This window comes from Nocardioides aestuarii (assembly GCF_039527245.1).
GTDB lineage: Bacteria > Actinomycetota > Actinomycetes > Propionibacteriales > Nocardioidaceae > Nocardioides > Nocardioides aestuarii.
In genome coordinates this window covers 2,492,839-2,548,274 of the sequence record NZ_BAAAJT010000002.1, presented here as the reverse complement: position 1 = coordinate 2,548,274, position 55,436 = coordinate 2,492,839, and the positions used below count along the sequence as shown (strand labels likewise).

Genomic DNA, 55,436 nt, shown 5'->3' with positions numbered 1-55,436 from the left:
GGAAGAGCAGCGCGCACCGCGGGTTGGCGGCGAGCTCCTCGCCCTTGCGGGACCGGCGGTTGGTGTAGAAGACGAAGCCGGCGGCGTCGTGGCCCTTGAGCAGCACCATCCGCGACGACGGCCGCCCGTCGGCGGAGGCGGTGGCGAGCACCATGGCGTTGGGCTCGTGGATGCCGCCCTCCCGCGCCTCGTCGTACCACCGCCGGAACATCGCGACGGGGTCCTGGTCGAGGTCGTCCTCGGTGAGGCCGCGGTCGGCGTACTCACGCCGCAGGCCGGCGAACGGGTCGTCACCACTCATGGCGCCGAGCCTAGACGGGGTGCAGAATGCCCCTCGGCCTGATCATCCGGGCCGCCGACGAAGGGGTCACATGAGCGAGCCACAGGTCCACCACGGTCTCGAGGGCGTCGTCGCCTTCGCCTCCGAGATCGCCGAGCCGGACAAGGAGGGGTCGGCGCTGCGCTACCGCGGCGTCGACATCGAGGACCTGGTCGGCCGGGTGCCGTTCGAGAACGTCTGGGGGCTGCTGGTCGACGGCACCTACTCCCCCGGACTGCCGCCGGCCGAGCCCTACAACATCGCGATCCACACCGGCGACGTCCGCGCCGACGTCCAGGCCAGCGTCGCGATGCTGGCGCCGATGCTCGGCATGGGCCAGACCTACGACATCTCCGACGAGGCCGCCCGCGAGGACCTCTCGCGGGTCGCGGTGATGGTGCTGTCCTACGCCGCCCAGGCGGCCCGCGGCATCGGCAAGCCGGTCGTGCCGCAGCGCGAGGTCGACCAGGGTGCCTCGCTCGCCGAGCGGTTCCTGATCCGCTGGCGCGGCGAGGCCGATCCCCGGCACGTCAGGGCGATCGACGCCTACTGGAGCTCGGCAGCCGAGCACGGCATGAACGCCTCGACGTTCACCGCCCGCGTCATCACCTCGACCGGTGCCGACGTCGCCGCCGCCTTCTCCGGTGCGATCGGCGCGATGAGCGGCCCGCTCCACGGCGGGGCACCCTCCCGCGTGCTCGGCATGATCGAGCAGGTCGAGCGCTCCGGCGACGCACGCGGCTACGTCAAGCAGCTGCTCGACGACGGGGAGCGGCTGATGGGCTTCGGCCACCGCGTCTACCGGGCCGAGGACCCGCGCGCCCGCGTGCTCCGGCGTACGGCGCGCGAGCTCGACGCGCCCCGCTACGCGGTCGCCGAGGAGCTCGAGCAGGCGGCGCTCGCCGAGCTGCGCGAGCGCCGACCCGACCGGGTGCTCGAGACCAACGTCGAGTTCTGGGCCGCGATCGTGCTCGACTTCGCCGAGGTCCCGGCGCCGATGTTCACCTCGATGTTCACCTGTGCGCGCACCGGCGGCTGGTCGGCCCACATCCTCGAGCAGAAGCGCACCGGGCGGCTGATCCGGCCCTCCGCCGTCTACACGGGACCGGACACCCGCCCCGCCGACAGCGTGGAGGGCTGGAACGAGGAGTGGGCGGGCTGACCGACCGGCGTCCCACCTTCACGACGGAGCGGCTGCGGCTCGCGCCGTTGACGGAGGATCACCTCGACCACCTCGTCGAGCTCGACTCCGACCCGGAGGTGCTGCGGTTCATCTGGGGGCGAGCACTGACCCGTGAGGAGTCGCTCCGGCACGGGTCGAAGCGGATCGACCTCGTTGGCGAGGCACGCGGCATCGGCGCCTGGGCGGGCTACGAGGACGGCACCTTCGTCGGGTGGTGGACCCTCCAGCGCGACCCCGACGACGACAGCACGGCCGAGCTCGGCTACCGGCTGCGCCGCGAGGCCTGGGGCCGCGGCCTGGCGACCGAGGGTTCGCGTGCGCTGCTCGACCACGCCTTCACGACGCTCGGGCTCCCGCGCGTCTGGGCCGGGACCATGGCCGTGAACGCGGGCTCGCGTGGGGTGATGGAGAAGCTCGGCCTCCGCCTCGAGCGCACCGTCGTCGAGGACTGGGACGAGCCGCTCCCGGGCGCCGAGCTGGGCGAGGTCTACTACGCCATCACCCGCGAGGCCTGGCTCCGGAGGACCTGACCGCTCAGGCGGGCCGCAGCATGGCGGGGTGGAGCAGCCGGGCTGTGCCGGCGCGGTAGAGCTGGGCGGGCCGTCCCGGCTCGCGCGCCGTCATCTGGCCGGTCGGCTCGAGGAAGCCCTCGGTGCCGGTGACCTTGCGGTGGAAGTTGCGCGGGTCGAGCGGCTGGCCCCACACGGACTCGTAGACCCGGCGCAGCTCGGCCACGGTGAACTCCGGCTCGCAGAACGCCGTGGCCAGGGGCGAGTACTCCAGCTTCGCCCGCGCCCGCTCGAGGCCCAGCGCCAGGATCTCGTCGTGGTCGAAGGCCAAGGTCTCTGCCCCCAACGGCGCGCCGGCCGGGCTGACCGGCAGCCAGGTCGCCTCGGCGGCGTCGCTCCCGGCGACCGCGTCGGGCAGTCGCGGCAGCAGTGCGAGGTAGGCCGTGCTGACCACCCGGCCGCGCGGGTCGCGGTCGGGCCGACCGAAGGTGGCGAGCTGCTCGAGGTGCCCCCCGACCTCGCTCACGCCGGTCTCCTCGGCGAGCTCGCGCAGCGCCGCCTCGGGCAGGTCCTCCCCCTCGGTGACGAAGCCGCCGGGCAGGGCGAGCTCACCGGCGTAGGGCGCCACGCCCCGGCGTACGACGAGCACGCAGAGAGAGCCATCGCGCACCGTGAGGACGACGAGGTCGACGGTGACGGCAGCGGTGAGGCGGAGGCGGGACACGCGGCCATCTAATCATCAACTTGACGAAAAGTCCTCCTCGCCTTATCGTCGTTATGACGATAAGGAGCACGCCATGGCTGAGATCACCCGCCTTCCCCTCACCCGCCACCTGCGGAGCAGCGCCACCACCCATGTCCGGCACGTACGCCGCGGCCGGGTCGTCCACGACGGGCCCGGACTGTCCTTCTGGTACTCGCCCCTGACCGCCGCACTGAGCGAGGTCCCGGTCGACGACCGCGAGCAGCCGGTCTTCTTCCACGCCCGCACCGCCGACTTCCAGGACGTCGCGATCCAGGCGACGGTCACGTTCCGGTTCACCGACCCCTCGCGCGCCGCGAGCCGACTCGACTTCGAGATCGGGAGCAACGACGGGCGGTGGCGCAGCAGCCCGCTGGAGCAGGTCGGCGGCCTGCTCTCCCAGCTTGCCCAGCAGCACGCGGTCGCGCTGGTCGCGGGGCTCGACCTGCCGACCGCCCTGACCGACGGCGTCACCGTCGTCCGGGACGGCGTCACCGCCGGACTCTCGGGCGACCCTCGACTCGAGGCCGTCGGCCTCGAGGTGGCAGACGTCCGCGTCGTCGGCATCACCGCCGAGCCGGAGCTCGAGCGGGCCCTGCAGACCCCGGTCCGCGAGCTCGTCCAGCAGGAGGCCGACAAAGCGACCTTCGACCGCCGCGCAACCGCGGTCGAGCACGAGCGGGCCATCGCCGAGAACGAGCTCCAGAACCAGATCGAGCTGGCCCGTCGCGAGGAGCAGCTCGTGGCCCAGCGCGGCCAGAACGAGCGCAGCCGGGCGACCGAGAAGGCCGCTGCCGACCGGATCGAGAGCCAGTCGGCGGCCGAGAACGAGGAGGTCCGGGCGCGCGCCCGTGCCGAGGCGACCCGGCTCGCCGGCGCCGCCGAGGGCGAGGCCGAGACGGCGCGCATGGCGGCCTACGAGGACGTCGACCAGGCCACGCTGGTCGCGCTCGCGATGCGGGAGCTGGCCGGGCACCTGCCCGAGATCGGGACGCTGCACCTCGCGCCCGACACCTTGGCGGTGCTGCTCGACCGGCTCACGGCCACCGGGGACCGGGAGTCGTCATGACCCTGCAGCCGCGAGCCGTGGTCGTCCACCGCACGTCCGAGCTCGACGCCCTCGTCGCCCGTCACGGCACCACGGGCCAGGCCGCCTTCTTCCTCGAGTCCCGCGGTCGCGACCTTGCCGGGGTCGCAGCCTCTCACGCGGCGCTGGAGCGGGCGCTGGCCTCGGTCGCGGCTGACATCCCTGCGGAGTGGCGCCGAGTGCGCGTCGAGCGTGAGGACCTGCCGCGCTTCGCCTTCGAGCCCGGCGACGTCGTCGTCGCCGTCGGGCAGGACGGGCTGGTGGCCAACGTCGCGAAGTACCTGTCCGGGCAGCCGGTGATCGGGGTGGACCCGGCGCCCGGCGAGCACCCCGGCGTCCTCGTCCGTCACCGGGCCGAGGCGGTCGGCGCGCTGCTCTCGCGACACCCCGGCCTGCCCACGGACTCCCTCGCCATGGTCACCGCCTGGTCCGACGACGGCCAGCGGCTCACCGGCCTCAACGAGGTCTTCGTCGGCCATGCGAGCCACCAGTCCGCCCGCTACACCCTGGCCGGCGGCGACGGGTGGCGGGAGCGTCAGTCGTCGTCGGGGCTGCTGGTGGGGACCGGCACCGGGGCGACAGGGTGGTGCCTCTCGGTCGCCCGGGAGCGCCGTGCCCCCGCCCGCCTGCCCGAGCGCAGCAGCAGAGACCTCGCCTGGTTCGTGCGCGAGGCCTGGCGCTCGCCCTCGACCGGCGCCGACCACACCGGAGGGGAGCTTGCACCCGGCGACCTGTTGGGGGTGCGGGCAGAGTCCGACCTCGTCGTCTTCGCCGACGGGATGGAGGGCGACGCCCTCCACCTGACCTGGGGCCAGGAGCTCACGGTCGGCGTCGCGGACGGCGCCCTCCACCTGGTCACGTGAACGTCAGCGCCCCGTGGTTGGCTGACCCGGTGAGCGACATCTCGGACACCAGGGACCTGTGGGACCGCGAGGCCCAGACCTTCGACGAGGCGGCCGACCACGGCCTGGCCGACCCGGACTGTCGCGAGGCATGGCGGGCACTGCTCCTCGAGCACCTGCCTCCCGCCCCGGCGCGCGTCGCCGACCTCGGCTGCGGCACCGGCACCCTATCCCTCCTGCTCTCCGGCGAGGGCTACGCCGTCGACGGGCTGGACCTCTCCCCGGAGATGGTCCGGCGTGCCCAGGACAAGGCCGGGCACGTCGCCACCTTCGTCGAGGGCGACGCCTCCCGGCCGCCGCTCGAGGCGGGTGCCTACGACGTGGTGCTGAGCCGCCACGTGCTGTGGGCGATGCCGTCGCCGGCCGAGGCGCTGGGCCGATGGATCGACCTGCTCCGCCCCGGCGGCCGGCTGCTCCTCGTCGAGGGGAACTGGGTGACCGGTGCCGGCCTCTCCGCCGAGCAGACGGTGGGGATGGTCGAGGCAACGGGCCGCCCGGCGACGCTCCGGCGGATGCCGGAGCCGGTCTTCTGGGGCCGCGAGATCACCGACGACCGCTACCTGGTGGTCTCGACCGCCCCTTGATAGGTGACCATTTAGTCACATAAAGTGTCGGCATGGACCCGCAGGACGCCGTCTTCCGCGCGCTGGCCGACCCGACGCGCCGGGAGGTGCTCGACCTGCTCTTCGAGCAGGACGGGCGCACGGTCGGCGAGGTCTGCGAGGGCTTCGCCGACCGGATGAGCCGGTTCGGTGTCATGAAGCACCTCGCGGTGCTGGAGGAGGCCGACCTCGTCGTCGCGGTCCGCGACGGACGCAGCAAGCGGCTCCACCTCAACCCGGTGCCGATCGAGCAGGTCGCCAACCGCTGGATCAGCAAGTACGCCGCCCGCTTCACGTCCGCGCTGGAGGCACTGCGGCAGCACGTCGAGGACGCCCCCGGGGAAGGGACCGCCTGATGGCCATCACCACGCACGTCTACCAGATCCACATCGCTGCCGACGTCGACACCGTCTGGGCGGCGATCACGCAGTCGGAGTGGACCCGTGACTACTTCCACGGCACGCACTACGCCGAGGGCCCCGCGCCGGGAGCCCGGTTCCGCACGGTCACGGCCGACGGCGGCGACGCCATCGACGGCGTCGTCGAGGAGATGACCCCGCCCGCCGACGGCCGGCCCGGCCGCTTCGTCCAGACCTGGCACGTCCTCTACGACGCGGCGATGGCCGCGGAGCCGCCGGGGCGCGTGGAGTGGACGGTCGAACGGGCGGGTGAGGGCCTGACCCGCGTGCGACTCGTCCACGGCGACCTGGCGAGCAGCCCGCTCACGTGGGCGAACGTCAAGGACGGCTGGGTGTGGGTGCTCGACGCGCTGAAGAGCGTCATCGAGACCGGGCGCTCCCTGCCGCGCGCCGACGTCGAGCCCGAGGACGAGGAGCCGGCCGAGGGCGACTGGCACCGCCGCCAGGGCGTCGGGGCGAACAACGCCGCGTTCGAGCTCCTCGAGGCCGACCGCGGGCCGGTCGAGGACGAGGAGCTGCTGCGCCTGGCCTACACGGCGGCCTACCACTGGCAACGGGCGCGCGGCCGGGCGCCGGAGAACGACGTGCGCGCCGACTACCTCGTCTCACGCGCGCTGGTGGCGACCGGTCAGGCCGACCGCGGCCTGCTGGTGGCCGACCGGGCGCTCGCCCGCTGCGAGGCCGAGGGCATCACCGACTTCGACCTCGCCTACGTGCTGGAGGCCAGGAGCCGCGCGCTGCACGCGCTCGGCCGTCCTGACGACGCCGCGGCCGACTGGGACCGCGCCCGGGCCGTCGACGTCGCCGATCCCGAGGACCGGGAGATCCTGGCGGCCGACCTCAGTCGAGCCGACCCTCGTACCAGCTCGTGAGGCCCTTGCCGCCGCGACGGCTCAGCGAGATGTGCATGTGGTCGCGGTGGCGAAGCGTCTTGCTGCACTTCTTCTTGGTCTTGCAGGAGGACGAGAGGTAGGGCTCGGCGGCGAACTCGTCCCAGGCGGAGTACATGTGGTCGTTCCAGATGATGTACATGACGCCCATCCGGCGGGCCTTCGCATCCGCGTTGCCGGCCTTGTCGGTCGCCCGCACGGCCCGGAGGAGACCGGCCGCCCGCTGCCGGTCCTTCTTCCTCGTCGCGTCGAGGGTCCAGTCGAAGGCCCGGCCCTCCTTGTGCTCGGAGGTGCCTCCGCTCCTGCACGGGCGGGAGATGCCACCGAAGGCGCCGCCCTCGTGGTCGACGATCCAGCGGCCGAGCACCTTCGTCCCGGGCTTGGCCTTCGGGGCGCAGCGGGTCTGGGGCTGGTAGGGCGCATAGTCCTCGATGCCGGCGGTGTCGCCCGCGTGCGCGGGCAGCGCGAGGGCGGCCAGCGTGGCGAGGGCAGCGAGGAACGACAGGAGCAGGCGTGGCACGGGGATGCCTCCGAGAGATGGGGGGTGGTCCTGGGGGGGCGCCCAGCATCCCCCGGATCGGGCATCCTGTCAGCAGTTCAAGCGAGGCGTTTGCCGAAGCAGCGGCTCGAGGGCGACCACGCGTAGTGGCCGAAGTCGGCGATCCGCGTGTAGCCCGCCGACTCGTAGAGCGCGATCGCCTCCGGCTGGGCGGTGCCGGTCTCGAGCACCATCGCGTGTGCACCACCCGCGGCGGCGGTCGCCTCGAGGTGGGCCAGGACCGCGCGCGCCAGACCGCGGCCGCGTGCGGTCGGCGAGACGTACATCCGCTTCACCTCGGCGGTGACCGTCACCCCGAAGGCCTCGACGTCGCCGCGTCGCCGCCACGCCCCGGACGCGACCGGGACGTCGTCGAGGTAGCCGACGAAGAAGCTGCCCGAGGGTGGCTCGAACATCAGCGGGTCGAGCGGGGTGTCGTCGCGGCCGCCGTAGCGCACGACGTACTCCTGCTGGACCTCCTCGACGAGGAGCAGCGCATCGGGGTGGCCGAAGCCGACCCGTTCGAGGCGCCAGCCGCCACCGCCGGTCTCAGGCGAGCGACTGACCACAGCCGTCACAGTAGCGGGCGTCGCCGTCGTTGCGGACGCCGCACGGGCGGCAGAACGGTCCGCCCGCCACGCGGGGACCGTCGTCGACCGTCCTGCCGACGCCCAGCAGACCCTCGCCGTCGGTGAGGTAGGCCGCCGAGTCCTTGACGACCGGCGACAGCTCGCCCGAGGTGTAGCGGGCGGCCGCACCGGCATAGCCGGCCTGGCACAACCAGGCGCCCACGGCGAGCAGCGGGATGCCGACGAAGAACATCCAGAACTTCGTGGGCTCCTCGAAGCCCTCGAGCGTGAAGAAGTCGACCAGGGCCGTGGCCATGAACCCGACGGCGACCACCAGCACGAGCGGGCCTGCCACCCGGAAGAACGTGCGGAGCCCGGCCTGGTGGCGCAGGCCCGGGTTCGGGACGGTGTTCATGGTTCCCCCTCGCGTCGTGGTCGTCACAGACCGGGTGTCACAATAGGCACGGCTGACAGCGTCGTCAGGCAGACCACCCGACTCCGACGGAAGGTTGCCTCCTCGTGACCGACGCCCTGACCATCCCCGCCGACCTGCTCCCCGCCGACGGCCGTTTCGGCGCAGGCCCCAGCAAGATCCAGACCAGTCACCTCGACGCGCTCGCCGCGACCGGCAGCAGCCTGATGGGCACCTCCCACCGGCAGGCGCCGGTGAAGAACACCGTGGGCCGCGTCATCGAGGGCCTCGCTGCGCTCTTCGACCTGCCCGAGGGCCACCAGGTGGTGCTCGGCAACGGCGGGGCGACGGCGTTCTGGGACGCGGCGTGCTTCGGGCTGATCCGGGAGAAGAGCCAGCACCTGTCCTTCGGCGAGTTCTCCTCGAAGTTCGCGACGTCGGCGAAGAAGGCGCCGTGGCTGGCCGACCCGTCGGTGGTCACCAGCGAGCCGGGTTCGCGTCCCGACGCGGTCGCCGAGGAGGGCGTCGACGCCTACGCGTGGGCCCACAACGAGACCTCCACCGCGGTCATGGCCCCCGTCCTCCGTCCCGCGGGCCTGGCCGAGGGCGACCTGGTGCTCGTCGACGCCACCTCCGGGGCCGGCGGGCTGCCGGTCGACCTGCGCGAGGTCGACGCCTACTACTTCGCGCCCCAGAAGTGCTTCGCCTCCGACGGCGGCCTCTGGATCGCGATCCTGTCGCCCCGTGCGCTCGCCCGGGTCGACGAGATCGCCGCGACCGGCCGCTACGTGCCGCCCTTCCTCGACCTGCCCACGGCGATCGACAACTCGGGGAAGAACCAGACCTACAACACGCCCTCGGTCGCGACGCTCTTCCTCATGGCCGAGCAGCTCGACTGGATGAACGCGAACGGCGGGCTCACCGGCATGGTCGAGCGGACCACCGCCTCCTCCGACGCGCTCTACGGCTGGGCCGAGAAGACCGCCTTCACCACGCCGTACGTCGCCGACCCGGCCCACCGCTCGCTCGTGATCGGCACCATCGACTTCGACGACGCGATCGACGCCGCCGCCGTCGCGAAGGTGCTGCGCGCCAACGGGGTCGTCGACACCGAGCCCTACCGCAAGCTGGGCCGCAACCAGCTCCGGATCGCGATGTATCCCGCGATCGACCCCGCCGACGTCGAGGCGCTGACCCGCAGCATCGACTACGTCGTCGACAACCTCTGAGCGATCAACGTGTGGGTCGCCCCGTCGAAGGCGACCAACCGGGCCTCCTCGACCTCGGTCGGGGAGGCCCGCAGCGTCTCCACGGCCGCGTCGACCGCGTCCTGCCTCGGCCAGCCGTAGATCCCGGCGCTGACCAGCGGGAAGGCCACCGAGCGAGCCCCCAGCTCGTCGGCGACCTCGAGCGCCCGCCGGTAGCAGGAGGTCAGCAGGCCCCGGTCGGTCTGGCCGGCGGCGTGGTTCGGCCCGACGACGTGGATCACCCAGCTCGCCGGCAGCTCCCCCGCCGTGGTCCAGCCGGCGTCGCCGGTGGCGAGGCCGTCCGGGAACCGCCTCACGCAGTCCTCGAGGACCGCGGGACCGCCCGCACAGTGGATGGCGCCGTCGACACCCCCACCCCCACGCATCCGGGTGTTGGCGGCGTTGACCACCGCGTCGACCTCCTGCTCGGTGATGTCGCCCTGCACGACGGTGATCCGCATGCGACGAGCATGACCTCACAGGGCCATTGCCGCACCCCTCGGGGTGGAGGATGCTTGCCGGACGTGAGCAGCACTGACGTCGACCCGGAGTGGTCGGACCGCGCGGAGCGCGCGGAGGCGGCGGCATTCCGTCGCATGATCGAGGACCTTCCGGGCGAGGCCCGGGAGCTGGTCGGCGCGTCCGTCGCCCAGGTCGCCGACGGGGTCCACACCCGGGTCGCGCACGACCCCATGGGGGGCTACTGGAACAAGGCGCTGGGTTTCTGCGAGCCGGTGACGGAGGAGACGGTCGCCGAGGTGGTGAGCGGCAACCGCGAGTGCGGGGTGTCCGCCCTGGCCTTCGCCCTCCAGCCCCGGGTCGTGCCGGGCGACTGGTCGGCGATCGGCGAACGGCACGGGCTCACCCGGGGCGCCGTGATGGTCAAGTTCCTGGGTCCGGCCGAGCCACCCGCCGACGCGACCACCGACCTGAGGGTGGAGCGCGTCGGGGTGGCGCACGCGAGGACCTTCGCGGAGGTCATGGCCGACGGGTTCGGCGTGGGCTGGTCCGCCGAGACGGAGGCGATGTTCGCCATGACGGCCGGCTTCGACGGTGACTGGGCGACCTACGCCGCCTTCGACGACGACCGGGTCGTGGGCGTCGCCCGGATGCTGGTGCTCCCGGACCTCGACACGGTGGCGCTGTTCGGGGCGGCGACCCTGGCCGAGGCCCGGGGCCGGGGCGCGCAGACCGCCCTGATGGCCGCCCGGCTCGCGGAGGCGCGGGACCGTGGGATCACGTGGGCGGCCGCGGACACCTGGGCCGAGCAGCTGCCCGACCACCCCAATCCCTCCCAGCACAACATGGTCCGGATCGGCCTGACCGAGGTCCACCGCCGGCCCCACTGGGTGTGGCGCGGCTGAGGGTCACTCCTTCAGCAGCCGCAGCACCGCACGCTCGAGGGCGGCCTGCCGCTGGTCGACGGTGTCGTACTGCTTGCGGGCGGCGGTCGCGATGGTCACGCCCTCCTCGTAGAGGTCGACCACGCGCGGGTCGACGTAGGACGTGCGGGCCAGCGTCGGGGTGTTGCCGAGGAACTCCGACACCTCCCTCATCGCCGCCGACACCGCCCGCTTGCGGGAGGCCTTCGTCCTCCCCGGCTCGTCGGACTGGGCGAGGGCGGCCGCGGCGAGCACGGTCGCGTGCCAGGTCCGGAAGTCCTTGGCCGAGTAGTCCTCCCCCGTCGTGCGCCGGAGGTAGTCGTTGACGTGCGTGGAGTGGAGGTCCTTCCACGAGCCGCCGTCCTTGAAGGCCAGCAGCTGCTCGCCGCCGCGCCGTCGCCGCATGACGTCGAGCGCCTCGATCGCTGCCGGGTCGTCGATGGTGATGCAGTGCTCCACCCCCGACTTCCCCTCGAAGCAGAACTCGAGCTTCCCCCCCTTCTTGCTGACGTGGTGGCGCTGCAGCGTCGTGAGCCCGAAGGACCCGTTGGTGTCGGCGTAGACGTCGTTGCCGATCCGGAAGTAGCCGAGGTCGAGCAGCCGGGCCGCGGTCGCGCACGCCCGGTCGAGGAGCATGCCGCTGGTGCCGAGGTCGACGAGGATCTGCTCCCGCGCGCGCGACAGCGCCTTCCCGAAGCCGAGCACGCGCGCGTGCTTGAGGCTGTCGCGCTGCTCACGCCACGCCGGGTGGTAGAGGTACTGGCGACGACCGGCGTCGTCGGTGCCGACCGCCTGCAGGTGGCCGTTCGGGTGCTCGCAGATCCACACGTCCTGCCAGGCCGGCGGGATCACGAGCGCCTTGCAGCGCGCGACCTCCTCGGGACCGAGCCGGGCTCCGTCAGCGTCGAGGTAGGTGAACCCGGAACCGGCCCGGCGTCGGGTCCAGCCCCTGTCGTCGGGGGACGTACGACGCAACCGCGGCATGTCCCGGATCGTAAGGGGCTCCCGGTCACCGCGGCCTCACCTCAACGTGGGTGGTCGCGTTGTCCTCGCGGTGGCCGCAGGGAGAGCACCAGCACCACCAGGGCGACGACCGCCACCGCCGGACCCACGAGCCACGGCCACGGGTCGCGCGGCCGGTCGGGATCCTCGGGGATCTCGCGGCCCTCCCGCGAGTAGGTGCCGGGAGAGGACGAGGGAGACGGGGAGGGGGACGGCGACGGCGAGGAGCTCACGGGGCCCGCGGGGAGGTCCGGCAGCGCGACCTCGTAGACCGGTGACCGCAGCCCCTCCGACCCGACGAGCACTGCTCCCTCACCCGTCACGGCCAGCGACTCCCCCTGCCGCTGCTCGGGCAGGTCGAGCTCCGCGACCGGCTCCAGCGCCGGCCAGCTGTAGACGACGGCGCGCGTGTAGTCGCGGAGGACCAGGTGGTCGCCGTCGGGGAGGAAAGCTCCGTCGGTGACGACCGACATCACCGGCCCCCGGGGACGCAGCGTGCCCACCCCGGTGGTGGAGAGGTCCTCCGGCGCGACGTAGACCTGACCGCCGAGCACCTTCTTGGTCACGACGACCAGCCGGCCCGTGCGCGGGTGGACCAGCAGGGCCTCGGCGTCGGCCGGGCCGTCGGCGTAGCGCAGGGCGAACCGCTCACCCGCCACGTCCTGGTCGCGCGCGGCCACCGGCACGCGGACGACGCTGATGGTGTCGCGCACGGCGCCGTTGTCACCGATGTCGCCGACGTAGACGGTGTCGCCGCTCGCGGGCGCGACGGCCTCGACGTCCTCGGCGCCGCCCTCCCAGCGGGTGGTGCCGACGGTGCGGCCGGTGGCGGGGTCGACCACGAACGCGCGCGCCGCGTCGCCGGAGTCGTTGACGGTGACGACCAACCCGCCGTCGGTCAGCGCGAGCCCGCTGGACTCGACGATCTCGGGGTCCTGGAAGCGGAACAACGGCGCCGGCCGCTCGCCGGACGCCCCCGTGGCGACGCCGACCCCGAAGGGCAGGGCGACCAGCAGCGCGAGGAGCGCCTCACGCACGCGGCCGCTCCAGCAGCTCGGCGAGCCGCGGCGTGACCGACCACGTGGCGACCAGGTCGTCGTACTCCTTCCGGACGCTGCCGCCCGTCACGGGGCTGCCGGCGCGAGTGGCGCGGAGCAGCGTGTTGCGGGGGGTGTGCTGGCTCTCGACGAACTGCACGACCTCGACCCGGTAGCCCTGCAGCCGCATCAGCTGCGCACGCAGGGCGTCGGTCAGCGTGTCGGCGAACCGTTCGCGGAGGATGCCGTGGCGCGTGAGCATCTGGTAGGGCTCCGGCGTCGGGGCCCTGCGCAGCTGGGCGGCCACGTCGTGGTGGCAGCAGGGGGCCGCCAGGACCAGCGGGGAGCCCCACGCCACGGCACGGGCGAGCGCCTCGTCGGTGGCGGTGTCGCAGGCGTGGAGGGCCAGCACGACCTCCGGCGGGCGGTCGAGCTCGACGTCGTCGATGCCGCCCACGACGAAGTCGGCCGCGATCCCGAGCCCCTCGGCCACCTCGCCGTTGTGGTCGCGCGACTGCTGCTTCACGTCGACGCCCGTCATGGCGACCGGCAGGCCGCGGACGTGGGTGAGGTAGCGGTGGGCGGCGAACGTCAGGTAGGCGTTGCCGCACCCGAGGTCGACGACCCGCAGCGGGTCGCCCTCGGTGGGTCGACGGAGGCGGCCCTTGCCGACCGCCTCCCGGATCGCCAGGTCGAGGATCCTCAGGAACTCCTCGACCTGGCGGTACTTCGCCTGACGGCTCGGCTTGACCCGGCCCTGCTGGTCGGAGATCCCGAGCGCGACCAGCACCGGGTCGTCCTCGGGGAGCAGCCGCTGCTTGTCGCGGTCGTGGCCACGCTCCGCCTCGACCTCCGTGGGCCGCGGCTTGCTGTGGAGCATCGCCTCGCCCTTCTTTGTGACCCGGACCTGGTGGAGCTCGGTCGTGGTGTCGACGTGCCAGTTGCCGAAGGGCTGCTCGAGCAGGTCGGCGACGGCGTCGCGGGCCGCGTCGCCGACGAGGTGGTTGCTGGTGTGGGCCTGGGTCTCGTCGTAGGCCGTGACCTGGAGGTGGCGGCCGGCCTTGAGGTCGACGTAGCGCAGCTCCACGCGCCGCCACGGCGGCTGCTGGCCCTTGCGGCGGCCCGACGCCACGGCCCGGACCAACGCGTCCGGGTCGAGCAGGTGGGTGCGCATCCGGTCGAGCACCGTGAGCAGCGGCTCGCTCATCCCGGCCACACCGCGGCGAGGACGACGATCAGGAGCAGGAGCCCCAGCGCCACCGGGATGACGAGTCGGCGGTGGCGGGGATTCACCCCGCGATCCTACCGAGGCTCACCAGTTCTCCAGCGACCCCCGGAAGATCCCTGCGAGGTCGTCGGCGGTGGCGGCGCGCGGGGCGATCGCGTGGAGCCGCTGCTGCTTGAGCGACCCCTCGACGAGGCCGTCGACGTCGGCGGCGCCGTAGCCGAGCTCGGCGAGTCCGCTGGGCAGGCCGATGTCGCGCATCAGCGCGGTCAGGACGCCGGGGAGCACCTCCGGGCCGGACCCGGTGACGTCGGGGTCGAGCAGCCGGGCCGCCGCCAGGTGCCGCTCGGGCGAGGCCTCGAAGGTGAACCGGAAGGCCGCCGGTGCCGTCATCGACACCGCCATCCCGTGGGGCACGATCGGCTGGTCGTCGGGGTAGCCCGGCGGCCGGTAGTCACGCACCCGGCCCGCGATCGGGTAGGCGTTGGCGTGAGGGACGTGGACCCCGGCGTTGCCGAAGCCGAGGCCGGCGAAGGTCGCCGCCATCACCATCTGCTCGCGGGCGACCCGGTCGCCACCGTCGCGGACGGCGGTGCGGAACGAGGTCGCCAGCAGCGACATCGCCTTCTCCGCCCACACGTCGGAGATCGGGTTCGCGCCGCAGTAGGGCACCCGCTCCCCCGGCTGCTTGGCGTCGAAGTCGGCGAACCACCGCGCGGTCCAGCTCTCGAGCGCGTGGCTGAGGATGTCCATGCCGGAGGACGCGGTGACCATCGCCGGTTGGCTGAAGGTGAGCTCCGGGTCGACCACGGCCCACGTCGGGCGCAGCCGTGGGTGGCTGATGCCCGACTTCACGTGCTGCTCGAGCACGTCGAGGACGCAGACCGTCGTCGACTCGCTGCCGGTGCCGGTCGTGGTCGGCACCGCGACCAGCGGCAGCAGCGGCTCCGTCGGGGCACGGCCGCCCCCGACGGGCGCGTTCACGTAGTCGAGCACCTCGCCGGGGTTGGTCAGCAGCAGCGCGACCGCCTTCGCGGTGTCGATCGCCGATCCCCCGCCGACGCCCACCACCGCGTCGAAGGGACCGGCCTGCCGGGCGAAGGTCACCGCGTCGGCGAGCGAGGCGTCGGTCGGCTCGACCCGTGCGGCGTCGTAGGTCGTGACCGTGAGACCGGCCGCCGCCATCTGGTCGGCGATGCGCCCCGGGTGGCCCGACGCCGCGACGCCCGGGTCGGTGACGAGCAGGGCGCGGCGGGCACCGGTGGCCGCGAGGTCGGGCCCGATCTCGGCCGAGGCGCCCGCCCCGAGCTTGAGACCCGGAGCGCCGTAGGTGAAGACGGTCTCGCTCATGCGGGCGACCCTAGCCCGCGAGCTGCACCGACAGGACCGGCGCGAGCGGCCGCTCGGCGAGCAGCTGTGCCTGGTAGGCGTGGTAGACGTCCGGCTTCCCGTCCCAGGTCGTCGTGGCCGGGCGGTTGTGCTCGTCGAGCTCGTGGTGCCAGCTGCCGTGCACGGGGTCGACCAGGTGGCGCCGGCAGAAGGTGTCGAACCGCTCCCGCCACCCGTCGTACGCCGCCTCGCCGGTGCGCCGCTGGAGGGCGGCGGCCGCGGCGAGGGCCTCGGCGTGGACCCAGTGCATGCGGCTGCGGACGACCGGGCGCCGTTCCCAGTCGACGGTGTAGACGAAGCCGTCGGCGCCGTCGACGGCCCAGGCGACCGAGACCGCCCGGTCGAAGAGCGCGCGGGCGTCGGCGAGCAGCCACGGCGGCGGATCGGCCAGTGAGGCGTCGAGGTGGAGCAGCAGCCGGGACCACTCCAGCAGGTGGCCCGGCGTGACCCCATAGGGACGGAAGGGATCGGCGGGGTCGTCGACGTTGTAGTCGGGCAGCGGGGTCCAGTCGGCGTCGAAGTGCTCGGGCATCAGGTGGTCGCGCGGGGCGGCGACCTCATGGACGAGGTGGTGGGCGATGGCGAGCGCCCGGTCGTGCCAGACGGGGTCGCCCAGGACGTCGCCGGTCGCCAGGAACGCCTCGACCAGGTGCATCGCGGCGTTCGCGCCGCGGTAGGCCTCCGCCGTCGTGAAGGAACGGTCCCAGGCGTCGACCGCCCGCCCACCGGCGTCGAGGAAGCGCTCCTCGACCACGTCGGCCGCCTCCGCCAGCAGCGCGTCGGCCTCGCGTGCGCCGGCCATCCGGGCGCTCCCGCCGGCCAGCAGCACGAAGGCGTGCGCGTAGGCCTCCTTGGGGCCCGGCACCGGCTCCCCCGCGGCCGTCACCGCCGAGTACCAGCCGCCGTGCCGGTCGTCGTGGAGCGCACCGAGGAGCGCGTCGACGCCGTGGTCGACCAGCGGCAGCGCGTCCGGCTCCCCCCGGAGGTGGGCCAGCGCGAACACGTGGGTCATCCGGGGGGTGATCCAGGTGTGCACCCCGTGGGCGGGGTCCGGACGGCCCCTCGTGTCGAGCCACGCGAAGCCGTGGGGCGTCGCGGCCGACGCCCGCGCGAAGTCGACGAGGCTCACGCGCCGGCCCGGATCGCGGCGTGCACCACGTCGAGCACCGGCACCGCCCCGGACTCGATGTCGAGCAGCGCGTGGAACGCGACGTCGTCGGTGGTGCCGTCGACCTCGACCGCCCTCGGCTCGTCACCCGCGGCCAGCGTGCAGGCGTAGACGAGGTGGATGCCGTGGAAGTCCTCCAGCCGACCGGTCGGCGCCGTCCCGGTGAAGTGGGTGTCGTGGACGGTCAGGAGCCGGTCGACGCTCACCGCGACCCCGCACTCCTCCTCCACCTCGCGCGCCAGGGCGGTCTCGGGATGCTCACCGTGGTCGACACCGCCCCCGGGGAGGGTCCAGGAGCCGGCGTGGTGGCCCAGGCGCGAGATCCGGGCCAGCAGGACGTCGTCGTCGCGGCGGACGAGCGCATAGGCCGCGAGCCGCTGGCGGCGTACGGTCACGTGGTCGGCGAGCGCCTCGGTGACGAGCGGGGTCACGGGAACGGTGCCGTCGCGCACGTCGGAGAGCGGCAGCCACGCGGCTGCCATCGTCGACCCGTCGACCTCGACCACCCGCGGCTCGGGCGAACCGGGCGGCACCCAGCCCTCGTAGACGATCCGCACCGCGTGGGCGTCGACCCGGCGGCCGCTGCGCCAGGCCTGCGGCATGTGGGCGGAGTAGACGCGCGCGGTGTCGCTCACCTCCGCGTCGAGGCCGGTCTCCTCGTGGACCTCGCGGACGACGGCGTGGCGCGGGTCCTCGCCGTGGTCGAGCCCGCCCCCGGGCAGCGTCCAGAGCTCCTCCGAGGTCACGACCGGCGAGAGCCGGCTGAGGAGGATCTGGTCGTCGCGGACGATGACGGCATAGGCCGCCACCCGCTGTCGCTTGGGTGTGGTGGGCATCGGCCCCAACCTAGACGCCCGGGCCCCACGTCGGGGTCACCGCCGACCGCGGCACCACGTCCTTCGGCGCCGACGCCACCCGGTCCGGGGCCGCGCCGCCGAGGTGCGCGGGATACCACCAGGCGTCGCTCCCGCGCGCGGGGACGTGGTGCTGCCGGCGCTGGAGGTCCTCCAGGTCACGCGTCAGCGCGTGGCCGAGCGTGTCGGTCACGGCCCGCAGGTCCGCCCCGGCGGGGACGTCGACGGGCGGCGAGAACCGCAGGTCGACCGGACGGCCCCGGTGGGCCGACGGCCGCCGGCCGGGGCTCGCCACGAGCTGGGTCCCCCACTGGACGGCGGGCACCAGCGGCGCGCCGGTCTCGCGGGCGAGGGCGGCGGCGCCGACCATCAGCGACCGGATCGTGAAGGAGTGGCTGATGCCCGCCTCGGGGAAGACGGCGACGACCTCGCCCTCACGGAGCAGCCGCCGCGCCGCCAGGTAGGCCGCCGCGGGGGCCGCCCGGTCGACCGGGACGTGCCGCATGCCGGTCATGGCCCGGCGCGCCACCCGCGAGGTCCACACGTCGTGGCGGCAGAGGAAGCGGACGTTGCGACCGCGCTCGCGCCCGGCGGCCGCGATCGTCATGAAGTCGAGGAAGCCGACGTGGTTGGCAGCGATCACGGCCGGACCGGCGGTCGGCACGTGCTCGACGCCCTCGACGTCCAGCCGTAGGTCGATCGCCCGGAAGAGGGCCGACCCGAGCAGCACCGTGAGGTCGTACCAGGGCTCCCGGCTCACGAGAAGGGCGGCCGGGCGTCGCGGGCGATCGAGCGTCGACCCGCCCAGCGCCAGACCCGGGCCGCCCGGTCGCGGTCGTCGTCGGTGACCAGGTTGCCCATCCAGCGCAGCGCGAGCGTCATCAGCCAGTCCGAGCGCATGCCGGCGGGCCCGAGGGCCTTGAGGACCCCGGGGACCGTGACGATGCCCGCGAGCCGGCGGGCGATCGAGAACGCCTCGCCGTAGTGGTCGTGGAGCAGCGCGGGCCAGACCGTGGCGAGGTCGTCGTGCGACCGCATCGTCTCGACGACCAGCCGCCCGCTCTCGAGGCCGTAGTCGATGCCCTCGCCGTTGAGCGGGTTCACGAGCGCGGCGGCGTCGCCGATCATCGCCCAGTTGGCGCCCGCGACGTTGCTGACCGCTCCCCCCATCGGCAGCAGCGCCGAGGTCGGCTGGCGCAGCTCGCCGGACAGCCCGAAGTCGTCACGGATGGTGTCGGCGTAGTGCTGCATCAGCGGCTTGATCGCGACGTCCGCGGGCCGCTGGGCGGTCGCGAGGGTCCCGGCGCCGAGGTTGACCGACCCCCGGCCGTCCGAGCTCCCGAGCGGGAAGATCCAGCCGTAGCCGCTGAGGATCTCGCCCTGCTCGCCCCGGAGCTCGAGGTGGGAGCTGATCCAGGGGTCGTCGGCCATCGCGGAGTCGACGTAGGAGCGCCCGGCGACGGCGTAGACGGTGTCGCGGTGCCACTCCCGGCCGAGCTTCTTACCCAGCGGGGAGCGGACCCCGTCGGCGACCACGAGCCGCTCGCACTCGACCTCGAACCGCTCCCCGGCCCGATCGAGGGTGACGGCGGCGACCCGGTCGCCGGACATCCGGACGTCGACCGCGCGTGCGCCGTCGAGGGCGCTCGCCCCGGCCTTGATCGCGGTCGTCCGCAGGTGGTCGTCCAGCTCCGTGCGCGCGACCGCGGACCCCCAGTCGGGCAGGGTGCCGCCGGGCCACGGGAGCAGCAGGGTCTGGCCGAAGCCGTGGGCGCGCAGCCCCTGGCTGACGGTGTGGGCGCGCAACCAGTCCTCGAGGCCGAGCCGCTGCAGCTCGCCGATCGCGCGCGGCGTCAGCCCGTCGCCGCAGGTCTTGTCGCGGGGGAAGACCGCCGCGTCGACCAGCAGGGTGTCGAGGCCTTCACGGGCCGCCCAGGTCGCGGCTGCCGACCCCGCGGGGCCGGCGCCGACCACGAGGACGTCGGTGCGGGTGGGCGTGCTCACGCCCGGATTCTCTCAGGCAGCACCTCAGCCGCGGTCGGCGGAGGTGCAGATGCAGGCCTTGTTGCCCTGCGCGTCGGCGAGCACGACGAAGCTGGGCGCCTCCTCATCGGAGACGAGCGTGCCGCCGGCGGCGAGGGCGGCGTCGATCCGGGCCTGCGCCCGGTCGATCGGCACCCACACGTCGTAGTGGAACCGCTGCCGGGGCTCGGCGTGCTCGTCGGTCTCCTGGAACCACAGCGCCGGGACCTGCCCCGAGGAGTCGGAGACGTCGCCGTCGAAGTCTCCGCCGAGCACGGCCGCCCAGAAGGGACCGATCTCCGCGGCGTCCCAGGTGTCGAGCGACAGCTCGACGAGCGTGCGCGCGCCCGGGTCGGCGGCCGCACCCAGCTCGGCCGCGATCTCACTGATCCGTCGCGCCAGCCGGAGGTCACGGGCGGTGGTGCCCCGGACGTCGTGGCTCATCAGGTCGACGTCGACGTGGGGGTAGCGCAGGTCGAGGTCGGGGTGGTGGTTCGCCTCCTCCGCCGCCTCGGTGACCCGGGTGGCGAAGGCCAGCCCCGAGACGAAGTCGCCGGTCCGGAACCGCGAGACCAGCCGGCCCAGCACGGGCCTCCAGTCCTCGAGCCCGTCCTCCTGGGCGACCTGGGCAGCGTTCAACCTCTCCGTGTCCGACATGTCCCCCACCCTGCCACCGTGCGGTGACGAGCAACAGGTTACGAAGGCCTGACGATCCCCCGGCCCGGCTTTCGCCCCGGCCCGTCGGCCGGGACGATGGCGCCATGACCCGTGCGGCCACCCTTCTCGTCCTGCTGCTCACCGCGTCCGCGCTGACGGCGTGCGGCGAGGAGGCCGAGCCGACCGCGGCGACGCCAGCCGCCACCTCCACGAGCCCCGAGCCCGCGCCGTCGGACAAGGCGTCCCCGGAGGAGAAGAAGGAGGCCGAGCCGGCCGCCGTCCCGGACACCCTCGACTTCACCGCCACGACGGTCGGCGGCGAGGAGCTCGACGGTGCGACCCTCGCGGGGAAGCCGGTGCTGCTGTGGTTCTGGGCGCCATGGTGCCCGACCTGTCGGGGGCAGGTGCCCCAGGTCGAGGGCCTCGCGGCCGACTACGACGGCGAGCTCGCCGTCGTCGGGGTCGGGTCCCTCGACAGCGCCGAGGCGATCGCCGACTTCGCCGGCGACGTCGACGGCGTCACCCACCTCGTCGACACCGACGGCGTGCTCTGGAAGAAGTTCGGCGTGGCGGAGCAGTCGTCCTTCGTGCTCCTCGGCGCCGACGGCGAGGTGGCCTTCGAGGCAGGCTACGGCGGCTCGGACGCGCTGGGTTCCGAGGTCGCCGACGTGATCGGCTGAGATGACCGAGACGCTGACCCTCGCCCTGGCGGCGGGGATGCTGGCTGCGGTCAACCCGTGCGGGTTCGCACTGCTCCCTGCCTACCTCTCCGTGCTCGTGCTCGGCGACGACTCCCCGTCGACCGGCCGTGCGGTCGGGCGGGCGCTGGCCCTCACCGGCGCGATGACGCTCGGCTTCGTCGCGGTCTTCGGGCTCTTCGGCCTCGTCGTCTCGCCCGTCGCCTCCGAGGTCCAGCGCTACCTGCCGTGGTTCACCGTCGGGTTCGGGCTGCTCGTGGCCGTCGCGGGCGGGTGGCTGCTCGCCGGGCGCGAGCTGCCGCAGGTCCGGCTGGGCCGCGGCAGCGGCGCACCCGTGACCCGCACCCTGCCCGCGATGGTCGGGTTCGGGGCCTCCTACGCCGCGGCGTCGCTCACCTGCTCGATCGCCCCCTTCCTCGCCCTCGTCGTCACCGCGCTCCGCGCCGGGTCGGTCGCCGAGGGAGTCGCGCTCTACCTCGCCTACGCCGCGGGGATGGGCCTGCTGGTCGGGGTGGCGGCGGTCGCCGTGGCGCTCGCCCGCCGCGGCCTGGTGACCGGTCTGCGACGTGCGGGCCGCTGGGTCCCCCGGGTGGCCGGGCTGCTGCTCGTGGTCGTCGGCGGCTACGTCGCGTGGTACGGCGCGTGGGAGCTGCGCGTGCTCGGCGGGGCCGACCCCGCCGACCCCGTGATCGAGGCGGCCGCGCGGGTCCAGCGCACGCTCGCCGACTGGGTCGCCGCGCTCACGCCCTGATCGCGGCGGCGATCCCGTCGGAGAACACCTCGGGCGGGTCGGGGAAGGACAGCGCCTCCCCCCGGGCGATCCGCCGGGCGGTCCAGGCAGCGGCACACGCGTCGAGGGCGTCGTCGACCGCCCAGCCCGGGCCCCGCAGCTCCGCGGGCAGGTCGAGCCCGACGTCGCGCAGCGCGCGGCGGCGTACGTCACGACCCTCGGGGCGCTGCTTGGACGGCCGCGTGTCGGCGCCCATGACCGCGAAGGAGACCTCGGGGTGCACCTCGGCCACCACCACGCCCGGGCCCGCAAGCACCCACGCGTCCACCTCGGCGATCTTGCGGCAGAGGTTGAACCCCTGGTGGCTCAGGCCCTTGCCGGTGGCGGCCCGGTTGGCCTCGTTGGCCTCGGGCCAGGTGTCGGCGAGCACCGCGGCCCGCGCCGGGGTCGGGAAGACCGACGACTTCCGGCCCACGGGCAGCTCCCGCCGGGCGAGCCGGTCGGCCTCGCGCGGACCGCTGTCGGGCAGCCCGATCGGGATGTCGATGCCGACCACCGCGGGTGCGCCCGGGAGCGCGGCCAGGAGCTCCTCGATGCCGGGGGCCACCCGGAGCGTGACCCCGTCCCCGACCAGCAGCGCCCCGATCCAGCCCCCCGGGCAGCCGTCGACCCCGAGGACCGGCGCGCCGGTCACGCCGTCCGCGGCCGGAAGCCCGAGCACATGATCCGCAGGTGGTCGATCCCGTCAGGACCCTCCCGCCAGTAGGCCTGCTGCTCGGCGACGTGCGGGCCGTCGGGCGTCTCGAGGTCGAGCCGGTAGGCGATGTGCCGAGTGTCGGCGACCTCGTCCTCGCTCAGCGCCACCACGCCCACCACGCGGTCCTGCTCCTCGAACCAGGCCCCGAGGACGATGTCGTGCACGCCGTCCGGGGAGTCGGCCTCCCACAGCCGGCCGGGTGTCAGCCCCTTGAAGTCGACGTCAGGGCTCAGGCAGGAGCGAAGCGCGTCGTGGTCGCGCGCGACGATGGCGTCGACGAAGCGACGGGCGGACGAGGTGCTCACCGGTTCAGGAAAGCAGAAGCCCCCGCCCCGCGGAAGCGGGACGGGGGCTTCTCAGGCTACGGAGCTCAGTTCTGGTAGGACCCGAAGTCGAAGTCGTCCAGGGCGACGGCCTGGCCGCCGCCGAACTCGTAGTCGTAGGAGTCGTAGCCGGTGACCGAGTAGGCCGCGGCACGCGCCTCCTCGGTCGGCTCCACACGCACGTTGCGGTAGCGCTCCAGGCCTGTGCCGGCCGGGATGAGCTTGCCGATGATCACGTTCTCCTTCAGGCCGCGCAGCGAGTCGCTGCGACCGTTGATCGCCGCGTCGGTGAGGACGCGGGTCGTCTCCTGGAAGGAGGCGGCCGAGAGCCACGACTCGGTGGCCAGCGACGCCTTGGTGATGCCCATCAGCTCCGCACGACCCGAGGCCGGCTTGCCGCCCTCGGTCACCACCCGACGGTTCTCCTCCTCGAAGATGACCCGGTCGACCAGGTCGGAGGGGAGCAGGTTGGTGTCGCCGGACTCGATGACCGTCACGCGACGCAGCATCTGCCGCACGATGATCTCGATGTGCTTGTCGTGGATCGACACGCCCTGCGAGCGGTAGACGGCCTGGACCTCGTCGACGAGGTGCTGCTGCGCCCGGCGGATGCCGAGGATCCGCAGCACCTCCTTCGGGTCGGGCGTACCGAGCGTCAGCTGCTGACCCACCTCGATGCGGTCGCCGTCGGCGACCAGCAGGCGGGAGCGCTTGCTGACGGGGTACTCCTGGACGTCGGAGCCGTCGTCGGGGGTGACGATGACCTTGCGCGCCTTGTCGGTCTCCTCGATCTCGACGCGGCCGGCGGCCTCCGAGATCGGCGAGAGACCCTTGGGCTGACGCGCCTCGAACAGCTCGACCACACGGGGCAGACCCTGCGTGATGTCGTCGGCCGAGGCCACACCACCGGTGTGGAAGGTACGCATCGTCAGCTGCGTGCCGGGCTCACCGATCGACTGGGCGGCGATGATGCCGACCGCCTCGCCGATGTCGACGAGCAGACCGGTGGCCAGCGAGCGGCCGTAGCACTTGGCACAGGTGCCGGTGCGGGCGTCGCAGGTCAGCACGGAGCGGACCTTGACCTCCTCGATGCCGGCGGCCACGAGCTCACCGATCTTGACGTCGCCGAGGTCCTCACCCGCGGTCGCCAGCACCTCGCCGGTCTCCGGGTGGGTGATCTCGGTGGCTGCCGAACGGGCGTAGGCCGCGGTCTCGGCGTTGTCGTCCTTGCGGACCACGCCGTCCTCGCCCTTGACGCCGATCCGCTTGGGCAGGCCGCGCTCGGTGCCGCAGTCGTCCTCGCGGATGATGACGTCCTGGGAGACGTCCACCAGGCGACGGGTCAGGTAGCCCGAGTCGGCCGTACGGAGCGCCGTGTCGGCCAGACCCTTGCGAGCACCGTGGGTCGCGATGAAGTACTCCAGGACGGTCAGGCCCTCCCGGAAGTTCGACTTGATCGGACGCGGGATGATCTCGCCCTTCGGGTTGGCCACGAGGCCACGCATGGCCGCCACCTGCCGGATCTGGTTCATGTTTCCGGAGGCACCCGAGTCGACCATCATGTAGATCGGGTTGGCGCGGTCGAAGTTGGTCTCCATCGCCTTGCCGACCTCGTTGGAGGCCTGGGTCCAGATCTCGATGAGCTCCTGGCGGCGCTCGTCGTCGGTGACCAGACCACGCTCGTACTGCTTCTGGACCTTGGCGGCCTGCTCCTCGTAGCCGGCGAGGATGGTGGCCTTGTCGCCCGGGGTGGTGACGTCGTCGATGGAGACGGTCACGCCCGAACGGGTGGCCCAGTGGAAGCCGGCGTCCTTGAGCGCGTCGAGCGAGGCAGCGACCTCGACCTTGGTGTAGCGCTCGGCGAGGTCGTTGACGATCGCGCCGAGGGCCTTCTTGCCCACCTCGTAGTTGACGAAGGGGTAGTCGGCCGGCAGGGCGTCGTTGAACAGCGCCCGGCCCAGGGTGGTCTCGAGGATCACCGACTGACCCTCCTCCCAGTCGGCACCCAGCTCGAGCTCGAGCGGGGGCACGATGTCGGAGAAGCGCATCTTGATCTTGCTCTGCAGCGAGATCTCGCCGCGGTCGAAGGCCATGACGGCCTCGGCCTCGGTGGAGAACACGCGACCCTCGCCCGGCTCACCCTCACGGTCGGTCGTCAGGAAGAACAGACCGATGATCATGTCCTGGGTCGGCATCGTCACCGGGCGACCGTCGGACGGCTTGAGGATGTTGTTGGTCGACAGCATCAGGATCCGGGCCTCGGCCTGCGCCTCGGCCGACAGCGGCAGGTGCACCGCCATCTGGTCACCGTCGAAGTCCGCGTTGAACGCGGTGCAGACGAGCGGGTGGATCTGGATGGCCTTGCCCTCGATCAGCTGCGGCTCGAAGGCCTGGATGCCGAGGCGGTGCAGCGTGGGGGCACGGTTGAGCAGCACGGGGTGCTCGGTGATGACCTCCTCGAGCACGTCCCAGACGACCGGCCGCGCGCGCTCCACCATCCGCTTGGCGGACTTGATGTTCTGCGCGTGCGAGAGGTCGACGAGCCGCTTCATGACGAACGGCTTGAAGAGCTCGAGCGCCATCTGCTTGGGCAGACCGCACTGGTGCAGCTTCAGCTGGGGACCCGACACGATGACCGAGCGGCCCGAGTAGTCGACGCGCTTGCCGAGCAGGTTCTGGCGGAACCGGCCCTGCTTGCCCTTGAGCATGTCGGACAGCGACTTCAGCGGCCGGTTGCCCGGGCCGGTGACGGGACGACCACGACGGCCGTTGTCGAACAGCGAGTCGACGGCCTCCTGGAGCATCCGCTTCTCGTTGTTGACGATGATCTCGGGCGCACCGAGGTCGAGCAGCCGCTTGAGGCGGTTGTTGCGGTTGATGACGCGGCGGTACAGGTCGTTGAGGTCGGAGGTCGCGAAGCGGCCACCGTCGAGCTGCACCATCGGCCGCAGGTCCGGCGGGATGACCGGGACGGCGTCGAGCACCATGCCGATCGGCTGGTTGCCGGTCTTGCGGAACGCGTCCACGACCTTGAGCCGCTTGAGCGCGCGCACCTTGCGCTGGCCCTTGCCGGTGGCGATGACCTCGCGCAGGTTGTCGACCTCGGCCTCGATGTCGAAGTCCTGCAGGCGCTTCTGGATCGCCGTGGCGCCCATGTGGCCCTCGAAGTACTTGCCGAACCAGGTCTTCATCTCCCGGTAGAGCATCTCGTCGCCCATGAGGTCCTGGACCTTCAGGCTCTTGAAGGTGTTCCAGACCTCGTCGAGGCGGTCGAGCTCGCGCTGCGCACGGTCGCGCATCTGCTTCATCTCGCGCTCGGCACCGTCGCGCACCTTGCGACGCTGGTCGGCCTTCGCACCCTCGGCCTCGAGGGTCGCGAGGTCCTCCTCGAGCTTGCGGGTGCGGTCCTCGAGGCCACCGTCACGGCGCTTCTCGAGGCGCTCGCGCTCGAGGCCCACCTTGCTCTCCAGCGAGGACAGGTCGCGGTGACGCGCGTCCTCGTCGACGGAGGTGATCATGTAGGCCGCGAAGTAGATGACCTTCTCGAGGTCCTTCGGGGCGAGGTCGAGCAGGTAGCCCAGCCGCGACGGCACGCCCTTGAAGTACCAGATGTGGGTCACCGGGGCGGCGAGCTCGATGTGGCCCATCCGCTCACGGCGGACCTTCGAGCGGGTCACCTCGACGCCGCAGCGCTCGCAGATGATCCCCTTGAAGCGCACCCGCTTGTACTTGCCGCAGTAGCACTCCCAGTCCCGGGTGGGACCGAAGATCTTCTCGCAGAACAGACCGTCGCGCTCGGGCTTGAGCGTGCGGTAGTTGATGGTCTCCGGCTTCTTGACCTCACCGTGGCTCCACTGACGAATCTCGTCAGCGGTGGCCAGGCCGATCTTCAGCTGGTCGAAGAAATTGACGTCCAACACTGTGTTTAGTCCCTCTTCCCCGTCTCTCAGACTTCCTCGACCGAGCTCGGCTCGCGGCGCGACAAGTCGATGCCCAGCTCCTCGGCAGCACGGAAGACGTCGTCCTCCGCGTCCTTGAGCTCGATCTGCGAACCGTCCTGGCTGAGCACCTCGACGTTCAGGCAGAGCGACTGCATCTCCTTGACGAGCACCTTGAACGACTCGGGGATGCCGGAGTCGGGGATGTTCTCGCCCTTGACGATGGCCTCGTAGACCTTGACGCGACCAGGCACGTCGTCGGACTTGATGGTGAGCAGCTCCTGGAGGGCGTAGGCGGCACCGTAGGCCTCCATGGCCCACACCTCCATCTCGCCGAACCGCTGGCCGCCGAACTGGGCCTTACCGCCCAGGGGCTGCTGCGTGATCATCGAGTAGGGTCCGGTGCTGCGCGCGTGGATCTTGTCGTCCACCAGGTGGTGCAGCTTGAGGATGTACATGTAGCCGACCGAGACCGGGTCCGGGAACGGCTCGCCGGAGCGGCCGTCGAACAGGTCGGCCTTGCCGGTCTCGTCGATCATCCGCACGCCGTCGCGGTTGGGGATCGTGGCCCCCAGCAGACCGGTGATCTCGTCCTCGCGGGCACCGTCGAACACCGGCGTCGCCACCTTGGTGCCCGGCTCGGCCTTGTCCGCGTGGATCTTGATCAGGCGCTGCTTCCAGTCGGCATCCTTCGCGTCGTCGGACAGGTTGAGGTCCCAGCCCTGCTGGGCGAGCCAGCCGAGGTGGAGCTCCAGGATCTGACCGATGTTCATACGACGCGGCACGCCGAGCGGGTTGAGGATCACGTCGACCGGGGTGCCGTCCTCCATGAACGGCATGTCCTCGACCGGCAGGATCTTCGCGATGACGCCCTTGTTGCCGTGGCGGCCGGCCAGCTTGTCGCCGACCGAGATCTTCCGCTTCTGGGCGACGTAGACGCGCACCAGCTGGTTGACGCCCGGCGGCAGCTCGTCGCCGTCCTCGCGGTCGAAGACCCGGACGCCGATGACGGTGCCGGACTCGCCGTGGGGGACCTTCATCGAGGTGTCGCGCACCTCGCGCGCCTTCTCGCCGAAGATCGCGCGGAGCAGCCGCTCCTCGGGGGTCAGCTCGGTCTCGCCCTTGGGGGTCACCTTGCCGACGAGGATGTCACCGGTGGTGACCTCGGCGCCGATCCGGATGATGCCGCGCTCGTCGAGGTCGGCGAGCATGTCCTCACCGACGTTCGGGATGTCGCGGGTGATCTCCTCCGGGCCCAGCTTGGTGTCGCGGGCGTCGACCTCGTGCTCCTCGATGTGGATCGAGGTGAGGATGTCCTCCTGCACCAGGCGCTGGCTGAGGATGATCGCGTCCTCGTAGTTGTGGCCCTGCCACGGCATGAACGCCACGAGCAGGTTGGTGCCCAGCGCCATCTCGGCGTCGTCGGTGCACGGACCGTCGGCGATCGGGCTGCCGACCTCGAGCCGGTCACCCTCGTTGACCAGCGGACGCTGGTTGATGCAGGTGCCCTGGTTGGAGCGACGGAACTTCGCCAGGCGGTAGGAGGAGTAGGTGCCGTCGTCGTTCATCGTCTCGACGAGGTCGGCGGACACCTCCTTGACCACACCGGCCTTCTCGGCGGTGACCACGTCGCCGGCGTCGACCGCGGCGCGGTACTCGATGCCGGTGCCGACGAGCGGGCTGTCGCTGGTGATCAGCGGGACGGCCTGACGCTGCATGTTGGCGCCCATGAGCGCACGGTTGGCGTCGTCGTGCTCGAGGAACGGGATCAGCGCGGTCGCGACCGACACCATCTGGCGCGGCGAGACGTCCATGTAGTCGATCTCGTCGGCCAGGATCTCCGAGACCTCGCCGTCGCGCTGACGGACCAGCACGCGCTCCTGCACGAACTTGCCCTTGGCGTCGAGCGGCGCGTTGGCCTGGGCGATGACGTAGCGGTCCTCGTCGTCGGCGGTGAGGTAGTGGACCTCGTCGCTGACGACACCCTTCTTCACGAGCCGGTAGGGGGTCTCGACGAAGCCGAACGGGTTGATCCGGCCGAAGGAGGCCAGCGAGCCGATCAGACCGATGTTCGGGCCTTCCGGCGTCTCGATCGGGCACATGCGGCCGTAGTGCGACGGGTGGACGTCGCGGACCTCCATGCCGGCGCGGTCACGGGACAGACCACCCGGACCGAGCGCGGAGAGCCGGCGCTTGTGCGTCAGGCCCGCGATCGGGTTGGTCTGGTCCATGAACTGCGAGAGCTGGGAGGTCCCGAAGAACTCCTTGAGCGCCGCGACGACGGGTCGGATGTTGATCAGCGACTGCGGCGTGATGGCCTCGACGTCCTGGGTCGTCATCCGCTCGCGGACCACACGCTCCATGCGGGCCAGACCGGTGCGGAGCTGGTTCTGGATCAGCTCCCCCACGGTCCGCATGCGGCGGTTGCCGAAGTGGTCGATGTCGTCGGCCACGACGATCGTGTCGCCGGCGGGCATCGTCATGGTCTCGCGACCCTCGTGGAGCGCGACGATGTACTTGATGGTCGCCACGATGTCGGCGATCGTCAGCGTCTGCTGGTCGAAGGCCTCGGTCTCGCCGAGCTTCTTGTTGATCTTGTAGCGGCCGACCTTCGCGAGGTCGTAGCGCTTGGGGTTGAAGTAGTAGTTCTTCAGCAGCGTCAGCGCGGCCTCGCGCGTCGGCGGCTCGCCCGGGCGCAGCTTGCGGTAGATGTCGAGGAGCGCGTCGTCCGGACCCTGGGTGTTGTCCTTCTCCTCGGTCAGCTGGATCGACTCGAACTCGCGCAGCTCGGCCATGACGCCGTCGTAGTCGAACTCCTCGCCGGTCTCCTCGGCGACGGCGACGAGCGCCTTGAGCAGCACCGTGACGTTCTGCTTGCGCTTGCGGTCGAGGCGGACGCCGACCAGGTCGCGCTTGTCGATCTCGAACTCCAGCCAGGCGCCCCGCGAGGGGATCAGCTTGGAGGTGAAGATGTCCTTGTCGGACGTCTTGTCGGCGGAGCGCTCGAAGTAGACGCCGGGGGAACGGACCAGCTGCGAGACGACCACGCGCTCGGTGCCGTTGATGATGAAGGTGCCCTTGGGCGTCATGAGCGGGAAGTCGCCCATGAAGACGGTCTGGCCCTTGATCTCGCCGGTCTCGTTGTTCGTGAACTCGGCGGAGACGTAGAGGGGCGCGGAGTAGGTGAAGTCCTTCTCCTTGCACTCCTCGACCGTGTACTTCGGGTCGTAGAAGACGGGGTTCTCGAACGACAGCGACATGGTCTCGCTGAAGTCCTCGATCGGGGAGATCTCCTCGAAGATCTCCTGGAGGCCCGACTTCTCCGACACGTCGTCGCCGGCGTCGCGGCGACGCTGGACCTCGGCGGTCCACGCGTCGTTGCCGATGAGCCAGTCGAAGCTGTCGGTCTGCAGGGCGAGGAGCTTGGGGAGCTCCAGGGGTTCGGAGATCTTCGCGAAGGAGATTCGCTTCGACTCCAGGGAGTTACCAGTGGCGGTACGCGCAGCCAAGAGGTGTCCTTTTCACGGGTCGCTCTGGGAGAGGGCACCCGATCACCACACAACCGCCACCGGGCAGGCGGAAGTGCATCTGAGAATGGGTGCGAACGTGAAGAGTACCCCAGCGGCAGGGCAGGACACAACACCGGCGTCAAGCGGCGGCGTTCGAGAAACGCGGATCGTCCGTTGACGTCGCGTAGATCATGAACGCCCGACCCGCTCAGGTCAAGCAGAACCGCCGAGTCCGGTGCGTCAGGACGCGCACTCGCCGCCGGGCTGGGTGATCATGCAGTCGACCAGCCAGCGGCCGTCGACGTCCTCCATCCGCATCCGTACCTGGTTGCGGTAGACGACCGGCTGCTTGTTCTGGGCGTTGGTCGTGGACTGGTCGACGAAGACCAGGATCTCGGCCCGGTCCTCGCCCCCGCGCACGACGGCCGAGGCCACGAAGGTCGCCTCGACGACCGTCCGGGTGCTGCCGGCGTTGCCCTCGACGAGGCCGTCGTAGAGCTTGTCGTACTCCTCGAGATATCCCGGCGTCAGGAACTCCCGCGCGGCCTCGCGGCTGCCGTCGAGGTCCTGGTAGTCGTAGGAGAGCACCGGGACCACGGCCCGTTCGGCCGCCGAGCGCGCAGCCGCCGTCGCGTCGTCGACGTCGACGGGCGAGGGCTGGACGAACCAGAGGTAGCCCGCGAGCCCGACCGTGAGCGCCGTCAGGACCGCCAGGGCCGCGAGCAGCCAGGTTGGGACGGTGGGTCCGCTCCGGGCGGCCACCGGTGCGGCGGCGGCCGGCTCGGGACCGGGCTCCGCGCCCGGCAGGGGCTCCGGCTGGGGCTCCGGCTCGGGCTGGGGCTCCGGCTCGAGCGTGGCGTCGTAGGCCGCGCGCCGCTCGTCGTCGAGCAGCACCTCGGCCGCCTCGTTGTAGAGCCGGAAGCGCCGGTCGGCGGGGGTCAGGTCCGCGATCGCCGAGCGCCAGGCGTCGCGGACCTCCTCGGTGGTCGCGGTCGGCTCGACGTCGAGGACGTCGTACCAGTTCGGGCCGGTCACTGCTGGGCCTCCGTGATCGGGGCGAAGTCGTCGACCAGCCACTCACCGTCGCTGTCCACCAGCGTGACCTGGACCCGGAACGGCACCGGCTCGGTCGGCCGGGGGTCACCGTTCTTGTCCGGGTAGGCGGTGGTGAAGGTTCCCGCGACCAGGGCGGTCGCGCGGTCGTCGTCGAGGGTGGCGACCCCGGTGGAGAAGACCTCGGTCGTCCGGGTCGCGCCGGTCTGGGCCACGATCTGCTCGGCGGCGCTGACCTCCTTCTGGAAGGAGGTGGCGAGCTTGGGGGTGATGACCTCCTCGACCAGGGCCCGGTAGTCGCCGAGGGACCCGTCGTCGCCGAGCTGGTCCGGGCCGTAGGTGTTGGCGCGCAGCATGAACTGGCGCGCCTGACTCATCACGACCTCGCGCTCGGCCTGCTGGCCGTCGGCACCGCGGTCGATCCCCAGCGGCGCGAAGCCGCGCTGGGTCACCAGGACGGCGCTCACGACCGCGGCCGCGAGCAGCACCAGCACGAGCGCGCCCGCGATCACCAGCCTCGGGCTGGTGGAGCGCGCGGGTGCCTCGTGGGTGGTGGGGTCCGTCAGTCCTGCGGTGTCGTCAGGGGCTGGAGGAACAACCACTTCCACGACTCCTTCCCAAGCGTGCTGGGCGCGAGCGTACCGGTGGACCGCATCGAGGCCGGGACCTCGCTCCCCCACCGGAGCTTGCCGGTCGTGGGGTCGAAGCTGGCGATCGGGTCCTGGTCGGAGGCGGCGAAACCGGTCGCGGCGCGGGGAGCGTGCTGGGCGCCGCGCGGGTTGCTCTCGGTGGCCGGCTCGGCACAGTGTGCCTGCGTGTTCATGGGGGCGTTGCCCCGCTCGGTGGTCGGGTTGCGGCGGTTCGTGCTCTCGTAGCCGCGGGTGCAGACCGGCGGGGTGTCGGTCAGGATCAGCCCGAAGTGCGCGTCGTACATGTCGGTGTCGGGCGACTTCGAGACGACCGTGAAGCCACCTTCGACGACGTAGGGGTAGATCACGAGGATCTGCTTGATGCCGTCGAGGCGCTTGACGACGATCTCGCCGGTGGTGACGAGGTTGTTGATCAGCTCGGCGAGGTCGACCTCGTTGTCCTCGAGGAACCGGCGCAGGTCGTTGGCGGCGACCGAGCCGCTGTCGATGAGGTCGCGCAGGTCGTCGTCGGAGGCAGCGAGGGTGCCGCTGAAGAGCGAGAGGTCGCGCGCGAAGGTGCGGATCGCGCTGGCGGAGGCCACCTGGCCCTTGAGCACGGTGTTGCCGTCGCGGATCAGGGCGGTCGTGGTGTCGAAGTTGGCGTTCGCGTCCTCGATGAACGCGTTGCCGGTGTCGATGATCCGCTGGAGGTCGTCGCCCGTGCCGCCGAACGCCGCCCCCAGCTCGGAGACCGTCGTCCGCAACGCGTCCTTGTCGACCGACTCGACGGTGTTGGACAGGTTGGTCAGCAGGGTCTGGGTCTGGATCGGGGTCGCGGTGTTCTCGACCGGGATCTCCGAGGCCTGCTCGAGATAGGGCTCCTCGTCGGACTGCGGCTGGAGCTCGACGTACTGCTCACCCACCGCCGAGCGGTTGCCGACCAGGGCCATCGTGTCGGACGGGATCGCGTCGTAGTCCTCGGAGACCGACAGCATCAGGTCGACGCCGTCGGCGGTCAGCTCCATGGACTCGACCTCGCCGACGCGCACGCCGCGGTAGGTCACCTCGGCGCCGGCGAAGATGCCGCCGGAGTCGGCGAAGTGGGCGACCACCGTGTAGGTGTCGTCGTGGAAGATCCGGTCGAGGCGCGCGTAGCGGGCGCCGACGTAGCTCACGCCCACGAGCGTGATCAGCACGAAGACGAGCAGCTGCATCTTGGTCCGGCGGTCGATCATCGAGTCACCATCCCCGGGACGAGCAGGTCGACCAGTGCGGGGTCGTAGGAGTCGTGGAGATCACCGAACGTGGGTCCCGGGTCGGGCCCGCCGCCGGCGGCCGGAGCCCCGAACGGCGCGCGCAGCGGCAGGTCGGGCAGGTCGGGCAGGATGCCGCCACCGCCGCCACCACCACCGCCGCCACCACCGCCGCCGGAGACGTCCGGGCACTGGTTGGCCGGGATGCCGAGCAGGTCGCAGGTGCTGTCGAGCACGCCCTGGGTGAGGTCGGCGATGGTCACGCCGAGCTTGTTCTCGAGGCAGTTGATGATCTTGTTCGGCTTGTTCTTGCTCAGGCACGTGTTGATCGCGTCCTGGGCGCCGTCGCAGAGGTCGTCGAGGTTCTGGAGGTAGTCGAGCAGCTCGTCGAGCGGGATGTTCTCGCCCAGCTCCTCCTTGACCTCGGCGAGCGTGGTGCACGGATCGGTCGGGTCGATCGGCGGCGGCAGCGTGATGCTGTCGTCGTCCCCGGTCAGCGACAGGTCGAGCTGGATCGAGAGGTTGGTGTAGTCGCCCATGTGGAGGTTGCGGGCGACCTGCGGGTCGCGGCCGACGACCTCGTCGACGAACGGGTAGGTGAGGAAGACGTTGAAGGCGTTGACGAAGGCGTCACCGGAGTCGGCGAGGTTGGTCAGGACCGGCACCAGCTGCCGCACCGAGTCGATGGTCGCGGCCTTGGACTGCCGGATCACCTCGACACCGGTGTCCCCGAGACGGTTCAGGGCCTGCAGCATCTTCACGAGGTCCTGGCGCTGCTGGTCGATCGTCGCCAGCGCGCTCGGCAGCTCGTCGAGCGCCGAGTCGATGGTGCCGATCTGCTTGTTCAGCGACCGCGAGAGCCGGTCGAGGCCCTCGATCGCGTCGACGATGTCCTCCTTGCCGTCGTCGAGCTGACCGGTGAGCTCGCGCACCTGCCGCAGCACCGACTTCGCCGAGTCCTCGCGGCCGTCGAGGGCGAGGTTGAGCTCGGAGGCGATGGTCTTGAGCTGGGCGACGCCGCCACCGTTGAGGACCAGGCTCAGCGCGCCGAGGACCTCCTCGACCTCCGGGTTGCGACCGGTGTCGTCGAGGGCGATCGTCGCACCGTCGGCGAGCCGCTCGGTCGAGGCGCCGTCCTCGGGCGCCTCGAGCTGGACGAACTTCTCGCCGAGCAGGCTGGTCTGGCGGATCTCGGCCACGCTGTTGGCCGGGAGGTCCACGTCGGACGGGAGCTGCATCGTCACCACGGCCGTCTCGCCGTCGAGGTCGACGGCGGTGATCTTGCCGACGCTGACGTCGTTGACCTTCACCGTCGTCTGCGGCACCAGGTCGAGCACGTCGGCGAACTCCGCCTTCACCTCGATCGGGTCGTCGCCGACGTCGGTGCCGCCGGGGAGCGGCAGGTCGCCGACGCCGCCCGAGCAGCCGGTCAGGACGACCGCTGCTGCGGTGGTGGCGACGAGCGCGCGCAGGAATCGGGGGGTGCGCATCACTGGTCCACCTCCACGAGGCCACCGAGCGTGGGGTCGTAGCGGTCGCGCCAGCGGGGGTTCTCCCCCTGGAGTCCGCGCAGGTTCGTCATCGCACCCGCCCGCGGCAGGATGTCCTTGATCGCGTCGCAGGTGTCGCCGGAGGTGTCGGCCTGGTTGACCAGCCCGCAGAGGAAGACGCCCGGGTCGGACGCGATCTGCCCCGGCGTCTCCTGGATGTTGGACCGGGTGTCGAGGGTGCCGGCCTGCGGGTTGTAGGTCAGCGCCAGGTTGTTGAGCGCCGTGGGGGCGACCTGGAGGATCTCGTCGAGCGCGTCGCGCTGCTTGACCAGCACCTTGGTGACCCGGTTGAGCCCGGAGATGTTGCGGCCCAGCGCCTCACGGTTGTCGCGGACGAAGGTCGACACCTCCCCCAGCGCCGTGGACAGGTTGGACAGCGCCGACTTGAGCTCCTCGCGCTCGCCCTCGAGCATCGTGGAGACGTCGGCGAGCGAGGCGTTGAAGTCGCGCACGGTCTGGTCGTTCTTCGCCAGCGTCGAGACGAACCCCTGGAGCGCACGCTGGGAGCCGAAGAGCTCCTCGCGGTTGTCGCTCAGGGTCTGGGAGAACTTCCCGAAGTCCTGGATCGTCTGGTTGAACTGCTCGCCCTGGCCACCGAAGTTGTCGGCGGTGACCTGCAGCAGGTCGCTCAGCGCGCCCTCCTTGTTGGCCCCGTTGGGACCGAGGGCGACGTTGAGCTTGTCGAGGTTCTCGTAGATCTGGTCGAGCTCGAGCGGTACCGAGGTGTGGTCGAGGTCGAGCGTCGCGTCGTCGGCGAGCACCTCGCCCCCGTCGTAGGCCGGGGTGAGCTGGACGTAGCGGTCGCCCACGACCGAGGGCGAGATGATGACGGCCTCGGCCCCGGCCGGGATGTCCACCTCGGGGTCGTAGGACATCGTCACGACCACGTCGGTGCCCGAGGGCGTCACCGAGTCGACGGTCCCGATCGAGACGCCGAGCACACGGACGTCGGTGCCCTCGTAGACGGCGATGGCGCGTGGGAAGAGCGCGGTGACGGTCTTCTTGTCCTCGCCGCCCAGCAGCACGAAACCGGCAGCGGCGACGAGCGCGAGCAGCACGACCGGGACCGCGGCCTTGCGGATCATCTCCATGTTCACGGTCATCCCCCTGCCTGCGGGACCGGCGGCATGTTCTGGATGTAGGTGTCGAACCACGGACCGTTGCCGAGGGTGTTGGCGAAGACCCGGTAGAAGGGCGCCATCAGCCGAAGGCTGTTGTCGAGGTTGTCCTCGTTCTTGTTGAGCACCTGCACCACGTTCTCGAGGTTGTCCAGGGCCGGCTCCAGGTCGGCCCGGCTGTCGCGCACGAGGGCCGTCAGCTCCTTCGACAGCTGGGTGGTGGCGAGCAGCAGCCGGTGGACCGACTCGCGTCGCTTCACCAGCGCGCGGAACAGCACGTCGGCGTCCCGCATCAGGGCGACGATGTCCTGGTCGCGCTCGTCGAGCACGCCCGAGACCTTCTCGAGGTTGCCGAGCAGCTCCCCGATCTTCTCGTTCTTGGCCGCGATGTTGGCCGACAGCGCCGAGACCCCGGACAGCGCGTCGCGGAACTCGTCGGGTGTGTTGCGCGTCAGGTCGGCGAGCGTGGTGAGCGACTCGGCCAGCTGGTCGGTGTCGATCTGCTCCGACGTCTCGGCCAGGCCGCTGAACGCCTCGACCACGTCGAACGGGGACTGGGTGCGCTCGACGGGGATCTCGTAGCCCTCGTCCATCTGGCCCTCGCCCGCGGGCTCGAGCGCGAGGAACATCGAGCCCAGCAGGGTCTTGACCTTGATCGCCGCCCGGCTCTCCTGGCCGAACTCGGCGTCGCCGTCGACCCGGAACGTGACCAGCACGTGGTCACCCGCGAGCTCGATGTCCTCGACCTTGCCGACCCGGACGCCGGCGATGCGGACCTCGTCGTTGACCTTGAGGCCGCCCGCCTCGGAGAAGGCCGCGTGGTAGACGTCTCCGCCGCCGATGATCGGCAGCGAGGAGGCCTTGAACGAGGCCAGCAGCAGCGCCACCAGGACGGCGATCGAGATCGCGCCGATGACGACGGGGTTGCGCTCGCGGAAGGGAATCATCCGAGATCACACCTGTCGGACACCTTCTGCCCCGGCAGCGGGTAGGTGACGTCCAGGGCGTTCTTGCCCGGGAGCTGGACCTTGCCGCTGAACTGGCAGAGGTAGAAGTTGAAGAAGGATCCGTAGATCGCGGTGCGACCCACCTTCTTGAGCTTGATGGGGAGCACCTGCATCGCGCGGTCGAGCTCGGCCTTGTTCCTGTCGATGTTGCCCGCGAACCGGCGCAGCTCCTTGATGTCGCGCACGAACGGCTCACGGATGCCGTCGACGAGCCCGGCGGTCTCGACCGACAGCGCCGAGATCTGGTCGAGCGAGGTCAGGATCGCCTTCCGGTCGTCCTTCAGCCCGCCCACGAAGGCCCGGAAGTTCTGGATCAGGCGGGTGAGCTCCTCGTCGCGGTCGCCCACGTTGGCGAGCACGTCGTTGAGGTTGTCGACCAGGCTGTTGATGACCTCGTCGCGGTCGGCCAGGGTCTGGGTGACCGACGCGGTGTTGGCCAGCAGCCCCTCCAACGTGCCGCCCTCGCCCTGGAAGACCTGGATGATCTCGAACGAGAGCTGGTTGAGGTCCTCGGGCGACAGCGCCTGGAAGAGCGGCTTGAACCCGTTGAACAGCACGGTCAGGTCGAGCGCGGGAGAGGTGCGGGAGATCGGGATCGTGGCGCCCTCGGCGAGCTCGGCGGTGTCGCCGATGGTCTCGGTCAGGGAGATGTAACGCTGTCCGACCAGGTTGCGGTAGCGGATCGCGGCGCTGGTCGCCCCGGACAGCGGGACGTCCTCCTCGACGTCGAAGCTCACCAGGGCCCGGCTGCGGTCGACGATCTCGACGTCGCTGACGCTGCCGACCTTGACGCCGGCGATCCGGACGTCGTCGCCCTTCACGACGCCGGTGGCGTCGGAGAACTCGGCCTTGTAGGCCACCTTGCCGGTGAAGGAGAGGTTGCCGATGGTGACGATCAGCAGACCCGTGGCCATCGCGGTCACCACGACGAACACCATCAGCCGGGTGAGGTCACCGGCGGTCTTCTTGTCGAGGACGCTCACTGGTAGCCCACCTCCGCCCCCCGGGCCATCGGGCCCACCAGGAGGACACCGAGGTCGGAGACCTCGCCGGCCGAGACGCCCAGGCTCGGGCCCAGCACGGACTTGAGCAGCGCGCTCTCGCCGGGCGTACCGGCGTAGCCGGAGCCCACCGGGCGGCGCTCGCTCGCGAAGGAAGGAGCCACGCGACTGGTTCCCTTTCCGGTCGGCTCGTCGATGCCGTCGTCGAAGTTCGGCTGGTGGCGCACCGGGTTGTTCTGCGACCAGGGCGGGTTGGGGAGGTTGAGGCACGACGGGCCACGGTCCTCCCCGTAGCGCGGGATGTCGGCCGCGGTGTAGCCACGCGGCTGGTTGGGCAGCGTCTCGAGCACGATGTGGAGCGTGAAGCCGCGGAATGCCTCCGCCTGCAGCGGACCGGCGTTGGTGACGCCTCGCAGCAGGCACGGGAAGCCGGGCGCGTAGCGCGCGAAGACCCGGAGCTGCTCGCTGCTGAGCTGGCTGAGCCGGATCAGGTTGTCGCCGTTGGCGTCGAGGAACGCCTCCGAGGTGTCGGCGAAGGCCGAGACGTCCTGGTAGAGCGCCCGCACCTTGGCGTCGCGGTCCTCGAGGGTGCCGGTCGTGGTGATCGTGTTGCGCAGGATCGACGCGATCTCGGGCATCACGTCGGCGTAGGTGTCGGAGACCCTCGCCGTCAGCCGGAGGTCGTCGATGAGCTGGGGGATCTGCGGGTTGAGCCGCTTGAGGTAGGAGTCGAGCGTCTCGAGGTTCTCGCCCAACCGCTCGCCCCGGCCCTCGAGGGCGGTGGCGAGGGCGTTGAGGGTCATGTTGAGCTCGGCCGGCTGCACCGTGCGGAGCAGCGGGTAGAGGTCGGAGAGGACCTCCTCGACCTCGATCGACACCGCCGTGCGCTCGATGGTGGCTCCGGGCTCGAGCGCGGACGCCTGCGCCGTGCTCCCCTCGGGCACCTCGAGGGAGACGTACTTCTCGCCGAACAGGGTCTTGGGGACGATCGAGCCGGTGACGTCGCCGGGGATCGATGCGATCTCACCGGGGAACAGTCCCAGCGTCAGCGTCGCGCCCTCGGCGGTGGCGTCGAAGTCGAGCACCTCGCCGACGATCACGCCACGCACCTTGACGTCGGCCCGCTCCGGGAGCTGGAGGCCGATCTTGCTGGTCTGGAGGGTCACCTCGTCGTAGTCGGCGAACTTCTTGGTGAAGATCGCGTAGGTGAGGTAGACCCCGAGCAGCAGCAGGCACAGGAACAGCACGCCGAGGGCCTTGTGGGGCATCGCGAGTCGCATCGTCAGATCACCCCGCCAGCCTGACGGTGGTCGACGCGCCCCAGATCGCCATCGACAGGAACAGGTCGATGACGTTGACCGCGACGATGCTCGTGCGGACCGCTCGGCCCACGGCCACGCCCACGCCGGCCGGGCCGCCCGACGCGTTGTAGCCGTGGTAGCAGTGGATGAGGATCACGGTGACGGCGAACACGAGCACCTTGCCGAAGGACCACAACACGTCTTCCGGTGGGAGGAACTGGTCGAAGTAGTGGTCGTAGGTGCCGGTCGACTGTCCGTAGAACTGGGTGACCACCAGCCTGCTGGCGACGTAGGAGGAGACCAGCCCGACCACGTAGAGCGGGATGATGGCGATCAGGCCACCGACCACGCGGGTGGCGACCAGGAACGGCATCGAGGGGATCGCCATGACCTCGAGCGCGTCGACCTCCTCGGAGATCCGCATCGCGCCGAGCTGGGCGGTGAAGCCACAGCCGACGGTCGCGGCCAGCGCGATCCCGGCCACCAGGGGCGCGATCTCGCGGGTGTTGAAGTAGGCCGAGACGAATCCGGAGAACGCCGCCGTGCCGAGCTGGTTGAGCGCGGCGTAGCCGGACAGACCGACCTGGGCGCCGGTGAAGAAGGTCATGCCGAGGATGACGCCCACGGTGCCGCCGATGACGGCGAGCGCACCGCGGCCGAGGGTGACCTCGGCGAGGATCCGGACGATCTCCTTGGGGTAGCGCGTGACCGACCGGGGGGTCGCACGGATCACGCCGAGGTAGAAGGAGAGCTGTCCACCGAGCGTGTCGAGGGAGTCGAGGGGCCGTCGTGCGGCCGTGCGGAGGTTGGCCATCACGTCATCCCGTCTTCGGGGGCACGACCTGGAGGTAGATCGCGCTGAGGACGAAGTTGACGACGAACAGCAGCAGGAAGGTGATGACGACCGACTCGTTGACGGCGTCACCGACGCCCTTCGGGCCTCCCCCGGCGTTCATGCCCTTGTAGGACGCCACGACCGCGGCGATCAGGCCGAAGATCAGCGCCTTGATCAGGCCGATCACCAGGTCGGGGATCTGGGCGAGCGCGGTGAAGCTCGCGAGGTAGGCGCCGGGCGTGCCGTCCTGGAGCACCACGTTGAAGAAGTAGCCGCCGGCGACGCCGACGAAGCTGACCATGCCGTTGAGGAAGAACGCGACGAGCATGCAGGCGAGCACCCGCGGCACGACGAGCCGCTGGATGGGATCGATGCCGAGCACCATCATCGCGTCGAGCTCTTCACGGATCTTGCGGGCGCCGAGGTCGGCCGCGATCGCGGAGCCGCCGGCGCCGGCGATCAGGAGCGCGGTGCCGATGGGGGCGGCCTGCTGGACCACGGCGAGGACCGAGGCGGAGCCGGTGAACGACTGGGCCCCGAACTGCTTGATCAGGCCACCGACCTGGAGCGCGATCACCGCACCGAACGGGATGGCGACCAGCGCCGTCGGGATGATCGTGACGGACGCGATGAACCAGGCCTGCTGGATGAACTCGCGCAGCTGGAACGGGCGCCGGAACAGGCCTCGCCCGACGTCGAGGGCGAAGGCGAACAGGTTGCCGGCAGCGGCGACGGGCGCGAGCGCCCGCGAAGCGGTCAGGGACGCCACGTCACGCCCCGGTCGCCATCGACATGTTCTCCTCGAAGGAGCCCGGCGGCGGGGTCACGCCGTTCTCCTTGCACCACTCGCCCGGCGGACGCTGGCTGCGCCGGGCGATGCCGTTGGAGGGGTCGAGCTGGAGCGGGATGGGCGGCAGGGGCGGCAGCTCCTGGTCCTTCTCGGCCTCGAGCTCGTCGGCGTCCTTCTCCTCGGACATGCCGATCGGACCGACCCGCTGGGCATTGAGGAACTGGCGGACGACGGGCTCCTCGGAGCTCAGCAGCATCTCGCGCGGCCCGAACATGGCGAGGTGCTTGTGGTAGAGCAGGCCGATGTTGTCAGGCACCGTGCGGGCGGTGTTGATGTCGTGGGTGACGATGAGGAACGTCGCGTCGATCTGGGCGTTGAGGTCGACGATCAGCTGGTTGAGGAACGACGTGCGCACCGGGTCGAGACCCGAGTCGGGCTCGTCGAACAGCACGATCTCGGGGTCGAGGACCAGCGCCCGGGCCAGGCCCGCGCGCTTGCGCATGCCACCGGAGATCTCGCCGGGGAGCTTGTCCTCGGCGCCGATCAGGCCGACGAGGTCCATCTTCTCCATGACGATGGAGTGGACCTCCGACTCCGACTTCTTGGTGTGCTCGCGCAGCGGGAACGCGACGTTGTCGTAGAGGTTCATCGAGCCGAACATCGCGCCGTCCTGGAACAGCACGCCGAAGAGCTTGCGGATCTCGTAGAGCTCGCGCTCGGAGCAGGAGGCGATGTCGGTGCCCTCGATGACGATCGAGCCCTTGTCGGGCTTGAGCAGCCCGATGAGGGTCTTCAGGAACACCGACTTGCCGGTGCCCGACGGGCCCAGCATCACGCAGATCTCACCGGCGGGGACGGTCAACGTCACGTCGCCCCAGATGAGCTGCTTGCCGAACGACTTGGACAGGTCGTCGACCTTGATCTCCACGCCCATGAGCCCAGACCCCCTCCATCCCGATTCGTCCGGTTGCCTGCACGTCCGAGCACGCACGGCATCCCGGCTCGCGCGCCACTCGCCAGTAACAACGCGGAACGTTCCGCGAGGTTACGCACATTTCTTGACGACCGTCACACTTTCAGCAGGCGCGCCGCGAGGCACCTGCGGGGGCCCCGGAAATGCAGGACGGGGCGGACACCCGCAGGTGTCCGCCCCGTCCCGGGGTCGTGCCGTGGCTGCTAGAGCGTCACTTGAGGGTGACGGTGGCGCCGGCGCCCTCGAGGGCCTCCTTGGCCTTCTCGGCGGCCTCCTTGGTGGCGTTCTCCAGGATCGTCTTGGGGGCGGCCTCGACGAGGTCCTTGGCCTCCTTCAGGCCGAGGGACGTGAGCGCGCGCACCTCCTTGATGACGTTGATCTTCTTGTCGCCAGCGGCCTCGAGGACGACCTCGAACTCGTCCTTCTCCTCGGCAGCGGCACCGGCGTCGCCGCCGGCAGCGCCGGCGCCCGGGGCGGCGGCCACGGCGACCGGGGCGGCCGCGGTGACGCCGAAGGTGTCCTCGAACTGCTTCACGAACTCGCTCAGCTCAATGAGGGTCATCTCCTTGAACGCGTCGAGCAGCTCGTCGGTGGTGAGCTTCGCCATGATGGCTTCCTTCCTTGTTACGTGTGACAGGTGGTGGTCCGGCGCCCGGTGTCAGGCGTCGGTGGGCTGCTCGTCGGCAGCCTCGGCCTCGGTCGCCTCGTCGGCGGCCGGGGCCTCCTCGGCAGCGTCAGCGACCGGCGTACCGGCACCACCTGCCAGGATCGAGGGGTCCTCCTGGGCCTTGGCCTCGAGGGAACCGGCGAGCCGGGCCACCTGCGAGATCGGGGCGTTGAGGAGGTAGACGGCCTGGCTGAGCGACGCGAGCATCGCGCCGGCCAGCTTGCCCATGAGCACCTCGCGGGACTCGAGGTCGGCCAGCTTGGCGATCTCGGTCGGGTCGAGCTGCTTGCCGTCCAGGACGCCACCCTTGATGACCAGGGTGGGGTTCGCCTTGGCAAAGTCACGCAGACCCTTCGCGGCCTCGACCGCGTCGCCGTTGATGAAGGCGATCGCGGTGGGACCGTTGAGGAGGTCGTCGAAGCCGTCGATCCCCGCCTCGGTGGCGGCGATCTTGGCCAGCGTGTTCTTGACCACGGCGTAGCTCGCGTTCTCACCGAGCGAGCGACGCAGCTCCTGGAGCTGCTTCACGGTGAGGCCGCGGTACTCGGTCAGCACCGCGCCCGAAGCCTCGTTGAACGACTCAACGATCTCCGCGACGGCGGCCTGCTTGTCTGCCCGCGCCATGGGTCTCCTTCCGGAATGGAGAGACCTCCGGGCCCGGAGACGACGAACGCCCCGAGCACAGGCTCAGGGCGTGGGATGTCCGCGAGGCGGATCCTGCTCTGTCTCCTGCGCTGGCCGTCCGCGTCAGCGGAACCTTCGATCCTGTGAGGGATCACCGGCGGTCTCTGGTTACGACCACGCACTCTAGGCCGATCGGGTCATCCCGGCCAAATCACCGGCGGCCCGCCCACGACGATGGGACGATCCTCCCATGGACGACCCGCTGCTCAACCCCCTCGGTGAGGTGCTCGAGCGCGTCGACGCGCGCCTGCTCTCCCCCGAGGAGGACGCGCGGATCTGGCCGACCGGGTTCCCGCTGCTCGACGACGCCCTCGGCGGAGGCCTGCGCGCCGGCGGCCTCAACCTGCTGGCCGGCGCCCAGGGTGAGGGCAAGACCACCTTCGCGCTGCAGATCGCCCGGGGTGTCGCCCGCGTCGGTCGCCCGGTCCTCTTCTTCTCCTTCGAGCTCGAGGCCGAGGTGCTCCTCCAGAAGGTCATCTCCGCCGAGGCGGCCGACCTCGGGTTCGAGGACGGCGTCACCGTCTACCAGGTCCGCGCGGCGTTCGAGGGCACCGACGACACGGACGGCGGACTGCCCGAGCGGCTGCGTCGCTACACCGGCGGCCTCGACGCGCTCGAGAAGGTCGCGTCCTACGCCCAGAAGATGCTGATCCACCGCTCCACCACCACCCAGACGAACCTCGGCGTGATCGCCACCGCCGTGAAGGACGTCATCACCGAGTTCGGCGAACCGCCACTGATCGTCATCGACTACCTGCAGAAGGTGCGCCCCCTGGAGGCGATGAACGAGGAGGAGTCGGTCACGGCCGTCACCGAGGGGCTCAAGGACATCGCGATCGAGTACGAGTGCCCGGTGCTCGCCCTCTCGGCCTCCGACCGCGCGGGCCTCGAGCCGGGCCAGCGGATGCGGGCACGCAACATGAAGGGCTCCACGGCGCTGGCCTACGAGGCCGACGTGGTGATCGTGCTCGCCAACAAGGCCGACATCGTCGCCCGCCACCACCTGATGTACGCCGGCGACAACGGCGAGCACTTCAGGAACTACTCCGTGATGACCCTGGAGAAGAACCGCTCGGGCCGCGCCGGCGCCGAGCTCGAGTTCCGCAAGGACTTCGGCCGCGGCCGCTTCGAGCCCGACGGCGCCGTGGTCAGCGAGAAGCTCGTCGACGAGCGGGTCTTCACCGAATGACCGTGGCCCGGCCCCCCGCGGGGAGACCGGGCCACGATGCGCCGTACGGCTGCGTCACTCGGCGGGAGCGGCGTCCTCACCGGCGACGTTCTTGGTGCGGTTGGGGTCGACCTGGACACCGGGGCCCATGGTCGTGGAGACCGTCACCTTCTTGATGTAGCGACCCTTGGAGCTGGCCGGCTTGAGCCGCAGCACCTCCTCGAGGGCGGCGGCGTAGTTCTCCGCCAGCTGGGCCTCGGCGAACGAGGCCTTGCCGATGATGAAGTGCAGGTTGGCGTGGCGGTCGACGCGGAACTCGATCTTGCCGCCCTTGATGTCCGAGACGGCCTTGGCCGGGTCGGGCGTCACGGTGCCGGTCTTCGGGTTCGGCATCAGGCCGCGGGGGCCGAGCACACGGCCGAGGCGGCCGACCTTGCCCATCATGTCGGGGGTCGCGACGACGGCGTCGAAGTCGAGCCAGCCGCCGGCGACCTTCTCGATCAGCTCGTCGCCACCGACGACGTCGGCGCCGGCCTCACGGGCGGCGTCGGCCTTGTCGGCGTTCGCGAACACGAGGACCTTCGCGGTCTTGCCGGTGCCGTGGGGCAGGTTGACGGTGCCGCGCACCATCTGGTCGGCCTTGCGGGGGTCGACGCCGAGGCGCATGACGACGTCGACGGTCTCGTCGAACTTCTTCTTGCTGCCGTTCTTGGCGATCTTGATGGCGGCCAGCGGCGAGTAGATCTCGTTCTTGTCGAACAGCTCGCTCGCGGCGCGGTAGGTCTTGCTGCGCTGCATGTCGGATCTCGTTTCTGAAGAGTGGTCAGCGGGCCAGCGCGGCCCTGCCACGGAAGGGTGGGTGGGTCTCGACCTGGATCAGTCGGTGGTGACGCCCATGGAGCGGGCGGTGCCCTCGACGATCTTCATGGCGGCCTCGATGTCGTTGGCGTTGAGGTCGGGAAGCTTCGTCGTGGCGATCTCGCGCACCTGGTCCTTGGTCAGCTTGCCGACCTTCTCCTTGTGCGGGACACCCGAACCCTTCTGGAGACCGGCAGCCTTCTTGATCAGCTCGGCGGCCGGCGGGGTCTTGGTGATGAAGTCGAACGAGCGGTCCTCGTAGATGGTGATCTCGACGGGGATCACGTTGCCGCGCATCGACTCGGTCTGCGCGTTGTAGGCCTTGCAGAAGTCCATGATGTTCACGCCGTGGGGACCGAGGGCGGTACCCACCGGCGGAGCCGGAGTCGCTGCGCCAGCCTGCAGCTGCACCTTGACGAGCGCAGCAATCTTCTTCTTGGGAGGCATTGCCTTCTTCTTTCTCTCTCGTGGTCATGACGGGGGCATCCCCTGCCACTGGTGTTGCAGCCGTCCATTCTGGACGGCGGGGGCACGATCCGGAAATCGTGCCGGCTTCGTCAGCCCGCGCTCAGACCTTCTGCACCTGCGAGAAGCTGAGCTCGACCGGGGTCTCCCGGCCGAAGATCTCGACGAGCGCCTTGACCCGCTGGGCCTCGGCGTTGATCTCGGTGATCGTCGCGTGGAGCGTGGCGAACGGGCCGTCGACGACCATGACCGAGTCGGAGACCGCGAAGTCGGCGACCTCGATCGGGCGCTTCTGGGTGGTCGTGGTGGTGCCGGAGGTCTCGCCCTCCCCGGACGCGGCGGCCGCCTCGGCCTCCGCCTCGGCGAAGGTGGGGGCCAGCCAGTTCTCGACCTCGGCCATGCTCAGCGGCACGGGCTGGTGGGCGTGGCCCACGAAGCCCGTGACCGAGGGGGTGTGGCGGACCGCGGCCCACGACTCGTCGGTGAGGTCCATGCGAACCAGGACGTAGCCGGCGAAGCGGGTCCGGTTGACCATCTTGCGCTGGCCGTTCTTGATCTCCGCGACGTCCTCGGTGGGGACCACGACCTCGTGGATGTAGTCCTCCATGTTGAGGGAGATGATGCGGTTCTCGAGGTTGGACTTCACCCGCTTCTCCATGCCGGAGTAGGTGTGGACGACGTACCAGTCGCCGGGCTTGGCCCAGAGCTCGCGGCGGAAGGCCTCGAGCGGGTCGTCGTCAGCGGGCTCCTCGACCTCGCCGGCCTCGTCGGCAGCCTCGTCGGGTGCGTCCGTGGACTCCTCGACGACCTCGTCGGCGGGGCTCTCCTCGGGGGCGGTCTCGCCACCCTCGGCGACCATCTCGTCGGCCATCTCGTCGGCCATCTCGTCGGTCTGGTCCGATGCGACGATGTTCTCGTCGTGCTGCTCCGACACCTGCTGCTCCGTCATGTCGTCGTGGGTGGGGGCGTCCTGCTCGTCACTCACTACGCGTTGCCGCCGGTGAAGATCTCGAAGACCAGCTTGCCGAAGCCGAGGTCGAGCAGGGACACGAGCGTCATGAAGAAGGCGACGAAGACCAGGGTCACGATGAAGTAGGTGACCAGCTGCTCCTGCGTCGGCCAGACGACCTTCCGCAGCTCGGCCACGACCTGCCGGTAGAACGTGACCGGGCTGGTCCGCTGCTCCGTGCTCTCGCGGCGATCAGCGCGGCTGTCCGTCATCGCCTTCCTCTTCTCACTCGGTGTGGGATCTTGCAGGGCACGAGGGACTTGAACCCCCAACCTTCGGTTTTGGAGACCGATGCTCTGCCAGTTGAGCTAGTGCCCTACGGCGCTTCCAGCACGTCCTGCGGGCAGGCCGAAGCATCTGGGGAAACGCCAGAACCGAACAGTACCCGGCGGACGAAGCCTGAGTCGAACCGGCACTTCATCGACCGGGGAGGGGATGCGAGCATGGGCCCGTGGCCGACCAGACGACCTCCCTGCCGGACCTGCCCGCCGACGACCTCGCCGCCTTCCGCGAGCAGCAGCAGGCGGCGTACGACGCGCTGCTCGGGCGCGGCCTGTCCCTCGACCTGACCCGGGGCAAGCCCTCGACCGAGCAGCTCGACCTGTCGGACGGGCTGCTCTCGCTCCCGACGTCGGTCAAGGACGGAGACGGCGTCGACGTCCGCAACTACGGCGGGCTGAACGGGATCCGGGAGATCCGGGAGATGTTCGGCGAGCTGCTCGGGATCGAGCCCGGCCAGGTCGTCGCCGGCGGTTCCTCGAGCCTGGTCATGATGCGCGAGACCCTCGTCGACCTGTGGCTCCACGGTGCCGTCGACTCCGAGCGGCCGTGGTCGGCCGAGGAGAAGGTCACCTTCATCTGCCCGGTGCCCGGCTACGACCGCCACTTCACCCTGCTGAGCTGGCTCGGCATCGACACCGTCACGGTGCCCATGACCGACGACGGCCCCGACGTCGAGGCCGTCGCCCGCCTGGCAGCGAGCGACCCCACCATCAAGGGCATGTGGCTGGTCCCGACCTATGCCAACCCCACCGGCCAGGTGACGACCCAGGAGGTCGCGGCTCGCCTGGTGTCCATGCCCACCGCGGCGCCGGACTTCAAGATCTTCTGGGACAACGCCTACGCGCTCCACCACCTCACCGCCGAGGAGACCAAGAGCGCGGACGTCCTCTCGCTCGCGGCCGCGTCGGGCAACCCCCACCGGCCGATCGTCTTCGCCTCGACCTCCAAGATCACCTACGCCGGCGCCGGGGTCGCCTTCCTCGCCGGCTCGCCCGAGACGGTGGCCTGGTGGACCGGCCACCTCGGCAAGGGCTCGATCGGCCCCGACAAGCTCAACCAGCTGCGGCACGTGCAGTTCTTCGGCTCCCCCGACGGGGTGCGCGACCACATGCGCCAGCACCGCGAGGTGATCGCGCCGAAGTTCGCGGCGGTCCTCGAGGTCCTCCAGGAACGCCTCGGCGGCACCGGCGTGGCGACCTGGACCGACCCGCGAGGCGGCTACTTCGTCAGCCTCGACGTGCTGCCGGGCACCGCCTCCCGCGTGATCGAGCTCGCGAAGGGCGCCGGGGTCGCGCTGACCCCGGCCGGGTCGGCCTTCCCCGGCAGCCACGACCCCGACGACACCAACATCCGGCTCGCCCCGACCTTCCCGGTCCTCGCCGAGGTCCGCGAGGCCATGGAGGCCGTCGCCACCTGCGTCCTGCTCGCCGCCGCCGAGAAGCTGGCCGGCAACTGACCAGTGATGGCGCGCCCGCCGCAACCACAACGAGCGCGAAGCGCGGGGGAACGGTGGTGAGCGCAGGGCGAGGGCAGCTTGCTGCCCTGCCCAAGGCTCACCTTCATCTTCACTTCACCGGGTCGATGCGCCACGCGACCCTGCTCGAGCTCGCCGAGCGCGACGGCATCCACCTGCCCGAGTCGCTGGTCAGCGAGTGGCCGCCGCCGCTGTCGGCGGCCGACGAGAAGGGCTGGTTCCGGTTCCAGCGGCTCTACGACGTCGCGCGGAGCGTGCTGCGCACCGAGGGCGACGTCCGCCGGCTGGTGCGGGAGGCCGCCGAGGACGACGTCGCCGACGGCGGGCGCTGGCTGGAGATCCAGGTCGACCCGTCGGGCTACGCGGCCCGGTTCGGCGGCATCACCGCCTTCACCGACCTCGTCCTCGACGCCGTCGACCAGACCGCGCGCGACACCGGGCTCGGCATGGCGGTCGTGATCGCCGCCAACCGCACCCGCCACCCCCTCGACGCGCGCACGCTCGCCCGGCTGGCCGCGCAGTACGCCGGGCACGGGGTCGTCGGCTTCGGGCTGTCCAACGACGAGCGCCGGGGCACGACGGCCGACTTCGGCCCGGCCTTCGCGATCGCCGAGCGGGCCGGGCTGCTGCTGGTCCCGCACGGTGGCGAGCTGCGCGGGCCCGACCACGTCCGCACCTGCCTCGACCACCTCCACCCCGGACGACTCGGCCACGGCGTGCGCACCGCGGAGGACCCGCGGCTGCTCGAGGAGGTCGTCACGCGGGGCATCGCGCTCGAGGTGTGCCCGGTCTCCAACGTGGCGCTGGGGGTCTACAGCGACCTCACCTCGGTGCCGCTCCCCCAGCTCGTCGAGGCCGGCGCCATCGTCGCCCTCGGCGCCGACGACCCGCTGCTGTTCGGGTCGCGGCTCGCGGCGCAGTACGCCACGATGCGTGCCGCCCACGACCTGACCGACGCCCAGCTGGCCGAGCTCGCCCGGATGTCGTTCCGGGCCTCGCGGGCACCCTCCGACGTCGTCGACCGCGCGCTGGCCGACATCGACGCCTGGCTCACGGCTCCGGGCCAGCGCGACGAGGACCGCGGAGCGCCCCGGTCGTGACTCAGGGCAGGGGGTCCGTGCCGGGGGCCCACCTGTCCAGCAGCAGGTCCACGCCCGCGGTGGCCTCACGACCGGCCGGGGTGAACCCCAGGACGACGGGGAGGAAGTGCTCACCGTCGAGGGCACGCAGGCGGAGCTCGGTCCGCGCACGCACGGTGGCCGTGCGGGGGCTCCGGCGGAGCAGCGCGATCTCCCCGAACCCCTCGCCCGGCCCGAGCGAGGTCACGATCCGCCCGTCACCGAGGACCTCGGCCTCGCCCGACTCGATGACGAAGTAGACGTCGCCCACCTCGCCCTGGGCGAAGACCTCCTGACCTTCCGGCACCGCGACCGGCCGGAGCCCGCGCGCGAGCTGCTCGATCGAGGGCAGGGGCAGCACCCGCAGCATGGGGACCTGCTGCAGGAGCGTCACCGCCCGGTCGCGCACGCCGACGGCGTGGTCGAGCCTGCGAAGGCGCGGGAGTGCGACCGCAGCCAGCACGGGACACACCAGCCCCACGCACACGAGCGCGGCCCGCGGCCCCCAGACCTCCACGATGCCGGAGGCCAGCACCGCACCGAGCCCGACGAAGACGGCCACGGTGCTCTCGAGCACGCCGAACACCCTGGCCAGGACCTCCTCGGGGGCCAACCTCCCGAGCAACGTGAACGCCGCGACGTCGATGAGGGCGTTGCCCACCCCGATGAACGCCAGCACCACGAGGGCCAGGGCCTCCTGGGGCACCAGGCCCACCACGACCAGCGGCAGGCCCCAGAGCGCGATCCCCAGGGCGAACCAGGCACACAGCCTGGCCGTGCCCACGAGCAGCGACGCGAACAGCGATCCCACCACTGCCCCGACCCCCACGGCAGTCATCAGCGCTCCGGCTCCGGGCTCCCCGGTCGCGAGCAGCTCGATCGCGACCACGACCGACAGCACCGTCAGCGCGCCCTTGGTGAGGGCCTGCGCGGCGGCGAGCACCATCACGAGGGTGAGGTCGCGGCTGGACGACACCACCTGCAGCCCCTGGACCGCCTCGGCGAGCAGCTGTGGTCGCTGGTGGGCGGCCGGACGTGGTGGTGCGTCGTAGCGAAGACCCACCAGGATCGCGGCAGACGCGAAGGAGGCCACGGCGGCGACGGTGAAGACGACCGACACATCGGTCAGGCCGAGCAGCACCGCCGCCAGCAGCGGACCGACGAGCGTGGCCACCGAGTCGAGCATGCCGCGGACGACGTTCGCGCTCGCCAGCTCGTGACCCGTCCGGCACAGCGAGGGCAGCAGCGCCGAGTGCGCGGGTCGGAAGAGCGTCGCTGCGACGGTCGAGAGCACGGCGAGGGTGTAGACCACCACCGCGGGCCCCTGCCACGCCGCCGCGAGGGCGGCGCCGGCGGTGGCGAGCCCGCGCAGCATCGACACCAGGACGAGGACCCGCTCGCGACGGCCCCGATCGGCCAGCGGGGTGAGCAAGGGGGCCAGGAGGGCCGAGGGGAGCATCCGGAGGAGCCCGACCAGCCCGACGGCAGCCGCGCCGCCCTCCCGGTAGGCGACGATCCCGAGAGCGACGGTGAAGGCGTACTCGGCGGTCCAGGCGCCGAGGAAGCTGAGCTGGGCGCGACGCAGCTGCGGATTGCGCGCGTTGCTCGCGAACGCCCCGCCCGCATCGACCAGCCGAGCCTGGAGGTCGGTTACCCCCATGGCCGGGACTCTAGGTCCCGGCCCCTGCGTGCGACCAGTGCTAGAGCTCGCAGCCCACGAGGACCGGCTCGTTCACCAGCCGGATGCCGTAGGCCGCCTCGACCCCGTCGCGCACCTCGCGGGCCAGCGACAGCAGCTCGTCGGTGGTCGCCCCGCCGCGGTTGGTGAGGGCGAGGGTGTGCTTGGTCGACAGCGCCGCCGCTCCGCCGCGGTCGAGCCCGTGGCCCTTGCCGAACCCGGCGTGGTCGATCAGCCACGCGGCGCTGGTCTTGACCCGGCCGTCCGGCTGCTCGAAGGCCGGCGCGCCCTGCGGCAGGTCGGCGGGGTCGACGAACGGGTTGGTGAAGAACGAGCCGGCGCTCCAGGTGTCGTGGTCGTCGGGGTCGAGCACCATGCCCTTGCCGCGGCGCAGGCCGAGGACGGCCTCGCGCACGGCGCGCAGCGGCGCCCGCCCGCCGATCTCGACGCCGAGCGTGCGGGCGAGCTCGGCATACGCCACGGGCGCCCCGAGGTCACCCTGGCGGAGCTGGAAGGTGACGTCGAGCACGACGTGGCGCTGCGGGTCCGCCTTGAAGCGGGAGTGGCGGTAGGCGAACCCGCAGTCGGCGCTGGCGAAGGTCCTCACGCCGCGGAGCACGCGGTCCCAGACCCGCACGGTGGCGATCGTCTGGGACACCTCCTGGCCGTAGGCACCGACGTTCTGGATCGGGGTCGCACCGGTCGAGCCCGGGATGCCGGAGAGCGCCTCGACGCCGACCCAGCCGCGGTCGACGGCCGTGGCGACCACGTCGTCCCAGGCCTCGCCGGCGGCCACGGTGACCATCACCCCGCCGCACGACACCCCGTCCTCGACGTCGGGGGCGATGCCGGTCGTGGCGACCTCGACGACGACGCCCCGGAAGCCGTCGTCGGCGACGACGACGTTGGAGCCGCCGCCGAGCACGAGCACCGGCTCGCCGGCCTCGTCGGCGGTGGTCACCGCCTCGACCAGCTCGGCCTCGCTGGTGGCACGCACCCAGCGGTCGGCAGGGCCGCCCAGCCGCAGGGTGGTGTGGTCGGCGAGGTCAGGCACGCACGACTGCCTTGGGCATGCCGAGGACCTTCTGGCCACCGCTGGTGACCTCGAGGGCGAGCGTGGCCAGACCGTCCTCGACCTTCTTCACGGTGCCGGCGACGACGACGTCGATGCCGCCCGCGGCGGGCACCACGACGGGGTTGGTGAACTTGCAGCCCAGCTCGACGACCTCGGCGCCGCCGGTCCACTCGGCGACCGCCCGCGCGGCCAGGGCCATCGTGAGCATGCCGTGGGCGATCACACCGGGCAGGCCGACCGACTCGGCGACGGACTGGTCCTGGTGGATGGGGTTGTGGTCGCCGCTGGCGACCGCGTAGCGCACGAGGTCGTCGCGGGTGACGTCGTAGGTGACCGTCTCGAAGCGGTCGCCGGCGTTCACGCGTCGGCTCCCTTGTGGACGAGGGTGGCCGAAGTGGAGCAGACCACGACGCCCTCGGCGTCGGTGATCTCGCTGGTGGTGCCGATGATGTCGGCGCCGCCGATCTGGCGCAGGCTCGCGACGGTCAGGGTGGCGGTCAGCTCGTCGCCGGGGCGGACCGGGCGGGTGTAGGAGAACCGCTGCTCGCCGTGGACGATCCGGTAGAGGTCGACCTGCTCGGCGTCGAGGAAGGCGTTCATCGCGTCGAAGGCGAGCACGATCGGGTAGGTGGCCGGCGCCGCTCCCCCGTCGTAGGCCGCGCCGGTGGCCTCCACGAAGGCGCGGACGTGGTCCTCGGTCACGGTGAAGGGCGCGGTCGGCGGGAAGCTGCGGCCCACCAGTCCCTGGTCGATCGGCATGGCCACCACCCTAGGGCCCGGCCGGGGGCGCCGGAAAAGACGCCGACCCGCCCGGTGTCACCGGACGGGTCGAGGCAGGACCTGCGAGGGGATCCGCGGTCAGCGGGTCTCCTTGTGGGTCGTGTGCTGGCGGCAACGGGGGCAGAACTTCGACAGCTCGATCCGGTCGGGGTCGTTGCGCCGGTTCTTCTTCGTGATGTAGTTGCGCTCCTTGCACTCCTGGCAGGCCAGGGTGATCTTGGGGCGAACGTCGGAGCTCTTGCTGGCCACGGGAAGTCCTTCTGGTTGTCCTGCTGTGCGTCTGTCTGAGTAGCGGGGGCGGGACTCGAACCCGCGACACCACGATTATGAGCCGTGTGCTCTAACCACCTGAGCTACCCCGCCACCGGGACGTGGTGCCGACCCTCCGCGTGGAGGCCCGAACCCGACCCAGAGCCCCTTTACGGAATCGAACCGTAGACCTTCTCCTTACCATGGAGACGCTCTGCCGACTGAGCTAAAGGGGCAACGACCGAGAACAGTACACACTCCCCGCGGTGGTCATGAAATCGGGATGAGGGGGCCTCGCTCAGGCGTCGATCCGGGCCCACGGGGCCGCCTCCTCGAGCTCCAGGGAGAGCTCGAGCAGCAGGTCTTCCTGGCCCCAGCCGGCGGCCAGCATCATCCCCTGGGGGAGCCCGTCGGACGTCGTCGCGAGGGGCAGGCTGACGGCCGGGTCGCCGGTGGCGTTCTGCATCGGCGTGAAGGCCACCCAGGCGAGCAGCCGCTCGATGATCGTGTCGTAGTCCTGGCGGGGGTCGAGGTGTCCGACGAGCGGCGTCTGCGTCGCGAGGGTCGGGGTCAGCAGCACGTCGTGGTCGGCGTAGAAGTCGCGGCTCATCTGCTTGGTCGCCCGCAGCCGGCGTACGGCGCCGGGCAGCCGGTGGAGCCTGCGCTGGGCGTGCCGCGCCAGGCCGTGGGTGAGGTGGTCGAGCCGGGTGGGGTCCCAGGTCGGGCCGAAGCTGCGTCGGCCGCCCCTCACCATCGCCAGCGCGAGGAAGGCCCAGTAGAGGAGGAAGTCGTCGCGCAGCGAGTCCGGCAGCGGGTTGGCGACCCGCTCGACGCGGTGGCCGAGGCCCTCGAGGAGCGAGGCGGTCCGCAGCGTGAGGTCGGTGACCTCCGGGCTGGCGGAGGTGCCGATGCCGTCGGTCACCACCGCGACCCGCAGCCGGGTCCGGCCGGGGCGGCTGACGTCCCCGAGCGGCGGGAGCCGGAGGTCGCGGTAGACCCGCTCGGCCTCGCGGTAGAACGCCGCCTGGTCGCGCACGCTGCGGGTGAGGACACCGTCGGAGACGATCCGCACCGGCATCTGGCGGTGCATCGCGTCCTGCGCGAGCCGGCCGCGGGTGGGCTTGAGGCCGACGAGGCCGTTGACCGAGGCCGGGATCCGGATCGACCCTCCGCCGTCGTTCGCGTGGGCGATCGGGACGGCGCCCGCGGCGACCAGCGCCGCCGAGCCGCTGGAGGAGGCCCCCGCCGTGTGGGCGGTCGACCACGGGCTGCGGACCGGTCCCTGCCGGGCGTGCTCGGTGACGGCGTTGAAGCCGAACTCGGAGAGCCGGGTCTTGCCCAGGGGCACCAGCCCCGTCGCGAGGTACATCCGGGCGAAGTCGCCGTCGGCCGGTCGCGGTCGCGCCTCCCAGGCGTCGGCACCGTGGCGGGTCGGCAGCCCGGCGACGTCCACGTTGTCCTTGACGAAGGTCGGGACGCCGGCGAAGAAGCCGCCGCGCGGATCCGACGCGCGGGCGCGGGCCCCCGCCGGGTCGGCGTGGGCGACCGCGCCGAGCCGGTCGTCGACCGCCGCCGTGCGGGCCAGGGCGGCCTCGACGAGCTCGGGGATCGACACCCGCCCCTCGGCGAGCTCGTCGGCGAGGCCGACCGCGTCGTGGTGGCCGAAAGCGTCGTCGGAGAAGGCATGCACCCGGGTCATGGGCCGAGGCTACTGAGCGGCGACTCCGCGTCGGTGGCAGCCCACGAGGTGGTCGTCGACGAGGCCGATCGCCTCCATCAGCGCATACATGGTGGTGGGGCCGACGAACACGAACCCCTCCTTCTTCAGCGCCTTGGCGAGCGCCACCGACTCCGGCGACGTGGTCGGCACGTCCGCCGTGGTCGCCGGCGGGTCGGCGGGAGCGGGCCGGAAGCCCTCGACGAACGCCTCGAGCCCGCCCTTGCCCCGCAGCTCGACCGTGGCGCGGGCGTTGGTGATCGCCGCGTCGACCTTGAGCCGGTTGCGGACGATGCCGGCGTCGGCCATCAGCCGCGCCCGATCGGCGTCGTCGTACGCCGCCACCACCTCGGCGTCGAAGCCGGCGAAGGCGGCGCGGAAGCTCTCGCGCTTCTCCAGGATGGTGCGCCACGAGAGGCCGGACTGGAACGCCTCGAGAGTCAGCCGCTCGAGGTGGGCGGACTCGCCGTGGATCGGCACGCCCCACTCGGTGTCGTGGTAGTCGCGGTTGACGTCGTCGCCGGCCCCCCAGGGGCAGCGCGCGAAGCCGTCGGCGCCGACGACGGCTCCGCTCACCGGCGTTCCTTGAGCC

The 55,436-nt window shown here is 71.4% G+C and carries 58 protein-coding genes and 3 tRNA genes (2 of these 61 only partly in view); 14 read left to right on the top strand and 47 right to left on the bottom strand.

The genetic code is table 11. The annotated features are described in order from the left end of the window. Positions 1-301 carry the start of a pyridoxamine 5'-phosphate oxidase gene (pdxH, locus tag ABD091_RS12890; protein WP_343919015.1) on the bottom strand. 359 nt of this gene lie to the left of the window's left edge, so 301 of the gene's 660 nt are visible here — the first part of the coding sequence; the start codon lies at positions 299-301; its stop codon lies beyond the left edge, outside the window. Positions 302-371: 70 nt separating this feature from the next. Between pdxH and ABD091_RS12885 the strand changes: the two genes are divergently transcribed. Beyond that, the gene (locus ABD091_RS12885) at positions 372-1,481 is read left to right on the top strand and encodes a citrate synthase 2 (protein ID WP_343919014.1); all 1,110 of its coding nucleotides are present in this window, start codon (positions 372-374) and stop codon (positions 1,479-1,481) included. After that, positions 1,469-2,032 carry a GNAT family N-acetyltransferase gene (locus tag ABD091_RS12880; RefSeq protein WP_343919012.1) on the top strand — a complete coding sequence of 188 codons (564 nt, stop codon included), beginning with the start codon at positions 1,469-1,471 and terminating at the stop codon, positions 2,030-2,032. The genes ABD091_RS12885 and ABD091_RS12880 overlap by 13 nt, the downstream gene beginning before the upstream one ends. A 4-nt stretch (positions 2,033-2,036) precedes the next feature. On the opposite strand, the gene ABD091_RS12875 is transcribed toward ABD091_RS12880, so the two are convergent. Continuing rightward, the gene (locus ABD091_RS12875) at positions 2,037-2,735 is read right to left on the bottom strand and encodes an NUDIX hydrolase (protein ID WP_343919010.1); all 699 of its coding nucleotides are present in this window, start codon (positions 2,733-2,735) and stop codon (positions 2,037-2,039) included. A gap of 73 nt (positions 2,736-2,808) precedes the next feature. On the opposite strand from ABD091_RS12875, the gene ABD091_RS12870 reads away from it, so the two are divergent. From ABD091_RS12870 to ABD091_RS12850, 5 genes are read left to right on the top strand one after another with little or no spacing between them, the layout of a single operon-like run. Beyond that, entirely contained in the window at positions 2,809-3,822 is a 1,014-nt protein-coding gene (locus ABD091_RS12870) for an SPFH domain-containing protein (protein ID WP_343919008.1), read from the top strand. Next, complete coding sequence (locus tag ABD091_RS12865; RefSeq protein WP_343919006.1) at positions 3,819-4,703, top strand: hypothetical protein; 885 nt, start codon at positions 3,819-3,821, stop codon at positions 4,701-4,703. Before ABD091_RS12870 ends, ABD091_RS12865 begins: the two co-directional genes overlap by 4 nt. 29 nt (positions 4,704-4,732) lie before the next feature. Next, on the top strand, positions 4,733-5,326 hold the full coding sequence (locus ABD091_RS12860) for a class I SAM-dependent methyltransferase (protein ID WP_343919004.1): 594 nt from the start codon (positions 4,733-4,735) through the stop codon (positions 5,324-5,326). Between the two features lie 32 nt (positions 5,327-5,358). Beyond that, a complete protein-coding gene (locus ABD091_RS12855) occupies positions 5,359-5,700 on the top strand; it encodes an ArsR/SmtB family transcription factor (protein WP_343919002.1) in 342 nt (113 codons plus the stop codon). Then, entirely contained in the window at positions 5,700-6,635 is a 936-nt protein-coding gene (locus ABD091_RS12850) for an SRPBCC domain-containing protein (protein WP_343919000.1), read from the top strand. Before ABD091_RS12855 ends, ABD091_RS12850 begins: the two co-directional genes overlap by 1 nt. Here the strand turns inward: ABD091_RS12850 and ABD091_RS12845 are convergent. From ABD091_RS12845 to ABD091_RS12835, 3 genes are all read right to left on the bottom strand, one after another. Continuing rightward, positions 6,604-7,173 (bottom strand): VldE C-terminal domain-containing protein, encoded by a 570-nt coding sequence (locus ABD091_RS12845; RefSeq protein ID WP_343918998.1) that lies wholly within the window; start codon positions 7,171-7,173, stop codon positions 6,604-6,606. The genes ABD091_RS12850 and ABD091_RS12845 overlap by 32 nt on opposite strands. A 77-nt stretch (positions 7,174-7,250) precedes the next feature. Further along, positions 7,251-7,760, bottom strand: a complete 510-nt coding sequence (locus tag ABD091_RS12840) for a GNAT family N-acetyltransferase (protein WP_343918996.1) — start codon at positions 7,758-7,760, stop codon at positions 7,251-7,253. Next, on the bottom strand, positions 7,741-8,175 hold the full coding sequence (locus ABD091_RS12835) for a hypothetical protein (protein WP_343918994.1): 435 nt from the start codon (positions 8,173-8,175) through the stop codon (positions 7,741-7,743). The genes ABD091_RS12840 and ABD091_RS12835 overlap by 20 nt, the downstream gene beginning before the upstream one ends. 104 nt (positions 8,176-8,279) lie before the next feature. On the opposite strand from ABD091_RS12835, the gene serC reads away from it, so the two are divergent. Continuing rightward, a complete protein-coding gene (serC, locus tag ABD091_RS12830) occupies positions 8,280-9,401 on the top strand; it encodes a phosphoserine transaminase (protein WP_343918992.1) in 1,122 nt (373 codons plus the stop codon). Here serC and ABD091_RS12825 read toward each other — a convergent pair. Then, positions 9,380-9,880, bottom strand: a complete 501-nt coding sequence (locus ABD091_RS12825) for an O-acetyl-ADP-ribose deacetylase (RefSeq protein WP_343918990.1) — start codon at positions 9,878-9,880, stop codon at positions 9,380-9,382. The genes serC and ABD091_RS12825 overlap by 22 nt on opposite strands. Positions 9,881-9,943: 63 nt before the next feature. Here ABD091_RS12825 and ABD091_RS12820 point away from each other — a divergent pair, with 63 nt between their 5' ends. Then, positions 9,944-10,783, top strand: coding sequence for a GNAT family N-acetyltransferase (locus ABD091_RS12820; RefSeq protein ID WP_343918988.1), 840 nt, complete (start codon positions 9,944-9,946; stop codon positions 10,781-10,783). A 3-nt stretch (positions 10,784-10,786) separates the two neighbouring features. On the opposite strand, the gene ABD091_RS12815 is transcribed toward ABD091_RS12820, so the two are convergent. The 9 genes from ABD091_RS12815 to ABD091_RS12775 all read right to left on the bottom strand — a co-directional run bounded on the left by ABD091_RS12815 (position 10,787) and on the right by ABD091_RS12775 (position 20,155). Continuing rightward, positions 10,787-11,785, bottom strand: coding sequence for a DNA topoisomerase IB (locus tag ABD091_RS12815; RefSeq protein WP_343918986.1), 999 nt, complete (start codon positions 11,783-11,785; stop codon positions 10,787-10,789). Between the two features lie 41 nt (positions 11,786-11,826). Continuing rightward, positions 11,827-12,840 carry a hypothetical protein gene (locus ABD091_RS12810; RefSeq protein WP_343918984.1) on the bottom strand — a complete coding sequence of 338 codons (1,014 nt, stop codon included), beginning with the start codon at positions 12,838-12,840 and terminating at the stop codon, positions 11,827-11,829. After that, positions 12,833-14,047 (bottom strand): class I SAM-dependent methyltransferase, encoded by a 1,215-nt coding sequence (locus ABD091_RS12805; protein ID WP_343918982.1) that lies wholly within the window; start codon positions 14,045-14,047, stop codon positions 12,833-12,835. Before ABD091_RS12805 ends, ABD091_RS12810 begins: the two co-directional genes overlap by 8 nt. A 105-nt stretch (positions 14,048-14,152) precedes the next feature. Further along, positions 14,153-15,415 carry a hydroxyacid-oxoacid transhydrogenase gene (locus tag ABD091_RS12800; protein ID WP_343918980.1) on the bottom strand — a complete coding sequence of 421 codons (1,263 nt, stop codon included), beginning with the start codon at positions 15,413-15,415 and terminating at the stop codon, positions 14,153-14,155. 10 nt (positions 15,416-15,425) lie between these two features. Continuing rightward, the gene (locus tag ABD091_RS12795) at positions 15,426-16,583 is read right to left on the bottom strand and encodes an AGE family epimerase/isomerase (RefSeq protein ID WP_343918978.1); all 1,158 of its coding nucleotides are present in this window, start codon (positions 16,581-16,583) and stop codon (positions 15,426-15,428) included. Continuing rightward, positions 16,580-17,458, bottom strand: coding sequence for an NUDIX hydrolase (locus ABD091_RS12790; RefSeq protein WP_343918976.1), 879 nt, complete (start codon positions 17,456-17,458; stop codon positions 16,580-16,582). The genes ABD091_RS12795 and ABD091_RS12790 overlap by 4 nt, the downstream gene beginning before the upstream one ends. 10 nt (positions 17,459-17,468) lie before the next feature. Further along, complete coding sequence (locus ABD091_RS12785) at positions 17,469-18,236, bottom strand: lysophospholipid acyltransferase family protein (RefSeq protein ID WP_343918974.1); 768 nt, start codon at positions 18,234-18,236, stop codon at positions 17,469-17,471. Continuing rightward, positions 18,233-19,480, bottom strand: a complete 1,248-nt coding sequence (locus ABD091_RS12780; protein ID WP_343918972.1) for a geranylgeranyl reductase family protein — start codon at positions 19,478-19,480, stop codon at positions 18,233-18,235. The genes ABD091_RS12785 and ABD091_RS12780 overlap by 4 nt, the downstream gene beginning before the upstream one ends. A gap of 24 nt (positions 19,481-19,504) precedes the next feature. Further along, positions 19,505-20,155 (bottom strand): 4a-hydroxytetrahydrobiopterin dehydratase, encoded by a 651-nt coding sequence (locus ABD091_RS12775; protein WP_343918970.1) that lies wholly within the window; start codon positions 20,153-20,155, stop codon positions 19,505-19,507. Between the two features lie 104 nt (positions 20,156-20,259). On the opposite strand from ABD091_RS12775, the gene ABD091_RS12770 reads away from it, so the two are divergent. Next, positions 20,260-20,835: a redoxin family protein gene (locus tag ABD091_RS12770; protein WP_343918968.1), complete on the top strand. Its 576-nt coding sequence runs from the start codon at positions 20,260-20,262 to the stop codon at positions 20,833-20,835. A 1-nt stretch (position 20,836) separates the two neighbouring features. Further along, entirely contained in the window at positions 20,837-21,604 is a 768-nt protein-coding gene (locus ABD091_RS12765; RefSeq protein ID WP_343918966.1) for a cytochrome c biogenesis CcdA family protein, read from the top strand. Here ABD091_RS12765 and ABD091_RS12760 read toward each other — a convergent pair. The 17 genes from ABD091_RS12760 to rplJ all read right to left on the bottom strand — a co-directional run bounded on the left by ABD091_RS12760 (position 21,594) and on the right by rplJ (position 42,911). Next, on the bottom strand, positions 21,594-22,277 hold the full coding sequence (locus ABD091_RS12760; RefSeq protein WP_343918964.1) for a DUF429 domain-containing protein: 684 nt from the start codon (positions 22,275-22,277) through the stop codon (positions 21,594-21,596). The genes ABD091_RS12765 and ABD091_RS12760 overlap by 11 nt on opposite strands. Next, positions 22,274-22,645 (bottom strand): hypothetical protein, encoded by a 372-nt coding sequence (locus tag ABD091_RS12755; protein ID WP_343918962.1) that lies wholly within the window; start codon positions 22,643-22,645, stop codon positions 22,274-22,276. The genes ABD091_RS12760 and ABD091_RS12755 overlap by 4 nt, the downstream gene beginning before the upstream one ends. 65 nt (positions 22,646-22,710) lie before the next feature. Next, positions 22,711-26,583, bottom strand: coding sequence for a DNA-directed RNA polymerase subunit beta' (locus ABD091_RS12750; protein WP_343918960.1), 3,873 nt, complete (start codon positions 26,581-26,583; stop codon positions 22,711-22,713). Positions 26,584-26,609: 26 nt separating this feature from the next. Next, positions 26,610-30,110 (bottom strand): DNA-directed RNA polymerase subunit beta, encoded by a 3,501-nt coding sequence (rpoB, locus tag ABD091_RS12745; RefSeq protein ID WP_343918958.1) that lies wholly within the window; start codon positions 30,108-30,110, stop codon positions 26,610-26,612. Between the two features lie 240 nt (positions 30,111-30,350). Further along, positions 30,351-31,145, bottom strand: coding sequence for a J domain-containing protein (locus ABD091_RS12740; RefSeq protein ID WP_343918956.1), 795 nt, complete (start codon positions 31,143-31,145; stop codon positions 30,351-30,353). After that, positions 31,142-31,675 (bottom strand): hypothetical protein, encoded by a 534-nt coding sequence (locus ABD091_RS12735; protein ID WP_343918954.1) that lies wholly within the window; start codon positions 31,673-31,675, stop codon positions 31,142-31,144. The genes ABD091_RS12740 and ABD091_RS12735 overlap by 4 nt, the downstream gene beginning before the upstream one ends. Before the next feature lie 50 nt (positions 31,676-31,725). Beyond that, positions 31,726-33,027 carry an MCE family protein gene (locus tag ABD091_RS12730; protein ID WP_343918952.1) on the bottom strand — a complete coding sequence of 434 codons (1,302 nt, stop codon included), beginning with the start codon at positions 33,025-33,027 and terminating at the stop codon, positions 31,726-31,728. Continuing rightward, the gene (locus tag ABD091_RS12725) at positions 33,024-34,535 is read right to left on the bottom strand and encodes an MCE family protein (protein WP_343918950.1); all 1,512 of its coding nucleotides are present in this window, start codon (positions 34,533-34,535) and stop codon (positions 33,024-33,026) included. Before ABD091_RS12725 ends, ABD091_RS12730 begins: the two co-directional genes overlap by 4 nt. Continuing rightward, positions 34,535-35,698 (bottom strand): MCE family protein, encoded by a 1,164-nt coding sequence (locus ABD091_RS12720; protein ID WP_343918948.1) that lies wholly within the window; start codon positions 35,696-35,698, stop codon positions 34,535-34,537. The genes ABD091_RS12725 and ABD091_RS12720 overlap by 1 nt, the downstream gene beginning before the upstream one ends. Beyond that, complete coding sequence (locus ABD091_RS12715) at positions 35,695-36,660, bottom strand: MCE family protein (RefSeq protein ID WP_343918946.1); 966 nt, start codon at positions 36,658-36,660, stop codon at positions 35,695-35,697. Before ABD091_RS12715 ends, ABD091_RS12720 begins: the two co-directional genes overlap by 4 nt. After that, positions 36,657-37,703: an MCE family protein gene (locus ABD091_RS12710; protein ID WP_343918944.1), complete on the bottom strand. Its 1,047-nt coding sequence runs from the start codon at positions 37,701-37,703 to the stop codon at positions 36,657-36,659. Before ABD091_RS12710 ends, ABD091_RS12715 begins: the two co-directional genes overlap by 4 nt. Continuing rightward, positions 37,700-39,001 carry an MCE family protein gene (locus ABD091_RS12705; RefSeq protein ID WP_343918942.1) on the bottom strand — a complete coding sequence of 434 codons (1,302 nt, stop codon included), beginning with the start codon at positions 38,999-39,001 and terminating at the stop codon, positions 37,700-37,702. The genes ABD091_RS12710 and ABD091_RS12705 overlap by 4 nt, the downstream gene beginning before the upstream one ends. Before the next feature lie 7 nt (positions 39,002-39,008). Continuing rightward, the gene (locus ABD091_RS12700; RefSeq protein ID WP_343918940.1) at positions 39,009-39,836 is read right to left on the bottom strand and encodes an MlaE family ABC transporter permease; all 828 of its coding nucleotides are present in this window, start codon (positions 39,834-39,836) and stop codon (positions 39,009-39,011) included. Between the two features lie 4 nt (positions 39,837-39,840). Then, entirely contained in the window at positions 39,841-40,626 is a 786-nt protein-coding gene (locus tag ABD091_RS12695; RefSeq protein ID WP_343918938.1) for an MlaE family ABC transporter permease, read from the bottom strand. A gap of 1 nt (position 40,627) precedes the next feature. Then, a complete protein-coding gene (locus ABD091_RS12690) occupies positions 40,628-41,581 on the bottom strand; it encodes an ABC transporter ATP-binding protein (protein ID WP_343918936.1) in 954 nt (317 codons plus the stop codon). A gap of 250 nt (positions 41,582-41,831) precedes the next feature. Continuing rightward, on the bottom strand, positions 41,832-42,227 hold the full coding sequence (rplL, locus tag ABD091_RS12685; RefSeq protein ID WP_343918934.1) for a 50S ribosomal protein L7/L12: 396 nt from the start codon (positions 42,225-42,227) through the stop codon (positions 41,832-41,834). Between the two features lie 51 nt (positions 42,228-42,278). Further along, positions 42,279-42,911, bottom strand: a complete 633-nt coding sequence (gene rplJ / locus ABD091_RS12680; RefSeq protein WP_343918932.1) for a 50S ribosomal protein L10 — start codon at positions 42,909-42,911, stop codon at positions 42,279-42,281. Positions 42,912-43,161: 250 nt separating this feature from the next. On the opposite strand from rplJ, the gene ABD091_RS12675 reads away from it, so the two are divergent. Then, positions 43,162-44,160: a DnaB-like helicase C-terminal domain-containing protein gene (locus ABD091_RS12675; protein WP_343918930.1), complete on the top strand. Its 999-nt coding sequence runs from the start codon at positions 43,162-43,164 to the stop codon at positions 44,158-44,160. Between the two features lie 54 nt (positions 44,161-44,214). On the opposite strand, the gene rplA is transcribed toward ABD091_RS12675, so the two are convergent. The 5 genes from rplA to ABD091_RS12650 all read right to left on the bottom strand — a co-directional run bounded on the left by rplA (position 44,215) and on the right by ABD091_RS12650 (position 46,789). Further along, positions 44,215-44,937, bottom strand: a complete 723-nt coding sequence (gene rplA / locus ABD091_RS12670) for a 50S ribosomal protein L1 (protein ID WP_343918928.1) — start codon at positions 44,935-44,937, stop codon at positions 44,215-44,217. A gap of 78 nt (positions 44,938-45,015) precedes the next feature. After that, entirely contained in the window at positions 45,016-45,444 is a 429-nt protein-coding gene (rplK, locus tag ABD091_RS12665) for a 50S ribosomal protein L11 (protein WP_343918926.1), read from the bottom strand. Positions 45,445-45,565: 121 nt separating this feature from the next. Beyond that, positions 45,566-46,411, bottom strand: coding sequence for a transcription termination/antitermination protein NusG (gene nusG, locus ABD091_RS12660; RefSeq protein WP_343920942.1), 846 nt, complete (start codon positions 46,409-46,411; stop codon positions 45,566-45,568). 35 nt (positions 46,412-46,446) lie between these two features. After that, a complete protein-coding gene (secE, locus tag ABD091_RS12655; RefSeq protein ID WP_343918924.1) occupies positions 46,447-46,683 on the bottom strand; it encodes a preprotein translocase subunit SecE in 237 nt (78 codons plus the stop codon). A 33-nt stretch (positions 46,684-46,716) separates the two neighbouring features. Further along, positions 46,717-46,789: transfer RNA gene (locus tag ABD091_RS12650), tRNA-Trp, on the bottom strand. Between the two features lie 133 nt (positions 46,790-46,922). On the opposite strand from ABD091_RS12650, the gene ABD091_RS12645 reads away from it, so the two are divergent. Both ABD091_RS12645 and ABD091_RS12640 read left to right on the top strand, forming a co-directional pair. Next, positions 46,923-48,209 carry an aspartate aminotransferase type Ic gene (locus ABD091_RS12645; RefSeq protein WP_343918922.1) on the top strand — a complete coding sequence of 429 codons (1,287 nt, stop codon included), beginning with the start codon at positions 46,923-46,925 and terminating at the stop codon, positions 48,207-48,209. A gap of 125 nt (positions 48,210-48,334) precedes the next feature. Next, positions 48,335-49,327 carry an adenosine deaminase gene (locus ABD091_RS12640; protein WP_343918920.1) on the top strand — a complete coding sequence of 331 codons (993 nt, stop codon included), beginning with the start codon at positions 48,335-48,337 and terminating at the stop codon, positions 49,325-49,327. Position 49,328: 1 nt separating this feature from the next. On the opposite strand, the gene ABD091_RS12635 is transcribed toward ABD091_RS12640, so the two are convergent. The 10 genes from ABD091_RS12635 to ABD091_RS12590 all read right to left on the bottom strand — a co-directional run. After that, the gene (locus tag ABD091_RS12635) at positions 49,329-51,005 is read right to left on the bottom strand and encodes an MFS transporter (RefSeq protein ID WP_343918918.1); all 1,677 of its coding nucleotides are present in this window, start codon (positions 51,003-51,005) and stop codon (positions 49,329-49,331) included. A 40-nt stretch (positions 51,006-51,045) separates the two neighbouring features. Beyond that, entirely contained in the window at positions 51,046-52,077 is a 1,032-nt protein-coding gene (locus ABD091_RS12630; protein ID WP_343918916.1) for a UDP-N-acetylmuramate dehydrogenase, read from the bottom strand. Further along, positions 52,070-52,459 carry a MaoC/PaaZ C-terminal domain-containing protein gene (locus tag ABD091_RS12625; RefSeq protein ID WP_343918914.1) on the bottom strand — a complete coding sequence of 130 codons (390 nt, stop codon included), beginning with the start codon at positions 52,457-52,459 and terminating at the stop codon, positions 52,070-52,072. The genes ABD091_RS12630 and ABD091_RS12625 overlap by 8 nt, the downstream gene beginning before the upstream one ends. Continuing rightward, complete coding sequence (locus tag ABD091_RS12620; protein WP_343918912.1) at positions 52,456-52,857, bottom strand: FAS1-like dehydratase domain-containing protein; 402 nt, start codon at positions 52,855-52,857, stop codon at positions 52,456-52,458. The genes ABD091_RS12625 and ABD091_RS12620 overlap by 4 nt, the downstream gene beginning before the upstream one ends. Positions 52,858-52,956: 99 nt before the next feature. Beyond that, on the bottom strand, positions 52,957-53,127 hold the full coding sequence (gene rpmG / locus ABD091_RS12615) for a 50S ribosomal protein L33 (RefSeq protein ID WP_343918910.1): 171 nt from the start codon (positions 53,125-53,127) through the stop codon (positions 52,957-52,959). A 40-nt stretch (positions 53,128-53,167) separates the two neighbouring features. Then, positions 53,168-53,241, bottom strand: a tRNA-Met gene (locus ABD091_RS12610). 49 nt (positions 53,242-53,290) lie between these two features. After that, positions 53,291-53,363: transfer RNA gene (locus tag ABD091_RS12605), tRNA-Thr, on the bottom strand. Between the two features lie 62 nt (positions 53,364-53,425). Further along, positions 53,426-54,826, bottom strand: coding sequence for an amidase (locus tag ABD091_RS12600; protein ID WP_343918908.1), 1,401 nt, complete (start codon positions 54,824-54,826; stop codon positions 53,426-53,428). Positions 54,827-54,835: 9 nt separating this feature from the next. Continuing rightward, entirely contained in the window at positions 54,836-55,420 is a 585-nt protein-coding gene (locus ABD091_RS12595) for a DNA-3-methyladenine glycosylase I (protein ID WP_343918906.1), read from the bottom strand. Further along, positions 55,417-55,436: the final stretch of a pirin family protein gene (locus tag ABD091_RS12590; protein WP_343918904.1), read on the bottom strand. It continues 946 nt past the right edge of the window; only the last 20 of its 966 coding nucleotides appear in the window; the start codon falls outside the window, past its right edge; it ends in the stop codon at positions 55,417-55,419. Before ABD091_RS12590 ends, ABD091_RS12595 begins: the two co-directional genes overlap by 4 nt.

Bases quoted from the DNA above. Each gene is read 5' to 3' on its own strand.
- ABD091_RS12885 (WP_343919014.1), top strand. From the start codon at position 372: ATGAGCGAGCCACAGGTCCACCACGGTCTCGAGGGCGTCGTCGCCTTC.
- ABD091_RS12870 (WP_343919008.1), top strand. From the start codon at position 2,809: ATGGCTGAGATCACCCGCCTTCCCCTCACCCGCCACCTGCGGAGCAGC.
- ABD091_RS12865 (WP_343919006.1), top strand. From the start codon at position 3,819: ATGACCCTGCAGCCGCGAGCCGTGGTCGTCCACCGCACGTCCGAGCTC.
- ABD091_RS12855 (WP_343919002.1), top strand. From the start codon at position 5,359: ATGGACCCGCAGGACGCCGTCTTCCGCGCGCTGGCCGACCCGACGCGC.
- ABD091_RS12850 (WP_343919000.1), top strand. From the start codon at position 5,700: ATGGCCATCACCACGCACGTCTACCAGATCCACATCGCTGCCGACGTC.
- ABD091_RS12835 (WP_343918994.1), bottom strand. From the start codon at position 8,175: ATGAACACCGTCCCGAACCCGGGCCTGCGCCACCAGGCCGGGCTCCGC.
- ABD091_RS12825 (WP_343918990.1), bottom strand. From the start codon at position 9,880: ATGCGGATCACCGTCGTGCAGGGCGACATCACCGAGCAGGAGGTCGAC.
- ABD091_RS12815 (WP_343918986.1), bottom strand. From the start codon at position 11,785: ATGCCGCGGTTGCGTCGTACGTCCCCCGACGACAGGGGCTGGACCCGA.
- ABD091_RS12805 (WP_343918982.1), bottom strand. From the start codon at position 14,047: ATGAGCGAGCCGCTGCTCACGGTGCTCGACCGGATGCGCACCCACCTG.
- ABD091_RS12800 (WP_343918980.1), bottom strand. From the start codon at position 15,415: ATGAGCGAGACCGTCTTCACCTACGGCGCTCCGGGTCTCAAGCTCGGG.
- ABD091_RS12790 (WP_343918976.1), bottom strand. From the start codon at position 17,458: ATGCCCACCACACCCAAGCGACAGCGGGTGGCGGCCTATGCCGTCATC.
- ABD091_RS12775 (WP_343918970.1), bottom strand. From the start codon at position 20,155: ATGTCGGACACGGAGAGGTTGAACGCTGCCCAGGTCGCCCAGGAGGAC.
- ABD091_RS12770 (WP_343918968.1), top strand. From the start codon at position 20,260: ATGACCCGTGCGGCCACCCTTCTCGTCCTGCTGCTCACCGCGTCCGCG.
- ABD091_RS12765 (WP_343918966.1), top strand. From the start codon at position 20,837: ATGACCGAGACGCTGACCCTCGCCCTGGCGGCGGGGATGCTGGCTGCG.
- ABD091_RS12730 (WP_343918952.1), bottom strand. From the start codon at position 33,027: ATGATCGACCGCCGGACCAAGATGCAGCTGCTCGTCTTCGTGCTGATC.
- ABD091_RS12725 (WP_343918950.1), bottom strand. From the start codon at position 34,535: ATGCGCACCCCCCGATTCCTGCGCGCGCTCGTCGCCACCACCGCAGCA.
- ABD091_RS12720 (WP_343918948.1), bottom strand. From the start codon at position 35,698: ATGACCGTGAACATGGAGATGATCCGCAAGGCCGCGGTCCCGGTCGTG.
- ABD091_RS12715 (WP_343918946.1), bottom strand. From the start codon at position 36,660: ATGATTCCCTTCCGCGAGCGCAACCCCGTCGTCATCGGCGCGATCTCG.
- ABD091_RS12705 (WP_343918942.1), bottom strand. From the start codon at position 39,001: ATGCGACTCGCGATGCCCCACAAGGCCCTCGGCGTGCTGTTCCTGTGC.
- ABD091_RS12700 (WP_343918940.1), bottom strand. From the start codon at position 39,836: ATGGCCAACCTCCGCACGGCCGCACGACGGCCCCTCGACTCCCTCGAC.
- ABD091_RS12690 (WP_343918936.1), bottom strand. From the start codon at position 41,581: ATGGGCGTGGAGATCAAGGTCGACGACCTGTCCAAGTCGTTCGGCAAG.
- rplL (WP_343918934.1), bottom strand. From the start codon at position 42,227: ATGGCGAAGCTCACCACCGACGAGCTGCTCGACGCGTTCAAGGAGATG.
- rplJ (WP_343918932.1), bottom strand. From the start codon at position 42,911: ATGGCGCGGGCAGACAAGCAGGCCGCCGTCGCGGAGATCGTTGAGTCG.
- ABD091_RS12675 (WP_343918930.1), top strand. From the start codon at position 43,162: ATGGACGACCCGCTGCTCAACCCCCTCGGTGAGGTGCTCGAGCGCGTC.
- rplA (WP_343918928.1), bottom strand. From the start codon at position 44,937: ATGCAGCGCAGCAAGACCTACCGCGCCGCGAGCGAGCTGTTCGACAAG.
- rplK (WP_343918926.1), bottom strand. From the start codon at position 45,444: ATGCCTCCCAAGAAGAAGATTGCTGCGCTCGTCAAGGTGCAGCTGCAG.
- nusG (WP_343920942.1), bottom strand. From the start codon at position 46,411: ATGACGGAGCAGCAGGTGTCGGAGCAGCACGACGAGAACATCGTCGCA.
- secE (WP_343918924.1), bottom strand. From the start codon at position 46,683: ATGACGGACAGCCGCGCTGATCGCCGCGAGAGCACGGAGCAGCGGACC.
- ABD091_RS12640 (WP_343918920.1), top strand. From the start codon at position 48,335: ATGCGCCACGCGACCCTGCTCGAGCTCGCCGAGCGCGACGGCATCCAC.
- ABD091_RS12635 (WP_343918918.1), bottom strand. From the start codon at position 51,005: ATGGGGGTAACCGACCTCCAGGCTCGGCTGGTCGATGCGGGCGGGGCG.
- ABD091_RS12620 (WP_343918912.1), bottom strand. From the start codon at position 52,857: ATGCCGATCGACCAGGGACTGGTGGGCCGCAGCTTCCCGCCGACCGCG.
- ABD091_RS12600 (WP_343918908.1), bottom strand. From the start codon at position 54,826: ATGACCCGGGTGCATGCCTTCTCCGACGACGCTTTCGGCCACCACGAC.